Genomic DNA, 49968 nt, shown 5'->3' on the forward strand with positions numbered 1-49968 from the left:
ATGCGGCGTCGCAAAAGCGCTCGCGGATGCGGCGATCGCCGCCGGGGCGGCGCTGACGATGCTGGTCGCGGACCGCTCGCGGATCGCGATGCGATCGCATGCGCCCGCCCGCGGCGCGGACGCATGCAACCGCGTGACGTTGGCGCCGGTCAGGCCTGCGCGTCGCGCAACTGCTGTTCCAGACGCGCCTTCAAGGCGTCGTCGATCTTGAGCTGACGCGCCAGTTCGTCCAGATATGCGCGCTCCATGTAGGTCTGATCGTCGGTCGCGAGCAGGCTGGCCAGGTACATTTCCGCGCCGATTTCCGGGGTGGTCGCGGCGCGCGCGACTTCGGCCGGGTCCAGCGGCTTTTCCAGTTCGTCGTGCAGCCAGCGGCGCAGTTCCGGGTCGCCGTCGATGCGGGTGAATTCGCCCTCGATCACTTCGCGTTCGCGCGCATCGATATGGCCGTCGGCCTTGGACGCGGCGACCAGCGCCTTGAGAATGGCCTGACTGTGCAGTTCGGCCTGCGGCGGCGGCAGGCGGTCGACGGTCTGCGGCTCGGCCGCGCTGTCGCCCTGCTGACGGCGGTAATCGCCATAGGCCTTGTAGGCCAGCACGCCGACCGCGGCGACGCCGCCGTACAAGGCGATCTTGCCGGCGTGCTTGCGCAGTTTCTTGTTGCCCAGCAGCAGGCCGAGGGCGCCGCCGGTCAGCGCGCCCTTGCCGAAATCGGCATTGAGCAGGCCGCGCTTTTCCTCTTTCTTCTCGTCTCCTTGGTAACGCACCGGCGGCTTGCCGCCGCCGAGCAGGCCGTCGAGGCCGCCCGCGCCGAGGCTGTTCTGCGCGGTCTTCAACAACTGGTCGAGAAAGCCATGAGTCTTCATGCGGGTCGCTCCGTAGCGAGGTCGTGATCGAAGTCGTGATCAAACGACCTATGGGCCGCGACGCCGGCCTTCAAGGCGGGCACGGCCGGAGCCGCCTCGCGACGGCGACGACGTACATCCGCGATTCAAGCTGGCGTAATGCGACTCGCCGCGATGCGCTATGAAATCGAGCGACACGGTGCGGCCCTTAGCCGCGTTGTTGCACCGCAAGACGCAGACCCAGGGCGATGAACACGCTGCCGGTCAGGCGTTCCTTCCAGCGACCGCCGCCGGCGGCGAAACGCCGGCCGAAGCGGCCGACCGCGAAGCTCAGAATCAGGCTGTTGAGCATGCCGATCATCGACAGCAACGCGCCGAGCACCAGGAACTGCAACCACACCATGCCGCGCTCGGGATGCACGAACTGCGGCAGGAAGGCCAGGAAGAACAAGGCGACCTTGGGATTGAGCACGCCGGTCACGACCGAACGCAGATAGACATGGCGGGCCGATACGCGCGCGGCCGGCCCGTCCGCGGCGAGCGACTCGGCAGTCGCCTCGACCGGCGCCGGCGGGGCGCGCCATGCCTTGATCCCGAGCCAGATCAGATACGCCGCGCCGGCGTACTTGAGCACTTCGAAGGCCAGCGCCGAGGTCGCCAGCAAGGCCGACAGCCCGAGCCCGGCCGCGAGCGCGTGGATCAAGGTCGCCGTTTCCAGTCCGAACGCCGCCTGCACCCCGCGCGCGGTCCCGCCCGCGGCGCTCTGGGCGATGATCCAGGCGGTGCCGGGGCCGGGAATGAACACCAGCACGGCGGCGGCGATCAGGTAGGCGGTGAGGGTGGCGGTGTCGAACATGGCGGCGGCGGGCGAGGGACAGGACCGCAGTCTGCGCCGCGGCGATGGCAGCCGCCAAGTCCCGCGCGCTCGCTTTGGTGCGAGGGTGTGTTGCGCGTTTGCGGCGAGGCCGGGCGGTTGTCTGGATGGCGCCGGGCGAGGCCGGCGATCGGGGGGGACGATCAGACCGAACTATCGGGTTGAACTATTGGGCCGACCGATCAGATCGAAGTCGGCGACTGGCTCTGGATCTTCTCGATCGCCGACACGAACGCCTCGGTGCCGGGCCATTGACCGATCCGTCCGAGCTTTTTGCTTCCGCGGAACACCAGGAACGCCGGAATGCCGTGCAGGCCGAAACGCGTGCCCATGGCCGGATCTTCGTAGACGTTGTCGTGCAGCCACTCCACGTCGGGCCAGCTGAAGCGCTCCTGCGCGAGCAGCATCTGGCCCTTGGCGACGTCGCAATTCGGACAATCCTTGCCCCACAGGAACAGGATGCGCAGATGGCCGTCGTCGGGCAGGAATTCGTCCAGGCGCGCTTCGCGCACCAGCTTCATCGGAAACTGCCAGAAGAACCGCGGGTGGGTGGTTTCGGTCACACGGGCATGCTACTCCAGTGGCGACTGGGTGGCGGCCCATGCAGGCGCTGGAGCTTTGCCGCCGGACGAGCCGGGGATGGCCGGTGTCGCCGAACGGGGTCGACATGGGGGCGATGGATGATCGTCCCCATGCCGCGACCTCTTACATGGTCAGGCGATACAACGCGCCCGGATCGGTGCTCAGCGAGACATCGATACGGTTGGTGCTGGTGCCCACGGTCGTCCACAAGCCGGTGTAGAGGTCGAGCTTCTCGATCTGCGTCCACCAGCGGTTGAGCCCGATCGTTGCCGTGCCGGAGACGGTCGGGAAGCGGCGGGCGAATACCACCAGGGCGCGGGTGTCGGTGGATTTGCCGTATTCGCCGGCCAGCACCTGATTGGAGGAAATCCAGCCGACCAGATCGCCGGTGCTCACGCCCAGCGCGTTGTCGACGAAGCCGCGGTAGGTGTAGGCGCTGAGTTCGCGCTGGAACTGACGGCTGTAGCTGTGCAGGTTCAGCGCGTCGCCGGCGAGATCGGTGGGGTCGTTGTTCCAGTCGAACATGCTGGTCTGCCAGCCGCCCTGACCGTTGAACCCACCGTTGTAGCGGTGAGTGTGGCTGGCGAAATTGGCCAGGCCATCGCCACCGAACACATAGAACCAGCTCGCCGACCAGCGCAGGCTGTTGAAGTTGGCGTGATTGAACGGATCGGGATGATTGGCCGGGTCGGCGGTGCGCACGTTCTGCATGTACGCCACCGACGTACGGCCGCGGCTACGCGCCATGTTGGAAACGATCGACATGTTTTCCGACATCAGCAGATCGCGCGCGGTCGCGCAATTCTGCAGCGACGGCACGAACGGATAAAGATTGAACGCGAGGTAGTCCGGCCGGATCTTGTCCACCGCGTCGCGGGCGTAGTTGGAGTAGCGGTTGACCATCGCCGTGGTCAATGCGGGTTGGGAGATGGTGCCCGCGGCGCAGTCCACGCCGTACTCGTGAGGCGCGAGCGCGCCGCCATGTCCGGTGCCGTTGAACGATGCGTTGTTGGCATGCAGCGGAAGCAGGTTGACGAAGATCTTCATGCCGCCCAGGCGCGGATCGCTCTTGACGCAGTCGGTCTGCCTCTGCAGACGGGCGATGTCGTCCAGCGCGGGTTCGTCGGCGAAATGCAGGCCGGCGTAGGTATCGCCGAACTCGGCGCGCAGCGGCGCGAGCAGCGGATCGATGCGTCTTTGGGTGTAGCTCGTGCAATCGGTGGCGCCATCCGGGCCGCGGGTGCTGTACCAGTCGAAACCTTCGTAGGTGTAGAAGCTCAGGCCGCGTTCCTTGATCGGCGCGGCGATAAGGCGGGCGGCGGCGAGGGTGTCGGTGGGCGGCAGCAGGAACTTGGTCACGCCCAGATCCGCCAGGGCATTGACGGCTTTGCGCGCCTGCACGGGATCGTTGCGGTAGCAACCGCTGCCCGCCGGGGTCGTGTAGCACATCTCGGCGGTCATGAAAGCGAAGCTGCCGTCGACGAATTCAGCGGCCTGGGCGGATTGGAACGGGAGACTGGCTGACAACAACAGCGCGCATACGGCTGATTTTTTCATGGGCTTGCACGTTCCATAGTGGGTATTGATCACGCTCGGGGTTTTTCAAGATGGCGCAAACCGCGCGGGGCGCGCTCAAACAACGCCCGCGGCCGCAGGCCTGGAGCCGACGAATGCCATTGCATCATTCGCCTGTCTCAGGCCGTGCGCCGTGTTCATCGCGTCAGACATGGAGACCGCCGTTGTCGCCCGGTCGCGACGGACCAGGCAAGCAGGCCGCGCCCGCGCATCACTGCGCGACCAGCTGCACCGCATGCTTGCGAAACGCCGCCAGCACCGCGTCGTAGGTGTCGGAAATGACGTTGTGCTGGCCGTTTTCCGGGTCGTTGATCCAGAAGTGGCCGTCGAGCTGGATGCCCTTGTCGTTGACGCCGGTGATGTACATATGCGGCGGCGGCTGTTGCAGCACGCGCGATTGCGCGGCCATCGCCTCGACGAACAGCTTGCGCGCCAGTTCGAGATCGACGTCGCCCTTGACCAGCACTCCGCATACCAAGCGCAGGTTACGGTCGGACCAGGACTGGTTGACGATCACGTTGCTGGTCAGGCTGTCGTTGGGGACGATGGCCTCGACGCCGTCGCGGGTGCGGATCATGGTGTAGCGCACGGTCATGCGGGTGACCCGGCCGACGATGTTGTTGGTCGCGATGTTGTCGCCGACCCGCACCGATTGTTCGAACAGCACGATCAGGCCGCTGATGTAACTCGCCGCGAGCCGCTGCAGGCCCAGGCCCAGGCCGATGCCGAGCGCGCCGCTGAACGCGGCCAGGGCGGTGAGGTTGATGCCGCTGATCGAGAAGATCACCGCGGTCGCGGTGATCCACACCGCCACGCTGAAGATCCGCGACAGCGCCAGCACGAAGTTGGGCTGCAGGGTGCGGCTGCGGCGCAGCAGGTTGGTGATGGTCTTGTCGCCCCACAAGGCGATGATCGCGATCACCACGCCGACCACCAGGCCCCGGATCACGCCCTCGCTGGACAGGTTGATGCCGCCGAAGCTGAGCTTGGCCGAATAGAGTTTGGCGATCAGCGCGCTGCGGTCCTTGAATACCGCGAACACCACGGCCAGCCACGACACCACCGTGGCCAGTCGCAGCATGACCCGCAGCAGCATGGTCGGGCGGAACAGCAGTTCCACCACCGCGCCGATCACCCGGATGATCACGAACAGCAGCAGCAAGGTCCCGGCCAGGCCGATCAGCGGATTGTCGAAGCTGCCGCCGATCAGGCTGCTTGCGCCGAGGCTCAGCAGCATGACCAGCGGCATGCACAGGTATTCGACCAGGATCAGCAGGATCGGGCGCTGATGGCCCAGCTTGAGTTTGATCTTGCGCGTGACAAGCACCGCGATCGTCAGCGCGGCGAGCAGCACCAGCACGGTGACGATCAGGTCGGTGGGATTGGACACCACGTCCAGGGCATCGGACACGATCTCGGCGAGTTCGGGGTCGGTCTCGAGGGAGGGCTTGGCGTTGACGGTCATCGGTCGGGGCGTGAGCGGATCGGTGGGGGATGGTGACAGGTCCGCGCGCGGATCATTCGCCCGGTTCGGTGAGCTTGCGATCGCGGCGGCATTGCGCCAGCGGCTTGCCCTGCGCCGAGACGATGCGCGTGATCCGCATGTTTTCGTGATCGGTTTCGACTTTCATGCAGGCGCAGCCATGGCCGTAAGAGGCATTGCCGTAGTTGACCCATTCGCGTTCGCTGATGCGCGAAGGCCAGTCGCCCTCGGCCTGCTCGCCGCCCTGGATGCCGATGGTCCATTCGCCGTCGCGATCGATCAGCCAGGCATTGGCCGGGCTGGGATTGATGAACCAACCGCAGCGGTTTTCGACAGCGGGCTTGCCCGCGGCGGTTTTCCCCCAGGCCACCCCAGGCAACGCCGCGAACCAGAGCGTCAGGCAAGCGCCGGCGATCGCGCGGCGATGGGCGCTGCGCGGATCGCGCGGGGCGGAGCGGATCGGGCTGCGGCGGATCAGGTTGAGCGGCATCGCGGTGTCCTTCGGGTCGATGTCCTGGGATGGTAACGAGGCGAGGGGCCCGGTGTGAGGGCTGTCATCGCGATTGTCCGGGCTGGATGGTGACGATGACGGTTGCCGTCGGCGGTGGATTCGCGGGGCGGCGACAGCGTGAGCGCTGACGGCGCGGGAACGAGCAGGGCTCACGTCGACGCTAAGTCAGTGCGTGGGCGTTCAAGGCCGGCGCGCCGTCGCGGCGATGCGAGCGAACAGCGTCGGCGCGGATGCGCCGCCGATCGAGGTTTTGCGAGTCGCATTCGAAGACGACGGGACCTTGCGACGGTTCGAACGGCGCGCGCCTGCGCGCAGACGACGGCGCGAACGAGCTGTGTTCACGCCGTCGCGCGGTGCTTTGCGCCAGGCCCCCGTCAGGCCCGGACACCGCGCGCGGCGGCCGGACCTGCATGGCAGCGCGGGTGTTCAGTCCTCCTCGTGCCGCGGCTTGTAGGCCTCGACCAGCTTCTGCTGCACGTGCCCCGGCACCGGTTCGTAGTGACTGAAATCCAGCGAGTAGCGGCCGCGTCCGGCGGTCACCGACTTGAGCTCGGCCGCATAGCCTTCCAGCTCCGACAACGGCACCTGCGCGCGCACCACGATCTCGCCGCCGCGCATGCTGTCGGTCCCGCTGATGCGCGCGCGCTTGCTGGCCAGGCCGCCGCTGATGTCGCCCATGTGCTGCTCGGGCGCGTTGACCTCCAGTTCGACGATCGGTTCGAGCACCTGCGGCCGCGCCTTGCCGATCGCGTCGAGAAACGCCTTCTTGCCGGCGGCGACGAACGCCACTTCCTTGCTGTCGACGCTGTGGTACTTGCCGTCGTACACGATCACCCGCACGTCCTGCAGCGGATAACCGGCGACCGCACCGTCGTGCAGCACCTGGCGCACGCCTTTCTCCACCGCCGGCAGGAACTGGCCCGGAATGGTGCCGCCCTTGACCTCGTCGACGAATTCGAACCCGCCGCCGCGCGGCAAGGGTTCGACCCGCAGGAACACTTCGCCGAACTGGCCCGCGCCACCGGTCTGTTTCTTGTGGCGATGATGGCCTTCGGCCTTGCCGGCGACGGTTTCGCGATAGGCGATGCGCGGCGGCCGCGCCTTGACCTCCACACCGTACTTGTCCTTGAGCCGGTCGATGTTGATGCGCAGGTGCAGATCCGACAGGCCACGGATCACGGTTTCGTTGGTTTCGATTTCATGTTCGACATGGAAGCAGGGATCTTCCTCGGCCAGCTTATGCAGCGCGGTGGCGAGCTTCTGCTCCTGACCTTTGCTCGCCGCTTCGACCGCCAGGCCGAACATCGGCCGCGGGAAATTCAGCGGCGCCAGATGGATGTGGTCTTCGTCGTGGCTGTCATGTAGCACCGCGTCGAAATGCAGGTCCTCGACCTTGGCCACCGCGGCGATGTCGCCGGGGATCGCCTGCTCGATCTCGACGTGGTCCTTGCCCTTGAGCTTGAACAGATGCCCGACCTTGAACGGCTTCTTGCCGTCGTCGACGAACAACTGGGTGTCCTTGCGCACGGTGCCCTGATAAACGCGAAACACCCCGAGCTTGCCGACGAAGGGATCGTTGACGATCTTGAACACGTCGGCGATCACGTGCGCCTTGGCGTTGGGCACGGCCATGATCGGCTTGGCTTCGTCGCCGATGCCCTTGAGGAACGGCGGCGCATTGGCTTCGCCCGGATGCGGAAACAGGTGCTCGGCGACGTCGAGCAGTTCCTTGACCCCGACCCCGCTGCGCGCCGAACAGAACAGCACCGGCACCAGATGGCCTTCGCGCAGGCATTGTTCGAAGGCGTCGTGCAGTTCCTCACCCGACAGCCCGCCTTCGCCGAGATCGAGGTAGTGCTCCATCACGGTTTCGTTGATCTCGACCACCTGGTCGATGATCTTCTGATGCCAGTCGGCGACCACGCCGAGATCGCTGTCGCCCTGATTGCTGCCGAAACAGTCGACCACCCGCTGACCACCGTCGGCCGGCAGGTTCACCGGCAGACACTCGGGGCCCAAGCTTTCGCGGATCGCGTCGAGCACGCGCCCCGGATCGGCGCCTTCATGATCGATCTTGTTGATCACGATCGCCCGGCACAGGCCGCGCGCCTTGGCGTGTTCCATCATCCGGCGGGTGCCGTAGGCGACGCCGCTGTCGGCATCGACCACCACCGCCACGGTTTCGACCGCGGCCAGCGCCGACAGGGTGGGGCCGCGGAAATCGGGATAGCCGGGGGTGTCGATCAGGTTGACGTGGATGCCGGCATGGTCGGTGCTGGCGATGGCCGCGTCGATCGAGTGGCCGCGTTGCTTCTCGATCGGGTCGAAATCCGACACCGTGCTGCCGCGTTCGATGGTGCCTGCCGTCTGGACTGCGCCGCCGGCCTGCAGCAGGGCTTCGAAGAGCGTGGTTTTGCCGGCGCCGGGGTGACCCGCGAGGGCCACGTTGCGAATCGATTCTGTGCTGTAGGACATGAGCGGACTTCTCCCTGAGGCAAGGGTGGGGAAGGCCGTCATGGCTGTCCGCGCTGCGCGCCCGAGCGTGGCGCTCGGCGGGCGGTCATGGCGGGCCGGCGGGTCGCCGGGAATCACAGACTCCCGCAGGCGGCAGGGTGGGTCAAGCCCGGCCGCGCGAAGCGCGCACTGCTTGGCGGTTGCGCGTGTTGCGTTGCGGCATGGAGCCAGGAACGAGTGCAGAGGAGTGAGAAACGAGTGGGGCGGGCGAGGAGGGAGTTCGCAGGAGTGAGAAACGAGTGGGTGACGTTCGTGCTCTTACTCACTCCTCACTTCTCTGCACTCGTTCCTGTCGAAGCGAGCACTGCTTGGCGGTTGCTTGTGTTGCGATGCGGCATGGAGCCAGGAACGAGTGCAGAGGAGTGAGAAACGAGTGGGGCGGGCGAGGAGGGAGTTCGAAGGAGTGAGAAACGAGTGGGCGACGCTCGTGCTCTTACTCACTCCTCACTCCTCTGCACTCGTTCCTGGCTCTTAACGCCCACCCCGCTACCCTGTGCGCTCCTCATCAGCCGGAGCTACACCATGGGTATCTCGCGTCATGCCACCGCACACTGGGAAGGCGATCTCAAGAGCGGGCAGGGCAAGCTGAGCACGCCGCAGAGCGGTCTGCTCGACAACACCCGTTACGGTTTCAACAGCCGCTTCGGCGATGAGAAGGGCACCAATCCCGAAGAACTGATCGCCGCGGCCCACGCCGGCTGCTTCACCATGGCCTTGTCGGCCAAGCTCAGCGAAGCCGGGCATCCGCCGGCCAAGCTCGACACCCGCGCCGAGGTCGACCTGTCGATGGAAGGCGGTCCGACCCTGTCGCAGATCCGGCTCAAGGTGACCGCCGAGGTACCCGGGATCGATGCGGCCAAGTTCCAGGCGATCGCCGAGGACGCCAAGGCCAATTGCCCGGTGTCTAAGGCGCTCAGCGCGGTGCCGATCAGCCTGGAGGCGAAACTGGCCTGATGGAGGGCGAGGCGATTCGGCCTTCGTGACTGTTGCGTTCGAAAGTTGTAACAACGCGGTCGCGGCTTGCGCCGCTCCTACAGGGAGGCCATGTCGGCTCGCCCCTGTAGGAGCGGCGTAAGCCGCGACCGCGCCACTTAACCGACGACGAAACCCCGGCCTTGCACGATCTTTCCACCCACCCGCGCCGCAACCCGCCAATCCGCCACGCCCTGCTGATCCACGGCGCCGGCGCCGGCGGCTGGGAATGGAACCTGTGGCGCGAGGTCCTGCATGCGCGGGGTTTCATCACTCTCGCGCCCGACTTGCAGCCCGCAGCCGACGGTTTAGCCGCGACCTCGCTGGACGACTATCGCGATCAGGTCCGCGTGGCGCTGGCCGGTTTGCCGCGCCCGTGCGCACTGATCGGCGCCAGCCTCGGCGGCCTGCTGGCGATGCTGTGCGCGGATCGGGCCGACGCGCTGGTGCTGATCAACCCGCTGCCGCCGGCGCCGTGGGCGGCGCAACTGCCGTCGCGCGACAGGCCCGCGCTCGTACCCTGGCGCCGTGACGCGCGCCTGGCCTCGACCCGGCGCGCCATGCCCGACGCCGACGAAGCCGCGGCCCTGTACGCGCTGCGCCGCTGGCGCGACGAATCCGGCCGGGTCCTGCGCCAGGCCTACGCCGGGGTCGAGGCGCCCGCGCCGGTCGGGCCGGTGCTGTGCCTCGCCTCCGAGCGCGACCAGGATGTCGCTGCGCGAACCACCGCACAGTTCGCTCAGGCGCTCGGTGCGACCTTGTGGCGGTACCCGCACGGCAGTCACGTCGGTCCGCTGCTCGGCCGCGACGCCGCCGGCACCGCCGTGGCGGTCGCCGACTGGCTGTCGGCGAGGTAAACGTCGCGCGCCCGCGCGGGGCCGGGGCGGCCGCATTCAGCCCGGGTTGACCGCCGCGGCCCGACGATCCGCATCGCGCCATCCCGGCGTCTGGAGTCCATGATGAATCGCTCGCTCGTCACCGTCCTGGGCCTGGCGCTGACCGCCGCCACCGGCATCGCTTCGGCGCAGTCGTACGGCTACCCGCAGAACAACTACCCGCAGAACACGTATCCGCAGACCAGCGGCAACGCCGGCTACAGCTCGCAGATCGATTTCGCCCGGGTGATCCGGGTCGATCCGGTGTTCGACGAATACCGCACCCAGCCGGCCAGCACCGGCCCGCGTTGCTACGAGCGTCCGGCCTATGTGCAGGGCGACAGCTATTACGGCGGCGACAACCGCAGCGGCGATTCCTATTACGATCCCAACGGCGGCGAGCGCCGCAGCACCGGCACCGAAGGCGGTCGCATGGCCGCGACCGTGGTCGGTGGCATCGTCGGCGCGGTGCTCGGCAGCAAGGTCGGCGGCGGCAGCGCGCGCTATGCGACCTCGGCGATCGGCTCGATGGTGGGCGGCATGGCCGGCAAGAGCATCTACGAACAGAACAAGCGCAGCCAGCAGCCGCCGCGCAGCGGCATGGTGCGGGTCTGCGATCCGGTCCAGGACAACGGTAACTATTACCCGACCGGCAACAACGGCGAGCGCTCGGTCAGCGGTTACGACGTGACGTACGAATACGCCGGCAAGACTTATCGCACCCGCACCGATCACAACCCCGGCGATCGGATTCGGGTGCGGGTGGATGTGCGGCCGGATTGATTGGTTCGGTTGGGGCGCGCTGGACGCTGTTGCTTGATGTTTGGTTCGCGGACGGAACATCGGGACGATGCCCGGTTGATCCGATTGGTACGGCTCATTCGGTAGATATTGCCGCCGTGTTGTTGCTTGCGCCGTGGTTGTAATGTCGCGGTCGCGGCTCACGCCGCTCCTACAGGGGGCGGCCGCGGTTTCGTTTCTCACTGTAGGAGCGGCGCGAGCCGCGACCGCGCCACCGCGCTTGCGTGGTGATCGCGAGGTCGTGACGCTTGCATGGGACCCCGAGGTCCCAGCGTTCTTCGTTGCACGTTGCTTGTTTGAGCGTTACGCGCCGCGTGCGCCGCATCCGATGCAGACAGGCCCAGCGGCTCAGGGCTCGGGCAACCCCGAAGCCCGCGCCACCATCCGCGCCAATGCCGCCTCGTCGCGCAACACCACATGCCGATAACGCAGGCCGATCCAGCCCTGCTGTTCCCAGGCCTTGAGTTCCTTGCTCACGCTTTGCCGGGTCGCGCCGAGCATGCTCGCCAGATCGTCCTGCGGCAGCGCCAGATCGATCAGGCGGCCGTCGGTTTCGTCGACACCGTAAACCTGCGCCAGTTGCAGCAGACGCTTGCCCAGCCGCGCCGCCAACGGCAGGGTCAGCGCGTCCTCGACGTAATCGAGCACCGTGCGCAGCTTGCGGCACAGCAGGCGGGTGAAGCCGCGATACAGCTCGGGGTGTTCGTCGAGCAAAGCGAGAAAACGCAGGCGCGGTAGCAGCAGGATTTCGCTGTCGCCGATCGCGTGCGCATCCTGCGGCCGCGGTTCGCCGTCGAACATCGACACCTCGCCGAACCAGCTGCCCGGTTCGAACAGAACGAACAATACCTCGCGTCCGTTCGGGGTCGGCACGCTCAGGCGGATGCGGCCGCGGACCACGCCGTACAGGCCTTCGGCGGCGTCGCCGCGCGCGTACAGCCGCTCGCCGTCGCGCAGGCGCCGACGCAGCGACATCGCCTGCAGGTGGGCGACCAGTTCCGGCGACAGATCGCGCAGCCACGGATCCGCGCTCAGCGCGGGGTCGGTCATGTCGGCGTGGCGAGCGGGCGCGGGGCGATCCTGCATGGCGGCCTGTGCGGATGATTCGATTACAGCGAAGGGTTCGACTGTCGGCAAGCCGACGGTCGGCGCTGGCGCGCGGGGCTATTGTGCCCGTTGGACCGCGAAGGGGAACGACCATGCAGACGAGCAAGCACGACGGCGATGCGCACGCGGCGTCGGCCGAAGCCGAATGGGCGCTGCGGGTCGACCTGGCCGCGGCCTACCGGCTGGTCGCGCTGTTCGGCTGGGACGATCTGGTGTTCACCCATCTGACCGCGCGCATTCCCGGGCCCGAGCATCGTTTCCTGATCAATCGCTACGGCATGGGCTTCGACGAAATCACCGCTTCGTCGCTGGTCAAGATCGGCCTTGACGGCCTGCCGGTGGACGAGGCGAGCAGCGAGCAACCGATCCCGGTCAACCCGGCCGGCTTCGTGATCCACAGCGCGGTGCACGCCGCGCGCGACGACGCCTTGTGCGTGATGCACACCCATTCGCTCAACGGCGTCGCGGTGTCGGCGCAGCGCGACGGGGTGCTGCCAATCTCGCAGCAGTCGCTGTTCGTGCTGGCCGCGTTGGGCTATCACGATTACGAGGGCGTGGCGCTCAACGACGAGGAGAAGCCGCGGCTGGTGCGCGATCTGGGACGCAATACCTTCCTGATGCTGCGCAACCATGGCCTGCTGACGGTCGGCGCGAGCGTCGCCGATGCGTTCCTGGCGATGTACATCTTCGAGGCCGCGTGTGCGATCCAGGTACGGGCGATGGCCGGCGGGGGCGACTTGTTGCGTATTCCCGCGCCGATCCTCGCCGGCATCCAGGCCCAGGCCGCGCAGGTCACGCGCGGGCTCGGCGGCGCGCTGGCGTGGCCGTCGCTGTTGCGGCGATTGCAGCGGCACAATCCGGGCTACGATCGCTGAGTCGGCTTCGCGCGGTGCCAGCTTCGCGCATCAGCGGTCCAGCCGCCGGCATCGCGCCGGCTCGTATACCCCGTGGTCAGGAGATCCTTCGTGCAGGACAGCCTGTTGCTCAAGATCGGTCTGCCGATCGCCATCGCCATCATCATGTGCGGCATCGGCCTGACCCTCAGCGGCGCGGACTTCCGCCGCATAGGCCAGCACCCCAAGCCGGTTGCGATCGGCCTGATCGGCCACTACCTGCTGCTGCCGCTGCTCGGTTTCGCGGTGGCGTGGCTGTTTCCGAACTCGCTGGAATTCGCCGTCGGCTTCGTGCTGGTCGCGGCCTGTCCGAGCGGCAGCAGTTCCAATGCGCTGACCTTTCTCGCCCGCGGCAATGTCGCGCTGGCGGTGACCTTGACGGTGATCAGCGCGCTGGTGACGTTCATCAGCGTGCCGTTGCTGGTCAACCTGGCGCTGGACTGGTTCGGCGGCGAAACCCGCCAGATCCGCTTGCCGGTGGGCCAGACGGTGATGCACTTGGCCGCGCTGGTGCTGGTGCCGGTATTGCTCGGCATGGGCTTGCGGCGTTTCGCGCCAGCGCTGGCGCAGCGCATCGAGCCGTGGGTCAGCCGCTTCGCCTTGTTGCTGCTGTTGTTGCTGATCGTCGCGATCAGCGTCACCCAGCACGATCTGTTGCTGCGTACTCTCCCCGAACTGGGCCCGGCGGCGCTGCTGATGTGCAGCGCGGCGATCGGCGGCGGCTTCGCGCTGGCGCGGTTGAGCGGGCTGGACTTGCGCGATTCGATCACCGTCGGGATGGAAGTCGGCGTGCAGAACAGCACCCTGGCGATCGTGATCGCGCTGACCTTGTTGAACTCGCCGCAGGTCGCGGTGCCCGCGGCGATGTACGGCTTGCTGATGTACCTGCCGGCGTTCGCGGTGGTGGTACTGGGGCGGCGCGCGGTGGCGCGGGAGCAGGCGCGCGCGGCGGCGGTTTGACGGTTGTTACAGAGACTCGCGGATTTGAGATGAGTGGTACTTAGCCTGCGTGCGCCCTCATCCGGCCCTTCGGGCCACCTTCTCCCGCAAGCGGGAGAAGAACTGCACTAAAGCCCCTCTCCCGCTTGCGGGAGAGGGGTTGGGGTGAGGGCCACGCAGCCTCAACGCCAATCGATCGACCCACGCACCACGTTGCTGACCCGCCCGCCCGACCACACCTCGCCGTCGCCGTCCACGCGCAGCTCCAGGCGCGCGTCGAAGCCGACTTCGCGGCCCTGGCTGACGGTATAGCGCCCGTCGCGGCCGGGCAGGGCGCCGTTGTGGTTGAGCCACGCGGCCAGGGTGGCGTTGGCGGCGCCGGAAGCGGCGTCCTCGAACTGCGCCGGAGCGCCGACGAAGGCGCGCACGACCAGGTCGTAGTCCCGCCCGGCGTCGGCGCGCGCGAACGCGCACAGGCCCATGCTCTCGGTGCTTTCGGCCAGCGCGCCGATCGCGGCCCAGTCCGGGCGGGCGGCGCGCAACGCGGCTTCGTCGCGCAGTTCGGCCAGCCACCAGCGGCGGCCGCCGTCCATCAGCGCGGGCGGCAATGCGCCTAGGGACATATTGCGCAAAGTGTCGGCCAGGCGCGGATCGGTCGCACTGGCAGTCTCGACCACCCGCGCGCGCGGCGTGCGCACCGCGATCGTGCGCGACTCGCCTTCGCCGCTCACCGACAGCGGCAGCAGCCCGGCGACGCCTTCCTGCACCAGCACGCCGTCGACCGGCGTCGCCAGCCCGGCCTCGAGCACCACGCAGGCGGTACCGACACTGGGATGGCCGGCGAACGGCACCTCGCGGCGCGGGCTGAACATGCGGATGCGGTAACTGGCGCCAGGCTGGCTCGGCGGAAACACGAAGGTGGTTTCGGGCAGGCGGGTCCAGCGGGCGATGGCCTGCATGGCGGCGTCGTCGAGGCCGTCGGCGTCGAGGACCACGGCCAGCGGATTGCCGGCGCCGGGCCGGTCGGCGAACACGTCCAGTTGCAGATAGCGGCGTTGCGTCATTCGGGTGGGGCCATGAGAGAGGAAAGAGTGGGGAGCAGTGAGAAAACGCAGATGGAGCGGATTGAAGATTCGGCCGGGCAAGCGGCCTGAGCGAGCCGTCGAAGCCAGCAATCCGACCATCCCCGTTCGGGACCCGGCCGCTTCGACTAGAATCGTCGCCTCATGCCCGGACCCCGGGCGCGCGCGATGGCAAGCACGCGATTCTAGGCGCGCAGGACCGGCAAGTGTGCAACCCCGCGGCGGCGCATCGATGCGGCGCGCGGGTCGATCGACCTGTCCCGGCCTTCGCCGGGGCTTGAAACCCGTAACGACAACCGAGGAAGACTGTGGTGGCGCAAGCGACAGGCTGGGTGGTGCTCAAGTTCGGTGGTACTTCGGTATCCCGCCGCAACCGTTGGGACACGATCGGACGCCTGGCTTCGAAACGCCTGAAAGACGACGGCCGGCGCGTGCTGGTGGTGGTCTCGGCGTTGTCGGGCGTGACCAACGAACTGCAGGCGATCGCGTATGCCGCGCCCGGCCAGGACGACGGCATCGCCGCGCGTTTCGCCGGTCTGGTCGAGCGTCATCGCACGTTCTGCGCCGAACTCGATCTCGACCCGGATACGGTGCTCGGCGAACGCCTGGCGAAACTGGTTGCGTTGGAAACCGATCCGCGCGCGGCGAGCCGCGCGCTGGACTGGCAGGCCGAGGTGCTGGGGCAGGGCGAATTGCTGTCGTCCACGTTAGGTGCCGCTTACCTGCGTTCGCAGGGGCTCGACTTCGGGTGGTGCGACGCGCGCGACTGGCTCGACGCGGTGTCGCTGCCGAACGCGACCGAGTGGGCGCAGCGTCTGTCGGTGAACTGCCGGCATCAGGCCGAAGCGGGTTTCGCCGAACGCTTCGACGCGCAGCCGACCGCGATGCTGATCACCCAGGGCTTCATCGCCCGCCACGGCGACGGCGGCACCGCGATTCTCGGCCGCGGCGGCTCCGACACCTCGGCCGCGTACTTCGGTGCGTTGCTGAAAGCGCAGCGGGTGGAAATCTGGACCGACGTGCCCGGCATGTTCAGCGCCAATCCGCGCGAAGTGCCCGACGCGCGCCTGCTGGCGCGATTGGACTACGCCGAGGCCCAGGAAATCGCCACCACCGGCGCCAAGGTGCTGCATCCGCGTTCGATCGCGCCGTGCCGAGACGCCGGCGTGCCGATGGCGATTCTCGACACCGAGCGTTTCGATCTGCCCGGCACCCGCATCGACGCCAGCGCGGCGACGGTGCCCGGGGTCAAGGCGATCAGCCGCCGCAACGGCATCGTGCTGGTGTCGATGGAAAGCATCGGCATGTGGCAGCAGGTCGGCTTCCTGGCCGATGTGTTCGAGCGGTTTAAGCGGCATGGGCTGTCGATCGACTTGATCGGTTCGTCGGAAACGAACGTCACCGTGTCGTTGGATCCGAGCGAGAATTTGGTCAACAGCAACGTGCTCGAAGCGCTGTCGGCCGATCTGGCCGAGGTGTGCCGGGTCAAAGTGATCGCGCCGTGCGCGGCGATCACCCTGGTCGGCCGCGGCATGCGCTCGCTGCTGCATCGCTTGTCCGATATCTGGGCCGCGTTCGGGCGCGAGCGCGTGCATCTGATTTCGCAGTCGTCCAACGACCTCAACCTGACCTTCGTGATCGACGAGGCCGACGCCGACGGGTTGTTGCCGCATCTGCATCACGAACTGATCCGCGGCGGCGCGATGCCGGTGCGCGACGACAGCGTGTTCGGCCCGAGCTGGCGCGAGATCGCGCACGGCAAGCCGCAACGCGCGCCGGCGTGGTGGCAGGGCCGGCGCGAACGCTTGCTGGCGATGGCCGATGCCGGCACCCCGCGCTACGTCTACGACCTGGCGACCGTGCGCGAACGCGCGCGCTCGCTGATCGGCACCGAGGCGGTCGATCGTTGCTTCTACGCGATGAAGGCCAATTCGCATCCGGCCGTGCTCAAGACGATCGTCGGCGAAGGCTTCGGTCTGGAATGCGTGTCGCTGGCCGAGATCGAGCGCGTATTCGCCGCGATCCCGCACATGGCGCCCGAGCGGGTGTTGTTCACCCCGAGCTTCGCGCCGCGACGCGAGTACGAAGCCGCGTTCAAGCGCGGGGTGATTGTCACCCTCGACAACATCGAAGCGCTGCAACGCTGGCCCGAATTGTTCCGCGGCCGCACCCTGTGGCTGCGCCTGGACCTCGGTCACGGCGAAGGCCATCACGAGAAAGTCCGCACCGGCGGCGTCGCGGCCAAGTTCGGCCTGCCGCTGTCGCGTTTCGACGCTTTCATCGAGGAGGCGCGCAAGCTCGACATCCGCATCAGCGGCCTGCACGCGCACCTGGGCAGCGGCATCGACGATCCGCAGCACTGGCGCGGCGTTTACGCCAGCCTGGCTGGATTGGCCGACAGCGTCGGCACGATCGAGACCATCGACATCGGCGGCGGTTTGCCGATCGCCTACACGCCGGAAGCGCCGCTGTTCGATCTGGCGCAGTGGCGCGCCGGCCTGGATGAAATCAAGGCCGCGTACCCGCGTTATGGGTTGATCATCGAACCCGGCCGTTACCTCGTGGCCGAAAGCGGCGTGCTGCTGCTCGCGGTGACCCAGGTGATCGAAAAGGACGGCGTGCGCCGGATCGGTTGCGATGCCGGCATGAACGCGCTGATGCGTCCGGCGATGTACGAGGCCTACCACGGCATCCACAACCTGAGCCGCTTCGACGACAGCGCGGTCGCCGCGTTCGACGTGGTCGGCCCGGTGTGCGAAAGCAGCGACGTGCTCGGCCGCGGCCGGCCGATGCCGATCGCGACCGAGGAAGGCGACGTCATCCTCGTCGCCGACACCGGCGCCTACGGCATGGCGATGGCCAATACCTACAACCTGCGCGCGCTGCCGGCCGAGGAGGTGATCGAATGAGATCGACCGCATCCACGACCGCATCCAACCCCTGCGCGCGCCTTGTTCTGATTTCGGGAAAACGCTTGTGAGTGCCCAATTCCAACGCGACGCGGTTCGCGCCTTCCGTTTCGTCCGCTGCCAGCTCGATGCCGCCACCGGCATCGCCGAACTGGTGTATGCCTTCGACGACGGCCCGGAACTGATCGAAACCATCACCATTCCGGGCGCGCCGTTCGTCCTGGACGGCGCGCGCGAACGCGCGGTAGAGCAGGCGTTGCGTCTACTGCATCTGATCGCCGGCGTGAGCTATTTCAAGGCGGCGGTGCCGGAAGAGATCCGCATCGATTCGTATGCGATCGACGCCGATGCGGCGGGCTTGCTGGAGTTGATTTATGTCAACGGGCTCGGTGAATTCGCGTATCGCAATGGTTTGAATCTGCATGGGAAGATTCGGTTTCCCGTGGGTGGGCGCGTGCCCTCACCCCAGCCCTCTCCCGCGAGCGGGAGAGGGAGCAACAGCGGTGATGCGTCTACTCTTGATGGTCTCCCTCTCCCGCCTGCGGGAGAGGGCCGGGGTGAGGGCCGCGCCCCCGCGCTCGGCCTGCGCGAACACGCCCTGGTCGCGATCGGCGGCGGCAAGGACTCGCTGGTCAGCATCGAAGCGCTGCGCGCGCTCGGCATCGAACAGACGGTCACCTGGATCGGCGGTTCGCAGCTGATCGCGGCCTGCGCCGCGCGCACCGAGCTGCCGACCCTCAACCTCGGCCGCGCGCTCGCGCCGCAGCTGTTCGAACTCAATCGCCAGGGCGCCTACAACGGGCACATCCCGGTCACGGTGGTGAACTCGGCGATCATGGTGCTGGCGGCGCTGTTGCACGGCGTCGATCAAGTCGTGTTCTCCAACGAACGCTCGGCCAGCTATGGCAGCCTGATCGAAGGCACCGGCGAGGTGAATCATCAGTGGTCGAAGGGCTGGGCCTGCGAGCAGGCGTTCGGCGACTACGTGCAGCGGCATGTCGCGGCCGATCTGCATTACTACTCGCTGCTGCGTCCGCTCAGCGAGCTGGCGGTGGCGCGGCAGTTCGCGCGCAGCGATCGTTACGACGCGCATTTCAGCAGTTGCAATCGCAATTTCCATATCCTCGGCGAGCGACCGGCGAGTCGGTGGTGTGGGGTGTGTCCCAAGTGCCACTTCGTGTTCCTGGCGTTGGCACCCTTCATGACCAAGCCTCGCTTGGTCGGCATCTTCGGCCGCAACTTGCTCGACGATCCGGGCCAGACCGAGGGCTACGACGCGCTGCTCGAATACCGCAACCACAAGCCGTTCGAATGCGTCGGCGAAGGCCGCGAGTCGCGCGCGGCGATGGCCGCGCTGAGCGAGCGTCCGGAATGGCGCGAAGACGCCCTGGTCGAGCGTTTCGCGCGCGAGATCCGTCCGCAACTGGGCGACGACGATCTGCGTATCGAGCCGCTGCTGAGCCTGGACGACGAACAGCGTCTGCCGCCGCGGCTGTGGGAGCGGTTGCGTGCGTATTTCGCAGCTTGACGGTCGCGCGGTCGCGCTGTGGGGCTGGGGCCGCGAAGGCCGCGCGGCCTATCGCGCGATCCGCTCGCGCCTGCCCGAACTCGCGCTGACCCTGTTGTGTTCGCACGAGGAAGCCGCCAATGCGCGCGCGCTCGGCGATGTGCGGTTGGCGATCGAAACCGCGGCCACCGCCGAGCGGCTGGGCGCGTTCGAAATCATCATAAAGTCGCCGGGCATCAGTCCGTATCGCGCCGAGGCCTTGGCGGCGGTGGAGCAGGGCGCGCGTTTTCTCGGCGGCACCGCGTTGTGGTTCGGCGAACACGGCGACGCGCGCACGGTCTGCGTGACCGGGACCAAGGGCAAGAGCACCACGACTTCGCTGCTGGCGCATCTGCTGCGCGCCGGCGGTCATCGCACCGCGCTGGCCGGCAACATCGGGCTGCCCTTGCTGGAAGTGCTCGACCCGCCGCAGCCGCCGGAGTTCTGGGCGATCGAGTTGTCGAGTTACCAGACCGGCGACGTCGGTGCGAGCGGCGCGCGGCCGGAAGTCGCGGTCGCGCTGAACATCTATCCCGAACATCTCGATTGGCACGGCTCGCAGGCGCGCTATGTCGAAGACAAGCTGCGGCTGTTGACCGAAGGCAAGCCGCGCATCGCGGTGCTCAACGCCAACGATGCGGTGCTCGCGGGCTTGAAGTTGCCCGATAGCGAGATTCGTTGGTTCGGTCATGAAGCCGGCTGGCATCTGCGCGGCGACGCGCTGTGGCGCGGCGATCGCGAGATCATGGACACCGCGTCCCTGCCGCTGCCGGGACGGCACAACCGCGGCAATCTATGCGCGGTGTTGACCGCGATCGAAGCGCTCGGCCTCGACGCGATACCGTTGGCGCCGCATGCCGCGAGTTTCAGGCCGTTGCCGAACCGGCTGCAGCCGCTCGGCACGCGCGATGGCATTGCTTACGTCAACGATTCGATCAGCACCACGCCGCATGCGAGTCTGGCGGCGCTGGATTGCTATTCGGATCGGCGCATCGCGCTGCTGGTCGGTGGCCACGATCGCGGCATCGACTGGCAGGCCTTCGCCGATGCGATGCGGCGGCGCGCGCCGGTCGCGATCGTGACCATGGGCGAGAACGGCCCGCGCATTCACGCGCTGCTGGCGCCGATCGCGGCGAAGTCGGATTTCCGCCTGAGCGCGGCCGAGGACCTCGCCGAGGCGATGGCGCAGGCGCGCGCGGCGCTGGGCGAGGCCGGCGGCACGGTGCTGTTGTCGCCGGGCGCGCCGAGTTTCGGCCTATATCGCGACTATGTCGCGCGCGGCCGGCATTTCGCCGAACTGGCCGGCTTCGATCCCGACGCGATCGTCGCTATCGACGGCCTGGGCATCGCCTGACGATCCGCTGCGCGCATAGCCGCTGAAACGCAGGCCATGCCGCGTTTCGCGCGCCGAATGGGTCTACGCCCGCCCACGCATCCGTCACCCGGACGCGTTAGGCTGGCCGTCATCGTCCACACCGGAGTCCGACCATGCGCCGTCTCGCCGCTGCCCTGTCGTTAGTGCTGTGCACCTCGCCCGCGTTCGCGGCGATGCAGACCAAACCGGTCGAATGGAAGATCGGCGAGGAGACTTTCAGCGGCGTGCTGGTGTTCGACGACGTCAACGCGATCAAGCGTCCGGGCCTGGTGATGGTGCCGAACTGGATGGGCGTCAGCGACAACGCGATCGGGCACGCCAAGGACATCGCCGGCGACGATTACGTCGTGCTGATCGCCGACGTCTACGGCAAGAACGTGCGGCCCAAGAACAAGGACGAGGCCAAGGCGGCGGTCGGCAAGGCTTACGCCGACGGCGGCACGACCCTGCGCAAGCGGGTGAGCGAAGCGGTCGCGGTGTTGAAGGCGCAGGACAAGACCGCGCCGTTGAACGCATCGAAAATTGGCGCGCTGGGTTTCTGCTTCGGCGGCTCGACCGTGCTGGAACTGGCGCGCACTGGCGCCAACCTGGCCGGCGTGGTGAGCTTCCATGGCGGACTCAAGGCGCATCTGCCGAGCAACGGGGTCAAGGTCAACACCTCGGTGCTGGTGCTCAACGGCGCCGCCGACAAGTCGGTGCCGAATGAGGACATCGTCGCGTTCGAAAAGGAAATGGACGAGGCCGGCGCGGATTGGCAACTGGTCAACTACAGCGGCGCGCGGCATTGCTTCGCCGAGATCGAGAACGCCAATAATCCGCCGCAGGACAATTGCCGGTATGACGAACGTGCCTCGAAGCGGTCGTTCGCGGCGATGCGGGGATTTTTTGCTGAGCGCTTTGGCAAGAAGGATTGATCGGGATTCGATGATCGAAGGCCAAGGTTCGAAGCGCGAGACGTAAAGGCTTTGTTGCGAATGCTCGACGAACTTGCGGGCGGTCCGATCTGCTACGGATCTTTCAGGTTGTCATTCCCGCGAACGCGGGAATCCAGTGACGTTCGCGCGAGAAACTTCCAGAACGTCATCCCCGCGAAGGCGGGGATCCAGGGCTCTTCGTGCGAGAACGTTTGAAGTCACTGGATTCCCGCGTTCGCGGGAATGACGGCTGGGAGAGGCAAGGAATAAATTACATGGCTAGTTGCTTGACTACTTAGGTTGAAGGCCACAGCCGCTAGCTACCAACAACCATCTCAGCACCAACACCAACACCAACACCAACACCCCTCGTTCCGACACCGGCACTACGCTCTAAAAACAATAACGGCGGCCCAAAGGCCGCCGCCGCTGACTCACGATCGAAGCGCTAAGGCACGATCAAAACAAGCGCGCCACAGCGCGCCCAACCCTAGTGATCCCGCCTCACCGCATACCGCGCCAACCCACGCAGCGCGGCGGTGTAATCGTTGTCGTCCAGCCCTTCCAGCGCCGCGTCGGCCGCGTCGGCGTAGTCCTCGGCGCGCCGACGGCTGTAGTCCAGGCCGCCGGTGGCGCGGATCGCGGCGAGTACCTCGGGCATGGCGTCGGTGTCGCCGTGTTCGACCGCGGCGCGCAGGCGCGCGCGGGTGGCGTCGTCGCTGTGCGCGATGGCATGGATCAACGGCAGGGTGGCTTTGCCTTCGGCGAGGTCGTCGCCGAGGTTCTTGCCCAGGGTCTGCGCGTCGGAGGCGTAGTCGAGCACGTCGTCGGCGATCTGGAACGCGTAGCCCAGGGCCATGCCGTAGTCGTGCAGGCGCTGCTGCACGCGCGCGTCGGCGCCGGCCAGGACCGCGCCCAGCCGGGTCGCGGCGGCGAACAGCACCGCGGTCTTGCGCTCGATCACGCGCAGGTAGGCGGCTTCGTCGGTGTCGGGGTTGCGCACGTGCAGCAACTGCAGCACCTCGCCCTCGGCGATGGCGTTGGTGGTGTCGGCGAGGATCTTCATCACTTCCAGGCGGTCGAGTTCGACCATCAACTGGAAGCTGCGCGAGTACAGGAAGTCGCCGACCAGCACGCTGGCGGCGTTGCCCCAGACCGCGTTGGCGGTCTTGCGGCCGCGGCGCAGGTCGGATTCGTCGACCACGTCGTCGTGCAGCAAGGTCGCGGTGTGGATGAACTCGACCACGGCGGCGAGCTGGTGCGCGTCCGGCCCGCGGTGGTTCAGGGCGCCGGCCGCCAACAGCAGCAGCATCGGCCGCAGGCGCTTGCCGCCGGCGCCGACGATGTACTCGGCGACCTGATTGATCAGCACCACGTCCGAGGCCAGCCGGCGTCGGATCAGGGCGTCGACGGCCGCCATGTCGTTGTGGGCCAGGGCCTGGATGCTCGCCAGATCGGGGACGGACAGGGACGTAGCGCTGGAGGACATGAGGCGGCCGGGTCGTGGGGACAGGAATTATAGGGCTTGTGTGGTTTGTGTCTCAGTCCGCACACAGGCGGTCGCTAACGAGACCCGGTACACGCTTCTGACTGAAGAAGCTGAATTCAGAACGTTGTCGAATAACTCATAATTTGCAGCCTTTTTACGTCTAAACGTGAGGCTCATCTCGCTGTATTTTCACGCTTTATCTGCGCTGACAGCGCTAGTGTCTGACATCGAGAGTGGAAATAAGTTTGCCACCGGGACTGGTTCAATGTGCCGCATCGCGAGGAAGCCCCAGCGGTCGGTGCCACGTTGCCAAACTGCCGGAAATTGTCAGTTTGGTGACCACCAGGGGCAGGTTATTGCTGGCGAAATCTCGTTTTTGATGTGAACTGTGTTGAAATCACAATGTGATGGATGGCACACTATTTGCAGCCGTGTCCTATTAAGCAGTGCGTACTGCGTATTGCGATAGGGGTTCCACAGAGGATCTGTTGCATCTGAACACTGCGATTAGTCGTAGTGGGGCGTGTAACAGGGGTGGAAAAAAGGGGGGCACGTTATGACGTGTCAGGGGTCAAGACTCGGTATCCATGGGGATGTCGCTGTTCCCTCCGCCGTATCGGCGGACTCTGTCTGCGTGTCGCGTGGCCGTCGAATGGCGGCCGGGGGCGCGCAGTTCCTACCTGGTAGTCGATGTGAATCGCCAAGCCGTTCCGGCGCTGGCGCATGGGGCGAACTGCCCTTGCGCGTGGCAGACGGATAGCCGAAGGCGGTTCCGAGACGAGCATCTGCATCACGGGACGCTCGTTTTATGTGGATTTGCTGCGTGTCGCGAGTGGTATGCGAAACGCATGGAAGCCAGGCATCAAGCATTCGTCGTACCCGCACGAACTCGCAATACAAGGCATTGCCAGCAGTAAGCACGTCGACCAGCCGCTTGGCGCCGACGACACCTCACCGCACCGGTGACTGTCGCCGCCGTTCCCGGCGCTTACCGAACTCCTGTTTGGGCTACCGCATGAATATCGTCACTACCCGCACCCCGGCCAGCCAGTCGTCCGCTCGTCGCGACTCCCATGCTGGATCCCGCTTCGCTCGAACCGGGGCGCGTGTATTGCTTTCCGCCGTGATGGCGCTGGCGGCCTTGCCGGCCATGGCGCAGTTCGCCAATCCCTTGCGCAACACCGCGACGATCACGCCGCCGACGAACGTGACCAACGTCGACACGGCCTGTACCGCGAACGGCGGCACCTTCAATGCCACCACCGGCGCCTGCTCGGCGACCGACTCGAACGCGCTGGCCGCGGTGTCGGATTTGGCGGTCACCAAGACGGTGTCGAATCCGACGCCGACGGTGGGCACCAACATCACCTTCACCGTGACCGTCGCCAACGCCGGCCCGTCCGCGGCGGTCGGCACCAACGTGACCGACCAACTGCCGGCCGGTTACACCTTCGTCTCGGCCACGCCGAGCGTGGGCACCTACAACGCCGGCACCGGCGTGTGGGCGGTGGGCACCCTGGCCTCGGGCGCGAACGCGACCTTGCAGATCGTCGCCACCGTACTGCCGACCGGTCCTTACGCGAACACCGCGACCGCGACCTCCAGCTCGACCGACCCGACCCCGGGCAACAACACCGCGACCAGCACCCCGGTGCCGGTGGCCTCGGCCGACCTGGCCGTGACCAAGACCGCTTCGAGCGCGACCCCGACCGTCGGCACCAACATCACCTTCACCGTGACCGTCAGCAACAACGGTCCGTCGGCCGCGGCCGGCGTCAACGTCAACGATCAGCTGCCGGCGGGTTACACCTTCGTCTCGGCCACGCCGAGCGTCGGTACTTACAACGCCGGCACGGGTGTGTGGGCGGTCGGCGCGTTGGCCTCGGGCGCGAACGCGACCCTGCAGATCGTCGCGACCGTGTTGCCGAACGGCCCGTACGCGAACACCGCGACGGCCACGTCGACGACGAATGATCCGACCCCGGGCAACAACACCGCGACCAATACCCCGGTGCCGGTGGCGTCGGCCGACTTGGCCGTGACCAAGACTGCGTCGAGCGCGACGCCGATCATCGGCAGCAATGTCACCTTCACCGTGACTGTCAGCAATAACGGTCCGTCGGCCGCGGCCGGTGTCAACGTCAACGACCAGCTGCCGGCCGGTTACACCTTCGTTTCGGCCACGCCGAGCGTGGGTACCTACAACGCCGGCACGGGTGTGTGGGCGGTCGGCGCTCTGGCTTCGGGCGCTAACGCGACCCTGCAGATCGTCGCCACCGTGCTGCCGACCGGCCCGTACGCGAACACCGCGACGGCCACGTCGACCACCAACGATCCGACCCCGGGCAACAACACCGCGACCAATACGCCGGTGCCGGTGGCGTCGGCCGACCTGGCCGTGACCAAGACCGCGTCGAGCGCGACCCCGACCGTCGGCACCAACATCACCTTCACCGTGACCGTCAGCAACAACGGTCCCTCGGCCGCGGCCGGCGTCAACGTCAACGATCAGCTGCCGGCGGGTTACACCTTCGTCTCGGCGACGCCGAGCGTGGGCACCTACAACGCCGGCACCGGTGTGTGGGCCGTGGGCGGCTTGGCTTCCGGCGCGAACGCGACTCTGCAAATTGTCGCGACCGTGCTGCCGAACGGTCCGTATGCGAACACCGCGACGGCCACGTCGACCACCAACGATCCGACCCCGGGCAACAACACCTCGACCAGCACCCCGGTGCCGGTGGATTCGGCCGACCTGGCCGTTACCAAGACCGCGTCGAGCGCGACCCCGACCGTCGGCACCAACGTCACCTTCACCGTGACCGTCAGCAATAACGGTCCGTCGGCCGCGGCCGGCGTCAACGTCAACGATCAGCTGCCGGCGGGTTACACCTTCGTCTCGGCGACGCCGAGCGTGGGCACCTACAACGCCGGCACCGGTGTGTGGGCCGTGGGCGGCTTGGCTTCCGGCGCGAACGCGACTCTGCAAATTGTCGCGACCGTGCTGCCGAACGGTCCGTATGCGAACACCGCGACGGCCACGTCGACCACCAACGATCCGACCCCGGGCAACAACACCTCGACCAGCACCCCGGTGCCGGTGGATTCGGCCGACCTGGCCGTTACCAAGACCGCGTCGAGCGCGACCCCGACCGTCGGCACCAACGTCACCTTCACCGTGACCGTCAGCAATAACGGTCCGTCGGCCGCGGCGGGCGTCAACGTCAACGACCAGCTGCCGGCGGGTTACACCTTCGTCTCGGCCACGCCGAGCGTGGGCACCTACGATGCCGGCACCGGCGTGTGGGCCGTCGGTGCGCTCGCGGCGGGCGCAAACGCGACCCTGGATATCGTCGCGACCGTGTTGCCGAACGGTCCGTACGCGAACACCGCGACGGCGACTTCGACCACCAACGATCCGACCCCGGGCAACAACACTGCGACCAATACGCCGGTGCCGGTGGATTCGGCTGACCTGGCCGTTATCAAGACCGCGTCGAGCGCGACCCCGACCGTCGGCACCAACATCACCTTCACCGTGACCGTCAGCAACAACGGTCCGTCGGCCGCGGCTGGCGTCAACGTCAACGACCAGCTGCCGGCGGGTTACACCTTCGTCTCGGCGACGCCGAGCGTGGGCACCTACAACGCCGGCACCGGTGTGTGGGCGGTCGGTGCCTTGGCTTCGGGCGCGAACGCGACTCTGGATATCGTCGCGACCGTGTTGCCGAACGGCCCGTACGCGAACACCGCGACGGCCACGTCGACGACGAGCGATCCGACCCCGGGCAACAACACCTCGACCAGCACCCCGGTGCCGGTGGATTCGGCCGACCTGGCCGTGATCAAGACCGCGTCGAGCGCGACGCCGACCGTCGGGACCAACATCACCTTCACCGTGACCGTCAGCAACAACGGTCCGTCGGCCGCGGCCGGCGTCAACGTCAACGACCAGCTGCCGGCGGGTTACACCTTCGTTTCGGCCACGCCGAGCGTGGGCACCTACGATGCCGGCACCGGCGTGTGGGCCGTCGGTGCGCTCGCGGCGGGCGCGAACGCGACCCTGGATATCGTCGCGACCGTGCTGCCGAACGGTCCGTACGCGAACACCGCGACGGCCACGTCGACCACCAACGATCCGACCCCGGGCAACAACACCTCGACCAGCACCCCGGTGCCGGTGGATTCGGCCGACCTGGCCGTGATCAAGACCGCGTCGAGCGCGACGCCGACCGTCGGGACCAACATCACCTTCACCGTGACCGTCAGCAATAACGGTCCGTCGGCCGCGGCTGGCGTCAACGTCAACGATCAGCTGCCGGCGGGTTACACCTTCGTCTCGGCCACGCCGAGCGTGGGCACCTACGATGCCGGTACCGGTGTGTGGGCGGTTGGTGCGCTCGCGGTGGGCGCCAACGCGACTCTGGATATCGTCGCGACCGTGTTGCCGAACGGCCCGTACGCGAACACCGCGACGGCCACCTCGACGACGAGCGATCCGACCCCGGGCAACAACACCTCGACCAGCACCCCGGTTCCGGTGGATTCGGCCGATCTGGCCGTGACCAAGACCGTGTCGAACCCGAATCCGCCGATCGGCTCGACCATCACCTTCACCATCACCGTGGCCAACGCCGGTCCGTCGGTCGCGGCCGACGTGGTCGTCAACGACGCGCTGCCCAGCGGCTACACCTTCGTCTCGGCCACGCCGAGCGCGGGCACCTACGACGCCGGCACCGGCGTGTGGACCGTCGGCGCGCTCGCGGTCGGCGCCAGCCAGACTTTGAGCGTCAGCGCGGTCGTGCTCGAGACCGGCAGCTACGCCAATACCGCCACCGGCACCTCGACCACCGGCGATCCGACCCCGGGCAACAACACCTCGACCTCGACGCCGACCCCGGTCGCCAACCCGAGCCTGTCGCTGGTCAAGGCCGCGCCGAGCAACGCCGACAACGACGGCAGCGGCAGCGTGACCCTGGGCGATGTGCTGACCTACACCGTCACCGCGACCAACACCGGCAACGTCACCCTCACCAACGTGGTGGTCAGCGACGCCCAGCTGACTCCGGCCAGCCAGACCTGCGCGACCGTCCCGGTCGGCGGCACCTGCGTGCTGACCGGTACCCACACCGTCACCCTGGCCGAGGTCACCGCGGGCGAGATCGTCAACAACGCCAGCGTGGTCTCGACCGAAGTCACCACTCCGGTGCCGGCGACCCGCACCACCCCGACCGCCCGTCGCCCGATCGTCGCGATCGACGACAGCGGCGCGGTGACCAGCGGCGCCAGCGGCGGCACCGCCGTGCCCAACGTGCTGGTCAACGACACCTTGAACGGCCAGCCGGCGACCACCGCGACGGTGACGATCAGCCAGGTCTCCACCAGCAACCCGAACGTGACCATCGATCCGGCCACCGGCGCGGTCAACGTCGCCGCCGGCACCGCGGCGGGCAACTACACCCTGCGTTACCGGATCTGCGAGACCGCCGATCCGACCAATTGCACCGAAGCCGACGTCGACGTGCAGGTGGGCGCCGCCGCGATCCTGGCGGTGGACGACACCGGCACGCCGGTCAACGGCAGCACCGGCGGCACCGCGGTGCCGGACGTGCGCGCCAACGATCTGCTCAACGGCGCTCCGGTCGTCGCGGCCGATGTGGTGCTGACTCAGGTCTCGACCACCAACCCGGGCATCACCCTCAACACCACCACCGGCGCGGTGACGGTCGCCCCGGGCACCCCGGCGGGCACGTACACGCTGGTGTACCGCCTGTGCGAACTGCTCAACCCGACCAACTGCGACGACGCCACCGTGACGGTGACGGTCGATGCGGCGCCGATCGTGGCGGTGGACGACACCGGTACGCCGGTCAACGGCCGCACCGGCGGCACCGCGGTGCCGGACGTGCGGGTCAACGACACGCTCAACGGCAACCCGGTCGTCGCGGCCGACGTCACTCTGAGCCAGGTCTCGACCACTAACCCGGGCGTCACCCTCAACACGACCACCGGCGCGGTCGATGTCGCGCCGAACACCCCGGCGGGTACGTACACGCTGGTGTACCGCCTGTGCGAAGTGCTGAACCCGACCAACTGCGATGACGCCACTGTCACCGTGACGGTCGACGCGGCGGCGATCGTGGCGAACAACGACACCGGCACGCCGGTCAACGGCAGCACCGGCGGCACCGCGGTGCCGAACGTGCTGGTCAACGACACGCTTGACGGCAATCCGGTTACCCCGGCCGACGTGGTGCTGACCCAGGTCTCGACCACCAACCCGGGCGTCACCCTGGACCCGGCCACCGGCGCGGTGAATGTCGCTCCGGGCACCCCGGCCGGCACCTACACGCTGACCTATCAGATCTGCGAACTGCTCAACCCGACCAACTGCGACGACGCCACCGTGACGGTGACCGTCGACGCCGCGCCGATCGTGGCGGTGGACGACACCGGTACGCCGGTCAACGGTCGCACCGGCGGTATCGCGGTGCCGGATGTGCGCGTCAACGACACGCTCAATGGCAACCCGGTCGTTGCGGCCGACGTCACCCTGAGCCAAGTCTCGACCACCAACCCGGGTGTCACCCTCAACACCACCACCGGTGCGGTCGATGTCGCGCCGAACACCCCGGCAGGTACGTACACGCTGGTGTACCGCCTGTGCGAAGTGCTGAACCCGAGCAACTGCGACGACGCCACTGTCACCGTGACGGTCGACGCGGCGGCGATCGTGGCGAACAACGACACCGGCACGCCGGTCAACGGCAGCACCGGCGGTACCGCGGTGCCGAACGTGCTGGTCAACGACACGCTTGACGGCAATCCGGTTACCCCGGCCGACGTGGTGCTGACCCAGGTCTCGACCACCAACCCGGGTGTCACTCTCGACACCGCTACCGGTGCCGTGAACGTCGCTCCGGGCACCCCGGCCGGCACCTACACGCTGACCTATCAGATCTGCGAACTGCTCAACCCGACCAACTGCGACGACGCCACCGTGACGGTGACCGTCGATGCGGCACCGATCGTGGCGGTGGACGACACCGGTACGCCGGTCAACGGTCGCACCGGCGGTACCGCGGTGCCGGACGTGCGGGTCAACGACACGCTCAACGGCAACCCGGTCGTCGCGGCCGACGTCACCCTGAGCCAGGTCTCGACCACCAACCCGGGCGTCACCCTCAACACGACCACCGGCGCGGTCGATGTCGCGCCGAACACCCCGGCGGGTACGTACACGCTGGTGTACCGCCTGTGCGAAGTGCTGAACCCGACTAACTGCGACGACGCCACTGTCACCGTGACGGTCGACGCGGCGGCGATCGTGGCGAACAACGACACCGGCACGCCGGTCAACGGCAGCACCGGCGGTACCGCGGTGCCGAACGTGTTGGTCAACGACACGCTCGACGGCAACCCGGTCACCCCGGCCGACGTGACGCTGACCCAGGTCTCGACCACCAACCCGGGCGTCACTCTCACCACCACCACCGGCGCGGTGAATGTCGCTCCGGGCACCCCGGCCGGCACGTACACGCTGACCTATCAGATCTGCGAACTGCTCAACCCGACCAACTGCGACGACGCCACCGTGACGGTGACCGTCGACGCCGCGCCGATCGTGGCGGTGGACGACACCGGTACGCCGGTCAACGGTCGCACCGGCGGTACCGCGGTGCCGGATGTGCGGGTCAACGACACGCTCAATGGCAACCCGGTCGTCGCGGCTGACGTCACCCTGAGCCAGGTCTCGACCACCAACCCGGGCGTCACCCTCAACACGACCACCGGCGCGGTGACTGTCGCTGCCGGCACCCCGGCGGGTACGTACACGCTGGTGTACCGCCTGTGCGAAGTGCTGAACCCGACCAACTGCGACGACGCCACTGTCACCGTGACGGTCGACGCGGCGGCGATCGTGGCGAATAACGACACCGGCACGCCGGTCAACGGCAGCACCGGCGGTACCGCGGTGCCGAACGTGCTGGTCAACGACACGCTCGACGGCAATCCGGTCACCCCGGCCGATGTGGTGCTGACTCAGGTCTCGACCACCAACCCGGGCGTCACTCTCAACACGACCACCGGCGCGGTGACGGTCGCTCCGGGCACTCCGGCCGGCACCTACACGCTGACCTATCAGATCTGCGAACTGCTCAACCCGACCAACTGCGACGACGCCACCGTGACGGTGACCGTCGACGCCGCGCCGATCGTGGCGGTGGACGACACCGGCACGCCGGTCAACGGCAGCACCGGCGGCATCGCGGTGACCGACGTGCGCGGCAACGACACCCTCAACGGTGTGGTCGTCACCCCGGCCGATGTCACCCTGAGCCAGGTCTCCTCGACCAACCCGGGCATCACCCTCGACACCGGCACCGGCGCGGTCAACGTCGCCGCGGGCACCCCGGCGGGCACCTACACGCTGGTGTACCGCCTGTGCGAAGTGCTCAACCCGAGCAACTGCGACGACGCCACCGTGACCGTTACGGTCGACGCGGCGCCGATCGTGGCCAACGACGACACCGGCGCTCCGGTCAACGGCCGCACCGGCGGCACCGCGGTGGCGGACGTGCGTGGCAACGACACCCTCAACGGCAACCCGGTCGCTGCGGCCGACGTCACCCTGAGCCAGGTCTCGACCACCAACCCGGGCGTCACCCTCAACACCACCACCGGTGCGGTCGATGTCGCGCCGAACACCCCGGCGGGCACGTACACCCTGGTGTACCGCCTGTGCGAAGTGCTCAACCCGAGCAACTGCGACGACGCCACCGTGACCGTCACGGTCAACGCCGCGCCGATCGTGGCGACCAACGACACCGGCGCGCCGGTGGACGGTCGCAGCGGCGGTGTGGCGGTGCCCAACGTACTGGTCAACGACACCCTCGACGGCAACCCGGTCACTCCGGCCGACGTGGCCCTGACCCAGGTCTCGACCAGCAACCCGGGCATCACCCTGGACCCGGCCACCGGCGCGGTGAATGTCGCGCCCGGCACGCCGGCCGGCAGCTACACGCTGACCTACCAGATCTGCGAAGTGCTCAACCCGAGTAACTGCTCGACCGCCACCGTCAGCGTCACCGTCGATGCCACCGTGATCGATGCGGTGGACGACGTGGTCGCGACCCCGGTCAACGGCAACACCGGCGGCACCAACGTGATCAACGTGCTCGCCAACGACACCCTCGGCGGCAGCGCGGTGAATCCGGTCGACGTCACTGTCACCCCGGTCAGCAGCGGTCCGCTGACGGTCAAGGCCGATGGCGGCGTGGATGTCGCACCGGGCACCCCGGCCGGCACCTACACCGTCACCTACCAGCTGTGCGAGGTGTTGAATCCGAGCAACTGCGACACCGCCACGGTCACCATCACCGTCAGCGCGCCGGCCATCACCGCCACCGACGATCCGGCCGGCGGCACCGGCGTGACCCCGCAGAACACTCCGGTGACGACCAACGTGATCGCCAACGACACGCTCAACGGCGCGCCGATCGATCCGACCCTGGTCACGATCACGGTCAGCACCGACCCGAGCAACGGCACCGTGGTGGTCAACACCGACGGCACCATCACCTACACGCCGCGCGCCAACTTCAGCGGCACCGACAGCTACGTCTACACGATCTGCGAGAAGCTCAATCCGACCAACTGCGCGACCGCCACGGTCACCGTCACGGTGCAGCCGAACACGGTCACCGCGACGCCGGATACCGCCCAGACCAACCAGCAGACGCCGGTGACGATCAACGTGATCGGCAACGACACGGTGACCGGCGCGCCGCTGGATCCGGGCTCGCTGACCATCGCCAACCCGCCGGCCAACGGCACCGTCACCTGCGCGGCCGGTTCGTGCACCTACACGCCGAACCAGTTCTTCGCCGGCACCGACACGTTCACCTACCGCGTCTGCGACACCTCGTCGCCGACCCCGGTGTGTGCGACCGCTTCGGTGACGATCACGGTGCTCGCCAACGCCCCGGTGCTGCGTCTGGTCAAGACCTCGGCGACCCGCGAGGTCAAGATCGGCGATCTGGTCCGCTACACCGTGCAGATCGAAAACGTCGGCGATTCGCCCGCGGTCAACGCGACCCTGGTCGACATCCCGCCGGCCGGCTTCACCTTCGTCGACAACTCGCTGACGGTGGACGACGACAACAAGAACGGCGTGGTCGCCAGCGCCAACCCGCTGCGCATCACCGGCATCGATGTCGGCATCGGCGGCAAGGCCACGGTCAGCTACTTCCTGCGCGTCGGCGCCGGCGTCGGCAAGGGCGTGCACAAGAACCAGGTCGCCGGTTACGACAACGGCGGTACCAAGATCAGTAACGATGCGACCGCCGAAGTGGTGATGGCGGGCGATCCGCTGCTCGAGGACAGCCTGATCGTGGGCAGCGTGTTCGACGACCGCGACAGCGACGGTTGGCAGGACCCGGCCAAGGCCACCGGCATCAAGGTGCAGGGCGGCTTCGCTCCGGGTGCCTACGTCGCCGGTTCGACCACGGTCGACCGCGGCCAAGGCCCGGTCGCCGAGCCCGACGCCAGCGCGCCGCTGCTGCACGGCATCGCGCTGGGCCGGATCGACGGCCGCAGCTCCGACGCGGTCTCGCCCGAGCAGCATCAAGTGGTCGTGCGCCAGACGCTCAGCGCGCTGGAGTTCGCCGACGACTTCGTGCTGACCACCGACGAAGGCACCACGGTGCGGATGGACGCGGCCGGCAAGACCACGGTCGAGCGCAGCCGCGGCGACGCCGCCAAGGGCCTGACCGCGCAGGATCTGCAGGTCAGCCGTCAGGTCAGCCAGGGCGCGAGCGGTTACGTCGTGGCGTACACGATCCGCAACAACGGGGTCGAGGAACGCGGCATCCCGGGCGTGCGCATCGCATCGGTCGAAGGCTTGATCATGGAAACCGACGCCTACGGCCGTTATCACCTGGAAGGCATCGAAGGCGGCAACTCGGCGCGGGGACGCAACTTCATCCTCAAGGTCGACGCGGCCACCTTGCCGCCGGGCACGGTGTTCACCACCGAAAACCCGCGCGTGCGCCGCATCACCCAGGGCGTGCCGACCCGCTTCGACTTCGGCGTCAAGCTGCCGCCGGGCGAAATCGGCAGCAGCAAGTCGAACACCGACGTCGAACTGGGCGAGGTGTTCTTCGAAGCCGGCAGCGCCAAGGTCAAGACCGACTACACGCCGATGTTCGAAGACATCGCCGGCAAGCTGCGCGACGCCGGCGGCGGCAGCGTTACCGTCACCGCGCAGGCCGAGGAGGAGGCGCTCGCCTTCGCCCGCGCCCGCGCCGTGCAGACCGAACTGATGCGTCAGCTCGAGTCCGATCCGGACTTGGCGCGCAAGGTGCAGGTCGACGTGGTCGCCGGTGTCGATGCGAGCCAGGCGCTGGTCAGCCTGGATCCGGCGATCCGCCTGGGCGAGGTGCTGTTCGACACCGACCAGGCCACGATCAAGCCGCAGTACAAGCCACTGATCAGCGAAATCGCCAAGGCGCTCAATCAACAGGGCAGCGGGGCGGTCGGCGTGATCGGTCGCGCCGACAAACGCGGCGCGGCCGCCTACAACGTGCAACTGGGTCTACGCCGTGCCAAGGCCGTGTTCGAAGCGATCTCGGCCGAACTCAAGCCCGAGGTGAGGCAGAACGTGCGAGTTGACATCACTGACGACACCCAGGCGCCAGTCGGCGTGGGCAACCGCTGAGGACATGACCATGAAGATGAAGATGAAGCTTCTGGACATGACCCTGATCGGCCTGCTCTCGGCCGGTGCAGCCACGCCCGCGTACGCGCAGAAAGCCGGCGCCAACAACCCGACGCAGAACGCGCCGGCCCGCGACACGGGCCTGCGCACCACGCCGGTTCCGGTGGACCTGAGCTCGCTCGATAAACCGCAGCCGCAGACGCAAGCGCTGGAACCGGTGCCGCGCGCGAAGTGCGAAGGCACCGAATGCCGCAGCGACGAAGGCCTGCTGTTTCGCGTGCGAACGCGCGGCGAAGACAAGCCGGTGGCCGAGGGCGACGACGCCAACGCGCTGCAGGCCAATCGCCGCGTCGACGTGGTGCGCGAAAACCTGACCCCGGGCGCGGCCAAGATCGCCGGCAAGTTCCAGATCGACCTGCCCAACGGCGGCGTGATCTGGGCCACCGAAGATCCCACCCTCGGCCCGCCGGTGCTCAACGTCCAGGCCGGTTCGATCGCGCCGTTCGAGAACGGCCGCATCACCAAGCCGCTGCGTTTCCACGGTTACACCAACTACGCGTCGTTCATCGACAAGTTGCAGGTCACCGTCTACCGCGGCAGCGACACCGACCTGGTCACGCCGCTGGCCACCATCGACCTGCCGGTCGACAACGTGTCCGAGCAGGAGTGGGACGGCGTCCTGCCGTCCAACATCAACCTGCTGGCCGGCGACGAACTGATCTACATCGCCCGCGCCTACGGCAAGGACGGTGCGTTCGACGAAATCAATCCGCAGCGCATCCAGCTGGTCAAGCCGGAGGAATACGAACGCGGCGTGCAGATCCAGCGCGAGGAAGTGCAGCGCACGCTCGGTCAGGCGATCGACGATCGCGGCGCGCAGGACGTGGCGATCACCAGCTCGATCTACGGCACCAACGCGATCCGCATCCAGAACATCCCGGTGTACGGCTCGCGCGTGCGCATCTACGGCCGCGACATCCCGCGCGATGCGCAGCTGACCATCAACGACCAGACCTTCCCGATCGACCTGGAACGCAAGTTCGCCGCCGAGTTCCTCGAACCGGTCGGCCAACACACCTACGCGGTCAAGATCAAGAACCGCGGCGGCGGCGAGCTGGAGAAGAACCTCGACGTCAACGTGACCGGCAAGTACAGCTTCCTGGTCGCGCTGGCCGACGTGACCCTGTCGGAGAACAACGTCAGCGGCAACATCGAACCGCTGGCCGCCGGCGACAACGGCCGCTACGACGACAGCTTCATCAGCGAAGGCCGCCTGGCGTTTTATTTGAAGGGGAAAGTGCAGGGCAAGTATTTGATCACCGCCCAGGCCGACACCCACGAAAACGAAATCAAGCGGCTGTTCAACGGCTTCTTCGACGCCCAGGCGCAGGACATCTTCCGCCGCCTCGATCCGAACCTGTATTACCCGGTGTACGGCGACGATTCCAACACCTACCGCGACGTCGACACCCAGGGCAAGCTGTACCTGCGCGTGGACTGGGACCAGAACCAGGCGCTGTGGGGCAACTTCAACACCGGCATGACCGGCACCGAGTACGCCCAGTACAACCGCTCGCTGTACGGCGCGGCGTTGAACTGGCGCAGCCGCAACACCACCGTGCTCGGCGATCCCAAGAGCGAACTCAAGCTGTTCGGCTCCGAAGCGCAGAGCGCGTTGGGCCACACCGAATTCCTCGGCACCGGCAACAGCCTGTACATGCTGCGCCACACCGACATCCTGCCGGGTTCGGAAAAAGTCACGGTCGAGATCCGCGACGTCAGCACCGGCCGGGTCGAATCGCGCGTCGATTTGAAGCGCGGCGCCGATTACGAAATCAACGACATGCAGGGCCGCATCCTGCTCAGCCGCCCGTTGTCGCAGATCACCCGCGAGAACGTGCGCACCCTGACCCGCGACACCCCGCTGGACGGCTATACCCAGCGCCTGCTGGTCGATTACGAATACGTCCCGGCCGGTTTCCAGGTCGACGACGTCAGCGCCGGTTTCCGCGGCAAGCAATGGTTCGGCGATCACTTCGCCGTCGGCGGCACCTACGTCGACGAAAACCGCAGCGGCGACGACTACAGCCTCAAGGGCGTCGACCTGACCCTGCAGGCCGGCCGCGGCACCTACCTGAAACTGGAAAAGACCCGCACCGAATCGACCGCCGCGCCGATCTGGTACTCGACCAACGGCGGCGTCGACTTCACCCGCATCAACGCGATCACCGGCGCCCGTCGCGGCGACGCCGACAAGGTCGAAGCGCGCGCCAACTTCAAGGAACTGGGCTGGACCCAGCTCGACTGGAGCGTGGGCGCGTGGTGGCGCGACATCGATCAGGGCTTCTCGATCTCGCGTTACGACAACGGCGAAGCGGTGCAGGAATACGGCGCCGAGTTCCTGGGTTACTTCACCGAGAACTTCAGCCTGTTCGGCCGCCACACCCGTCGCGAACGCGGCGACGAAGCGCTCGAACAGAGCCAGCTGACCGCCGACTGGCGCATCACCAACGACGACCAGCTCGGCGCCGAACTGCGCCGCGTGCGCGAGGAACGCAGCGCCGCCTCGCTGAGCCCGGACATCGACGCGATGCTGTTCGCGCTGAGCTACCGTCACCGTATCGGCTCGACCCTCGAGCTGTACGCGACCGGCCAGTACACGCTCGACGACGACGGCGGCAAGTACGACCGCAACGACCTGCTGACCGTGGGCGCGCGCTACCTGTTCGGCGACCGCTCCAGCGTCGGCGCCGAAGTCAGCAGCGGCAGCCGCGGCGAAGCCGGCAAGGTCGACGCCGAGTACCGCCTCAGCACCGATCACACCTTGTACGGCGCCTACACCTTCAGCAGCGACAGCACGGAACGCGATCCGCTGTTCGACAGCGCCTTGCAGACCGGCTGGACCATCGGCCAACGCTGGCGCCTGAACAACCAGACCAACCTGTACAACGAAAGCCAGTTCCTCAAGGACCCGCGCGATTCCAGCGAAGGGATCATGCACACCTTCGGCATGGACTTTTATCCGGCCGAAGGCTGGAACCTGGGCTTCGCGGTGATGGACGGCGACCTGGAAGCCGCGACCGGCCACGTCGACCGCCGCGCCTACAGCCTCAGCGGCGGCCGCGTCGATCCCAACACCGACTGGTCGAGCAAGATCGAATATCGCAAGGACAGCGGCGCCGAGCGTCGAGAAGCCTGGGTCACCAGCAACCGCTTGTTCTACAAGGTCAACGAAGACTGGCGCATCGCCGCGCGTTTCCTGTACTCCGACATCAAGGACGAAATCGACGTCAGCCGCGGCGCCAAGACCGTCGAAGGCAACCTCGGCTTCGCCTACCGCCCGCACGACAGCTCGCGCTGGGCCGCGTTCGGCAAGTACGTGTACCTCTACGACCTGGCCACCATCGGCCAGGACGGCGGCAACCAGTACGACCAGCGCTCGCAGGTGCTGTCGTTCGAAGGCATCTACCGCATCGACGACAAATGGGAACTGGGCGGCAAGGCCGCGAGCCGTTGGGGCGACTACCGCATGGGCCGCGGCACCGGCCTGTGGCTGGACAGCCGCGCCGACTTCCTCGCCGGCCAAGTGCGCTACCACCTGATCGCCAAATGGGACGCCCTGGCCGAATACCGCTGGCTGGCGGTCAAGGACGGCGGCGACAAGCGCGGCTGGCTGATCGGCGTGGACCGTCAGATCGGCGACAACTTCAAGGTCGGCGTGGGCTACAACTTCACCGACTTCAGCGACGACCTGACCGACCTGGAATACGACAACAAGGGCTGGTTCTTGAACCTGGCGGGTTACTACTGACCGCCGGCTGCAACCAAGCCGTATCCCAAAAGGGCGCCCGCAACGGCGCCCTTTTTTGTGAGTCTCCGATCGCCGAATAGCTTCGTCAGCCCCCTGTAGGAGCGGCGCAAGCCGCGACCGCGACCTCTAAACCACGTCGCCACTCCGGGCAGTTCAGCGCCAGCAACCGACAGACATCGCTGTCAGCCGCCGGCCGACCCGCGTTTGCACAGGAGGTGCATTCTGCCGCCCGTTTCTCCCGACCAAGACGCGTCTCAGTGCCTGGTGTCGAGCCGCGAAACTTTGTGTTGCAACGCTTCAGTGTCTGCAGTCGCCCAGCCTCGACTGGCACAAGCCGAAAGGACCGTTTTTGATGCATTGAGGATGGCATGCAGAAAGGTCAGTGACTCGACCTCTAGATTGAAAGCGGTGGTTTCAGTAGCGACATCATCGCGTCCGCGACTGATCTTAAAGAGACCGCCCACAATGACTATCCGTAGCGCATAGGGGCCATCCATAAAGTACAGCTCGGTTTCGCCTTCACCGGCAGCCATGAGCTTTGTCGTTGCATCGAGCCACCAGCCGAGAATGACCACTACGAAGTCATTCCAATCCCGGTGGGGGAATTGGAACGTGCCAAACTCGAAGAACACGATGCCGGTTACGTTGCGTGAGAAGCGAAGCGATGCCTCGTCCACTGTGACGCCGATGAACATTTGTCGCTCTCTCGTACGGGGTTTTGTCACAGAGCTTGTACTTGCCGCCTGATTGCCATCGCCCGATGGTAACGGGCCGCAGCGACGACGTGCACTCAACGCCAGCAATAGCGTCTCTTCGATGCGTGGCGAGGGCAGTTGACACATCCATGCCTCAGTAGCAATCTTTGCCTCGGAGCCTAGAAACTCCTTACAGAGCGGTTCCCACCTCCGAAATACCGGTGGGTTTTTTGTGCCTGATTTTCGGGCGCAAACTCGGCGCGTTCCCGCGTCGGGAGGGCGGCTAATACAACACCCGCAAGGGGAATACGCCCGCCGTCTCTGTACGGTTTCTAGCCTCCCGACATCCCGCCTGCGACTTCGCGCAGCGCGGGCCACCGGTCCATGGAGAGGAGTGCGCCTATGCCCCGCAAGACCCCGTCCGCCCCGCGTGCGGACAGCGTTGTGCTACCCGTCGATGCCTACCTTGAACTGCAAGCGTTCCACGACGAATTGGTTGGCATCGCCCACACCATCGATCCGACGACCGAACCGGCCCCGGCCGTCCGCAAACCTGAGCAGTCCCGCCGCCGCGCCCTGGCCAACGTCTTCCGGCTATGGGCCGAGCAAATGGATCGCAGCCTCAAGACGATCCGGTCGGCGTAGCGCCGCCGCGACCCGGCCGTCGTCTCTACGAGGCGGCCGCACTGAGCGAGCGACCAATTTCCGGACCATGCTTGAAGCCCGGCTATAGCGAGGCGCGGGTTCAGTGAGGTCGCGCTCTGCCTAAAGTTTGCTCGATTTCGAAGGGTGGGTCGGAAAGTCTGCTTCGGCTTGATGCTTAGATATCAGTCTTAGTCGCCAGTCCATCCTTTACGCGCCATCCGAGATATCCGCAGTCCTCGGAGATGTAATTGCAGAAATTAATGGCTTCGACATCCAGGTCAATCGATTCAACCGATACTATGATTTCGCTCTCAACTACTATCCGCGCGCAATTAAATGCAGCGTGGCAGTTGGGGTAGTTCCAAAAATCCAGCAGGGAATAGGATTCCATGCTTCTCGGAGTGTTTATTGTTATATATCCATTTTCGCGCAGATTGGCGTAATCGCATGGTAAGAAATCTCCGGCCCCGTAATCTATGAGATGTCTTTTTTCGCATATCTTCGTTTGCATGTCGGTTGATTCATTTGCTTTCGAAACGCTGCCGCATTTGAAGCAGGTCAGCTGTCCGACAAAATAATCAAATGTGTAAGTCATGGTTGGCTGTATAAAAATAAATAAGAAAACAGCTGGGTTAGGGACGAATGCGTTTTCGTTGATCTCGCATCCGGCGACTTCCGACGATGGCTCACGCTGAACTGAAAAGTCTACCCTGGTCCAATTCAGACCCCAATTCGGCCAAAGTCTTCAGCCTCTAGACGATCCACTCGGCCTAGCGCCGCCGCGCCTCGGCCGTCGTCGACCGCGACGGCGGCCGCACCGAGCAAACGACCGCACGCAAGGCGCCAACGCCCGCGCGTGGGCGATTTTTGCCACGGCTTGGACGAAATCATGTCCTGCGCGTAGCGACGCCGGCGGCGGGAGCCTTTCATCGCCCAAGGCCCCGCAGTTGAAGGCTTGCGCTCAGCCCCCGAAGGGCCAAGCGTCGAGCGCGCAACTGCGATCGCAAGGCTCGGAGCCTTGCGACCGCAGCAATCAGAGTGAACCGCAACGCAAAAAGCCCGATGCGCGAGCCTTGGAGGCTTGTACTCGCAAAGCTATTTGCCTTGCGGCCGAGCCTGGAGCCTTGCACGCGCAGCGCCGGGCTCGGCCCGCGGAGTCGCGAACCCGGCGCACGACGCTTTTTGCCTTGCCATCGCAAGCGTCGGAGCCTTGCGACCGGACCGGCGAGCTTGCGCGCAAGGCTCGAAGGCTTGCGATTGGGATTAGACGCTCCGCGCACAAAGGAGCAAGGCTCTTGGAGCCCTTACGAGACCTCAGTGTCTGTATGACGTTCTCGGCGGAGGGCGCAGACAAGGCTAGATACTAGGCGAGGCGATAAATCAGCAAATGCATATAGATAGCTGAGTAGGTTCGGCGAAGATCTGAGGTCCGGTTGGGTTAGATCAGCATCGATGAGTGGAACGAAAAGTCCATTTTTATCCGTTTCGATGTTTTGCCCATATGTATAAATCACCGGATATTGAATACGGTCTGTATGTGTCCGTTAGGGCAATATATGCCCTTTGCTCGCCCATGTTGTGCAATGTCATCCGCAGTCAAAATGACGATCATCTCTTTTTTGCATCCAGGGCAGATGATTTTCATATTTCCGTTCGGATACTCAGAAAAAACTGTACGCAGGAAGTCGCTTCCCTGCTCATAAAAACAATGTTCAAATTTCACCCTAGCGTAAACGCGACGTCACTGCGTTTAAGTACCGCTGCATTGATCCGATTCAACAAATTATTGAATCTGTACTCGAAATGCTCCTTCGTTTCTTCCGGAACATCCGGCGCTGACTGAATATCAGCGACAAGCACACCAATTTGCCTGATGAATTCAGGCACTAGAGTGGAGTCAACTTCGGTCATCGTGCCCCAGCCAACACAGAGCGTTAACTTCAGAGTCATCGCTCGGGGCTTGATGAAATCCCTGTACACATACTCATTGCAAACAGGAACGTTGAATGCCCGCTCATCATCACTTTGAGGGTCATCAATTGTGGCCACGACAGACATGGAAAGCCCCGGGATCAAAAAAAAAGGTCGAAGTGCATTTTCTCTTTTATTTCTTTGGGCCGAGGCAGGCTAATAAGTGTGGGCCAATTAATGCATCGATCTCCTGATCCGTATATACGCCGCCGCCTAAAGAGAATGCGCCTGGCAGTTCCCTGACTTGAAGTAGGGTGAGATCAAGTGCTTCCATAAAATACCTGATGACCAAGAAGGCGTTAACTTTAGTTGCCTGTGTTGCTTTTATGCATTCAATCAGTGTAGATGCTGTTGCTCCTTCTCTTGCTTTTTTTTGAAGCTCCATGATTGCCGCGATATCAAGTTCCAAAATTTTAACCTTGTAGGGTAGGGGCGATGGGGCAGGGTGCACTTTCCTTCGCACCGGAAACAGGCGGAAACAGGGGTCAGAGTAGAGCGCCCCGGCTTCCACAGACAGGTAGTCAGGATACAGATTTAGTTTCGAGATAATCGCGCTCTGCTTGCAACGGCGTACGATAGCCAAGCGATGAGTGTAAGCGTGCGCGGTTGTAGAAGACCTCAACATATTCGAATACGGCTTGCTTGGCGTCCTCGCGGCTGGCGTATTTCACACCTTCCATCAATTCCAACTTGAGGGTTGCGAAGAAGCTTTCGGCGACGGCATTGTCGTAAGGCACGCGCGGGCGACTCATGCTCAGTGTGATTTTCGCCGCCTCCGCTTTTGCCCTGTATCGGGCGGCGGTGTATTGGCTCCCGCGGTCGTGATGAAGAATCAATCCAGCCGTCGGCCGACGGTGGTGCAACGCCATCTGCAACGCACGTTCCGCCAGTTCCACGCGCTGATGGGTGTCCATCGCCCAGCCCACCACGCGACGGCTATGCACATCCAGGATGATCGCCAGCATCAGCACGCCTTCCTGTGTCGAAAGGTGAGTGATGTCCCCTACCCAGATGCGATCGGGCGCACTGGCCGCGAACGGCCAGGTCACTCGCCTCGGGGCCGCCGGCGTGCGTTGCAGCGCCGCACGTGCGCGGACGAAGCGACGACGACGGCGTGTCCAAAGATCGTGCTCACGGCGGAGTCGATCCATTCGATGCCGTCCACAGGCCACCTCGCGCTGAGCCAGCACGCGCCACAGCCGGCGGCTACCGTAGGCTTCACGATGCTCGTAATGAATTGCCGCGATGATCGCCGCCAGCCGTACATCGTCTTGGGCGCGCCGGCTGGGCTCACGCGACAGCCAAGCGTGATAGCCGCTGGCGGACACGCGCAAGGCGCGGCACAGGTCGGCAAGCGAGTGATTCACTCGCTGCCCTTCGATCCAGGCGTACCGCGCTTGTTGCCGTTCGCGAAGTACGCCGTCGCTTTTTTTAGAATGATGTTCTCTTCCGTCACCCGAGCCAGCTCGCGACGCAAGCGTGTCAGCTCCAGTTGCTGCAATGAGCGCCGTCCGGGTCCCGGGAACGCATGCTCGCCCTGTGTGTGCAGCGCATCACGCCATTTGTACAGTCGATTGCGCGGAACGCCCAATTCGGCCGACAACTGCGTCGCCGGCTTGTCGCCACGCTCCAGCAGCCGAACCGCTTCGCGTTTGAACTCCGCAGTAAACCGTTGCCTTGTCATTCAACACCTCCGGGATGACCCCATTGTCGGGGGCGAATTAACCCGCGAAGTGCAATTTCCTTGAAAAGAAGCGGGCCAGGCGCCGTAACCTGTGCCGCTTCACCGCCAAGTGGAGTTGCACATGAGTTATCAGCACCTGACCCTGGAGCAACGCTACCAGATTGCCGCCTTGTATCGAGTGGGGATGTCCCAGCTCGGGATTGCGGGAACGATCGGCTGCCATCCCAGCACGGTCTGTCGTGAGTTGCGGCGTAATCGTCGCGGCAAGAGCTATGTCGGCTCCATCGCCCACGGGCACGCCAAACAACGGCGTCATGACGCCAGCGCCCGCGCGCATCTGCCTGAGTCGGTGCGCGTCGAGCTGATCGCTCGGTTGCAGGAGAAGCACAGTCCTGAGCAGATCAGCGGACGACTGGCTTTGCTCAAGGCCGGCCAGGTCAGTCATACGACGGTGTATCGCTACGCGCGGCAACTGGGCCTGCGCCATCATCTGCGTCATCCCAAACGCCGGCAGGGCTATGGCCACAGCCGCCGGGGACGCTTCACCGAGCGTCGCTCGATCCACGCCCGTCCCGCCGAGGTGGCCGCACGCAGTCGCGTGGGGGATTGGGAGGCCGACACCGTACGACCGGCCCGCGGTACCGGAGTATTGGTCACATTGGTCGAACGTCGAACCGGCTTTGCCCGCCTGGGCTGGAGCCCGGACGGCACGGCTCAGGCCGTGTCCTTGAGCATCCTGGGCCGCCTGGATCGCCTTCCCGGGATCGTGCACACCTTGACCTGCGACCGAGGCAGCGAGTTCGCCGAGGATCGGTGGCTGGAAGAACAGTTGAATGCACAGGTCTATTTCGCCGATCCACACAGCCCCTGGCAACGCGGCTGCAACAAAAATTTCAATGGCCTGTGCCGTCACTTCTTCCCCAGAGCGCGCGACTTCAGCACCATTACCGCGCAGGAACTGCAAGCCGTTGAAGATCTATTAAATGATCGCCCTCGCAAGCGACTGGGGTACCTGACTCCCTGCGAGGTATTCTTCAACCAAGATCACGTTGCACTTCAAAGTTGAATTCGCCGGGTGTCTGTGAAATGCGGGGCAGTCCACTCTGACCCCTGTTTCCTGCTGCCCCCTGTTTCCTGCACTCTGAAGAGGCTCGGGCAATTCGCACGAGAGCGCGTCTGATCTCGACTAGCTTTCACCGCGCCATGACCCTTTGAGAGGGCGTCCCGCACCTTGTGAAAAGGGCGGTGCAAGGCGTATCCGGTCGACAGCGTTATGTATCTGCCGCGTTGCTGTCGGTACATCGAACTCAACCCATTGCACGCGGGAATGAGCAGTGCACCAGGCGATTATTGTTGGTCCAGCTATCGAGCGGATGCGATAGGCGAACCTGATGCTCTGCTTACGCCACCGCAGGCCTATCTCACCTTGGATGCAGATGGTGTTAGCCGTCTGCAGTTTTTATGCCAGTTCAGTTGCAGAAGCGCTAAATCCAGATGGGCTGACTCTTATTCGGCGGCGACTGCAGCGACAGCACGCACTCGGTGCTGACCGGTTTCGAACCATGATCGAAATCCAGTTGCTGCGGCGTGCGGCTCCGGCCAAAATCGGGCGTCCGTCTAAGGCCCGATCGGTCTCTTGGAGTGGAACAGAAAGTGCATTGTACTCCCTGTTTTTGGCGCCTAGCGTCCTGTCACAATGGCGACAAAAGCAACGCCTTACGAATGTCGGCCGGAATCTGGTGCAACTCCAGAACAGAAAAATCATCGCCACCATCGTGCAGACCATGCGAGGCAATGAAGCGCTGATTATTTTCGAAGACAAAACATAGGCCAAGCTCGCTCGGTCGCAGCTGTTCAACCGCATTTAATGCCAAGGATCTAACCAATTCAAATCTAATCAACTTCAGGCCATTCAAGCTTGACCAGAATGGCGTGGAAAACCGCATATCGGTGGAATCGATCGGAAAAATATCCGAATCGTGTTCCATGGCGTATTTATTAAGGACCCCTTCAGCGCTGCGCTCGACCCTTACCACCACGCTATTGTCCTCCGAATCGCTGGCAAGGCCGAGAATACTCCCGTCGTCGAAGTAAACCGCCATCGGCCCCGAACATAGGGAAAACACCGACATCTCGTCTATTTCCGCCTCGGCGGCAGCCTCTTCCAGCGGCCATAAACTATAACGAAGCATCCGCACCATTTTTCGGCCAGTGAGCCCGCTCAGCATAGCCCGGGCAGCCGTCGGAATCGAGTATGAACTCATTCGTCATTCCTTTTCGAGAGTTCGATGAGCCCGTTTTTTAAGTATAATTTTTCATTCGGGTGCTATGTCCACTCCGACATCGATATCGATTACGGTCACCTCTCTATGCTCTCCGGTCGGTTGAACGTGCAGCCACTTATCAGATGCTTTCATTTCGAATATAAGTTCGCTCTGGATATTCTTTGCCAGATCGCGAGCTACGATACGTTCGTTGATCTCATCTTTGTTTATATATGTAACAAAGCACCCGCATTTGAATCCGATGTCAAATGTGGTGATTTGAGCGAACCCGTCGGGATTAGGGGTGTGATATAGATCCGAAACAATTTTAAAACCTAAGGTGTCATTTAGAATCGCTATTAGTGTAAGTTCATCTATGTTGTCTTTTAGGAAGAAAAGAAATTCTCGCTTGCTCATCGTTTTCCTCAATCTGGGTCGAAGTTAGAATTTACAGTCTCTTCGCTTATATAGAATAGGGGGCGGAGTATACGGTTTAATTAATGCTTACTCTGACCCCTGTTTTCGTTTTCGCTTTGCGGTCGAGCGGGGAGAATTGCGATCTCAAGCAAGCCTCTAGTTACAGTTGCGCCATCAAACGTCAACCTAAGGCTCGATCTGTCTCGGAGAACGAGATGAAAAGTCCAATTCGCCCCCTTCTTCGTTGCCTCTGTTTCGCGGAACGACGCAATTCCATCACCCGAGAGAAAATGCCACGTCACTGCGCTTAAATACGGCCGCATTGATTTTCTTCAATAAGTTGTTAAATCTCCACTCGCAATGCTCTTTCATTTCCTCTGAAACATCCGATGCCGATTGGATGTCCGCAGCAAGCACACGAATCTGCCTGATGAATTCAGAAACCATAGTAGAGTCGACTTCAGTCATCGTGCCCCAGCCAACACACAGCGTCAGTTCCAGGGTCAGAGCTCTAGGTTTAATTATTTCCCTGTAAACAGACGCGCTGCAAACGGGGACGTCGAATGCACGCTCATCATCATTTTGGGGTTCATCAATCATTGCCACAACAGACATGGAAAACCTCGTTCGGAAGCAGGCGTCAGAGTTTACAAAAACAGGGTTCATAGTGGCCTCTCCTTAGGTCTGCATTCGTAGTGGGCCTAAGGCGGCTGGTGTCAAACTAAACAGACTATGCGCTCTCCCGCAAGGAAGCACAGTATGCCTCGACAGCCGGTGATTGATCTGCCCAATATCGCGCAGCATGTCGTTCAGCGCGGTAGCGATAGACGCCCCAATTTCTTTCAGGGCATTGATTACGTCCGCTACCTGAGAACTACGTGAGCTCGCCTCTCGGCTAGGCTGCGCGATTCATGCCTAGGTGCTGATGACGAATCACGTGCATTTGCTGCTCACGCCATCTCAGGCCGGGCAGGTGAGCGCGATCATGCAGGCGCTCGGTCGGCGTTATGTCCGCTATGTCAATGATCGCTATCATCGCACCGGCACCTTATGGGAAGGACGGTACAAGGCGTGTCCGGTGGACAGTGACAGCTATCTGCTGCATTGCTATCGTTATATTGAGCTCAACCCGGTGCGCGCGGGGATGGTCACCTCGCCAGGGGATTATCGCTGGTCCAGCTATCGCGCAAATACATCGGGCGAGCCGAGCACCTTACTCACTCCCCACCCGGTCTATCTGACCTTGGATGCGGACGTTACACGCCGTCATCAGGCTTATGCCAGCTTGGTTGCAGAGATACTAAACCCAGACGAAGTAACTCTTATTCGACTGCGACTGCAGCGCCAACACGCACTCGGCACTGACCGGTTTCGAGCCATGATCGAAGCCCAGTTGCAGCGGCGCGCAGGTCCGGCAAAGATCGGGCGTCCGTCTAAGGCTCGATAGATCTTGGAAAGTGCACTCTGACCCCTGTTTCGCGCGTCCGCTACCTCAGCGAACTAAGTGAGCTGGCCTCTCGGGTGGGCTGCGCGATCCACGCCTATGTGTTGATGACCAATCAGGTGCATCGGTTGCTCACGCCATCTCAGGCGGGGCAGGTGAGCGCGATCATGCAGGCGCTCGGTCGGCGCTATGTCCGCTATGTCAATGATCGCTACCATTGCACCGGCGCTTTGTGGGAAGGGCGATACAAGGCGTGTCCGGTGGACAGTAATAGCTATCTGCTGCATTGCTATCGTTACATCGAGCTCGACCAAGTGCGCGCGGAGATGGTGAGCGCGCCAGGGGATTATCGCTGGTCCAGCTATCGCGCAAATACATCGGGCGAGCCGAGCACCTTACTCACTCCCCACCCGGTCTACCTGACCTTGGATGCGGACGATACAAGCCGTCAGCAGGCCTATGCCGGCTTGGGTGCAGAAGCACTAAATCCAGACGACGTGGCTTTGATTCGGCTGCGACTGCAGCGACAGCACGCACTCGGTACCGACCGATTCTGGAGTGTGATCGAAGCTCAGTTACAGCGGCGCGCAGGTCCGGCAAAGATTGGGCGTCCGTGCAAGGATCGGCCGGGGCCGGAGAGTGGAACGGAAAGTCCACTCTGACCCCTGTTTCCCAAATTCCACTCCGCTCCCTGTTTTCGCTCTGCCCCTGTTTTGCATGAATACGTGTTTTTAATCGGATTGCCTGGGATGAATGCTTTGTCGGACTTCCGTAAGGCGACAAATTTTTTCTTTTTCAATGATAAAAAACCATGCGGTGCGATAGGTTAATAAAGTAACAGGGTCCACGCCTTCAAAAAATAACACAGTGGCTGAATCGGTTACGATTTTTTCGATTATTTTTACATCCTCCATAGGTAGTTCTTCATCTGAATTCATCAGCCATGCGTCAGCATCAACTATTGGTGATGGCCCTATAAAGGTAAAGTCTTTGGAGAAAAATTTGCCATCTACTATTCCAGTTGCCAGCCAGGAGTTAAAGAAATCTAGGGCAATATTTTTACTATTCATTTCCAGAAATACCCTTCGGTTTTGAAAAGCAGGGGTCAGAGTGCACTTTATAATTAAAGCCCACTCTGACCCCTGTTTCCGGACCGGTTTCGAGCCATGATCGAAGCCCAGTTGCAGCGGCGCGCAGGCCCGGCAAAGATCGGGCGTCCGTCTAAGGCTCGATAGATATTGGAAAGTGCACTCTGACCCCTGTTTTTATTCCGGAACTGCCATGGCTAGTGCTCACAATTGATCCGAATATCTGAAGTGAACCTTGCACGAAAAGTCACGTATTTCGCCGTTGTGTTAGATAACCAGTTCGCCAGTTCAAGAACTCTTGTGGATCCGGATCGCCCTTGACAACCAAATAGTAGTAAATCATTAACGCCATTCCCATTGGGGCCTGGTGAAAGAAAAAATCATCATCCTGCGCCGATACACCAATCGATCGGCAATACTCTACATCAGAGAAGCGCGCCTTGTAGGTCGCCAGTAGCTCCGACGCTACTATAGCGGAGAGCCCGAAAAGTTTCTGCAATTCTCTGACGATGCCGTCAAACAATATCTTCTTGTCTGTTTCGGATGCAAAGACATTCATCGTGATTTTCGCCTGACCATGTACTGGTCGAAGATCTTAACCGCTGCATCTGTGTGAATACTAGTTTGGGGAGAGATACCTACCTATGGTCTAGCCGTCTCAGAAACTCCGTTGCGATATAGGGGGGGCGTAATCATGTCGAAATCTCCAGCTTTCGGTAACCACTCATGAGGTGGCTGGTAGCCAAGCGCCTCTCCAAAGCCTTTATTGAAGGTCACAAAGTCTTGCCATTCCGGACCTGGAAACAGGGGGCGGAAACAGGGGTCAGGGTAGAGCGCCCCGGCTTCCACAGACAGGTAGTCAGGATACAGATTTAGTTTCGAGATAATCGCGCTCTGCTTGCAACGGCGTACGATAGCCAAGCGATGAGTGTAAGCGCGCGCGGTTG

Annotated in this window: 37 protein-coding genes; 15 read left to right on the forward strand and 22 right to left on the reverse strand. The window is 64.5% G+C overall.

The features are described 5' to 3' along the window. Nucleotides 1-149: 149 nt before the first annotated feature. The 7 genes from AC3A4T_RS13885 to fusA all read right to left on the reverse strand — a co-directional run bounded on the left by AC3A4T_RS13885 (nt 150) and on the right by fusA (nt 8345). Entirely contained in the window at nt 150-866 is a 717-nt protein-coding gene (locus AC3A4T_RS13885) for a tellurite resistance TerB family protein (RefSeq protein WP_036110357.1), read from the reverse strand. A gap of 187 nt (nt 867-1053) precedes the next feature. Further along, on the reverse strand, nt 1054-1701 hold the full coding sequence (locus AC3A4T_RS13890) for a LysE family translocator (protein WP_487675915.1): 648 nt from the start codon (nt 1699-1701) through the stop codon (nt 1054-1056). A gap of 200 nt (nt 1702-1901) precedes the next feature. Beyond that, the gene (locus AC3A4T_RS13895) at nt 1902-2282 is read right to left on the reverse strand and encodes a thioredoxin family protein (protein WP_487675916.1); all 381 of its coding nucleotides are present in this window, start codon (nt 2280-2282) and stop codon (nt 1902-1904) included. A 142-nt stretch (nt 2283-2424) separates the two neighbouring features. Beyond that, the gene (locus tag AC3A4T_RS13900; RefSeq protein WP_487675917.1) at nt 2425-3858 is read right to left on the reverse strand and encodes a hypothetical protein; all 1434 of its coding nucleotides are present in this window, start codon (nt 3856-3858) and stop codon (nt 2425-2427) included. Between the two features lie 229 nt (nt 3859-4087). After that, nucleotides 4088-5341: a mechanosensitive ion channel family protein gene (locus tag AC3A4T_RS13905; protein WP_487675918.1), complete on the reverse strand. Its 1254-nt coding sequence runs from the start codon at nt 5339-5341 to the stop codon at nt 4088-4090. A gap of 52 nt (nt 5342-5393) precedes the next feature. After that, complete coding sequence (locus tag AC3A4T_RS13910) at nt 5394-5849, reverse strand: DUF4087 domain-containing protein (RefSeq protein ID WP_487675919.1); 456 nt, start codon at nt 5847-5849, stop codon at nt 5394-5396. Between the two features lie 447 nt (nt 5850-6296). Beyond that, nucleotides 6297-8345 (reverse strand): elongation factor G, encoded by a 2049-nt coding sequence (gene fusA / locus AC3A4T_RS13915; protein ID WP_487675920.1) that lies wholly within the window; start codon nt 8343-8345, stop codon nt 6297-6299. Between the two features lie 561 nt (nt 8346-8906). On the opposite strand from fusA, the gene AC3A4T_RS13920 reads away from it, so the two are divergent. The 3 genes from AC3A4T_RS13920 to AC3A4T_RS13930 all read left to right on the forward strand — a co-directional run bounded on the left by AC3A4T_RS13920 (nt 8907) and on the right by AC3A4T_RS13930 (nt 11014). Further along, nucleotides 8907-9338 carry an OsmC family protein gene (locus tag AC3A4T_RS13920; RefSeq protein WP_036110342.1) on the forward strand — a complete coding sequence of 144 codons (432 nt, stop codon included), beginning with the start codon at nt 8907-8909 and terminating at the stop codon, nt 9336-9338. A 161-nt stretch (nt 9339-9499) separates the two neighbouring features. Then, the gene (locus AC3A4T_RS13925; protein WP_487675921.1) at nt 9500-10213 is read left to right on the forward strand and encodes an alpha/beta hydrolase; all 714 of its coding nucleotides are present in this window, start codon (nt 9500-9502) and stop codon (nt 10211-10213) included. Between the two features lie 102 nt (nt 10214-10315). After that, nucleotides 10316-11014 carry a glycine zipper 2TM domain-containing protein gene (locus AC3A4T_RS13930; protein WP_487675922.1) on the forward strand — a complete coding sequence of 233 codons (699 nt, stop codon included), beginning with the start codon at nt 10316-10318 and terminating at the stop codon, nt 11012-11014. A 366-nt stretch (nt 11015-11380) separates the two neighbouring features. On the opposite strand, the gene AC3A4T_RS13935 is transcribed toward AC3A4T_RS13930, so the two are convergent. Beyond that, entirely contained in the window at nt 11381-12082 is a 702-nt protein-coding gene (locus AC3A4T_RS13935) for a Crp/Fnr family transcriptional regulator (protein WP_487675923.1), read from the reverse strand. A 149-nt stretch (nt 12083-12231) separates the two neighbouring features. Between AC3A4T_RS13935 and AC3A4T_RS13940 the strand changes: the two genes are divergently transcribed. Continuing rightward, a complete protein-coding gene (locus AC3A4T_RS13940; protein WP_487675924.1) occupies nt 12232-13014 on the forward strand; it encodes a class II aldolase/adducin family protein in 783 nt (260 codons plus the stop codon). 90 nt (nt 13015-13104) lie between these two features. Continuing rightward, nucleotides 13105-13992, forward strand: coding sequence for a bile acid:sodium symporter family protein (locus tag AC3A4T_RS13945; RefSeq protein ID WP_487675925.1), 888 nt, complete (start codon nt 13105-13107; stop codon nt 13990-13992). A 161-nt stretch (nt 13993-14153) separates the two neighbouring features. On the opposite strand, the gene AC3A4T_RS13950 is transcribed toward AC3A4T_RS13945, so the two are convergent. Then, nucleotides 14154-15035 carry a PhzF family phenazine biosynthesis protein gene (locus AC3A4T_RS13950; protein ID WP_487675926.1) on the reverse strand — a complete coding sequence of 294 codons (882 nt, stop codon included), beginning with the start codon at nt 15033-15035 and terminating at the stop codon, nt 14154-14156. Between the two features lie 329 nt (nt 15036-15364). Here AC3A4T_RS13950 and AC3A4T_RS13955 point away from each other — a divergent pair, with 329 nt between their 5' ends. The 4 genes from AC3A4T_RS13955 to AC3A4T_RS13970 all read left to right on the forward strand — a co-directional run bounded on the left by AC3A4T_RS13955 (nt 15365) and on the right by AC3A4T_RS13970 (nt 21797). Beyond that, the gene (locus tag AC3A4T_RS13955) at nt 15365-17962 is read left to right on the forward strand and encodes a bifunctional aspartate kinase/diaminopimelate decarboxylase (protein WP_487675927.1); all 2598 of its coding nucleotides are present in this window, start codon (nt 15365-15367) and stop codon (nt 17960-17962) included. A 67-nt stretch (nt 17963-18029) separates the two neighbouring features. Then, nucleotides 18030-19490 (forward strand): UDP-N-acetyl-alpha-D-muramoyl-L-alanyl-L-glutamate epimerase, encoded by a 1461-nt coding sequence (murL, locus tag AC3A4T_RS13960; protein ID WP_487675928.1) that lies wholly within the window; start codon nt 18030-18032, stop codon nt 19488-19490. Continuing rightward, nucleotides 19471-20862, forward strand: coding sequence for a UDP-N-acetylmuramoyl-L-alanine--D-glutamate ligase (gene murD / locus AC3A4T_RS13965; protein ID WP_487675929.1), 1392 nt, complete (start codon nt 19471-19473; stop codon nt 20860-20862). The genes murL and murD overlap by 20 nt, the downstream gene beginning before the upstream one ends. Nucleotides 20863-20996: 134 nt before the next feature. Further along, on the forward strand, nt 20997-21797 hold the full coding sequence (locus AC3A4T_RS13970) for a dienelactone hydrolase family protein (protein WP_487675930.1): 801 nt from the start codon (nt 20997-20999) through the stop codon (nt 21795-21797). Nucleotides 21798-22287: 490 nt separating this feature from the next. Here AC3A4T_RS13970 and AC3A4T_RS13975 read toward each other — a convergent pair whose 3' ends face one another. Beyond that, nucleotides 22288-23286, reverse strand: coding sequence for a polyprenyl synthetase family protein (locus tag AC3A4T_RS13975; protein WP_487675931.1), 999 nt, complete (start codon nt 23284-23286; stop codon nt 22288-22290). Between the two features lie 1008 nt (nt 23287-24294). Next, entirely contained in the window at nt 24295-24651 is a 357-nt protein-coding gene (locus tag AC3A4T_RS13980) for a hypothetical protein (RefSeq protein ID WP_487675932.1), read from the reverse strand. Here AC3A4T_RS13980 and AC3A4T_RS13985 point away from each other — a divergent pair. Further along, on the forward strand, nt 24638-35002 hold the full coding sequence (locus AC3A4T_RS13985; protein WP_487675933.1) for an Ig-like domain-containing protein: 10365 nt from the start codon (nt 24638-24640) through the stop codon (nt 35000-35002). The two genes, AC3A4T_RS13980 and AC3A4T_RS13985, sit on opposite strands and share 14 nt — an antisense overlap. 10 nt (nt 35003-35012) lie before the next feature. Continuing rightward, the gene (locus tag AC3A4T_RS13990) at nt 35013-38813 is read left to right on the forward strand and encodes a hypothetical protein (protein ID WP_487675934.1); all 3801 of its coding nucleotides are present in this window, start codon (nt 35013-35015) and stop codon (nt 38811-38813) included. Between the two features lie 254 nt (nt 38814-39067). Here AC3A4T_RS13990 and AC3A4T_RS13995 read toward each other — a convergent pair whose 3' ends face one another. Beyond that, nucleotides 39068-39508 carry a hypothetical protein gene (locus tag AC3A4T_RS13995; RefSeq protein WP_487675935.1) on the reverse strand — a complete coding sequence of 147 codons (441 nt, stop codon included), beginning with the start codon at nt 39506-39508 and terminating at the stop codon, nt 39068-39070. A 402-nt stretch (nt 39509-39910) separates the two neighbouring features. Here AC3A4T_RS13995 and AC3A4T_RS14000 point away from each other — a divergent pair, with 402 nt between their 5' ends. Beyond that, nucleotides 39911-40153, forward strand: coding sequence for an XAC0095 family protein (locus AC3A4T_RS14000; protein WP_487675936.1), 243 nt, complete (start codon nt 39911-39913; stop codon nt 40151-40153). Between the two features lie 1719 nt (nt 40154-41872). On the opposite strand, the gene AC3A4T_RS14005 is transcribed toward AC3A4T_RS14000, so the two are convergent. The 4 genes from AC3A4T_RS14005 to AC3A4T_RS14020 form a co-directional block, all read right to left on the reverse strand. Then, on the reverse strand, nt 41873-42211 hold the full coding sequence (locus AC3A4T_RS14005; protein ID WP_487675937.1) for a hypothetical protein: 339 nt from the start codon (nt 42209-42211) through the stop codon (nt 41873-41875). Nucleotides 42212-42257: 46 nt separating this feature from the next. Next, nucleotides 42258-42533 (reverse strand): hypothetical protein, encoded by a 276-nt coding sequence (locus tag AC3A4T_RS14010; RefSeq protein ID WP_487675938.1) that lies wholly within the window; start codon nt 42531-42533, stop codon nt 42258-42260. Between the two features lie 112 nt (nt 42534-42645). After that, the gene (locus AC3A4T_RS14015) at nt 42646-43506 is read right to left on the reverse strand and encodes an IS3 family transposase (protein WP_487675961.1); all 861 of its coding nucleotides are present in this window, start codon (nt 43504-43506) and stop codon (nt 42646-42648) included. Then, on the reverse strand, nt 43488-43808 hold the full coding sequence (locus AC3A4T_RS14020) for a transposase (RefSeq protein ID WP_487675939.1): 321 nt from the start codon (nt 43806-43808) through the stop codon (nt 43488-43490). The genes AC3A4T_RS14015 and AC3A4T_RS14020 overlap by 19 nt, the downstream gene beginning before the upstream one ends. Nucleotides 43809-43929: 121 nt before the next feature. On the opposite strand from AC3A4T_RS14020, the gene AC3A4T_RS14025 reads away from it, so the two are divergent. Next, nucleotides 43930-44874 (forward strand): IS30 family transposase, encoded by a 945-nt coding sequence (locus AC3A4T_RS14025; protein WP_487675940.1) that lies wholly within the window; start codon nt 43930-43932, stop codon nt 44872-44874. Between the two features lie 625 nt (nt 44875-45499). On the opposite strand, the gene AC3A4T_RS14030 is transcribed toward AC3A4T_RS14025, so the two are convergent. The 3 genes from AC3A4T_RS14030 to AC3A4T_RS14040 form a co-directional block, all read right to left on the reverse strand. Further along, nucleotides 45500-46072, reverse strand: coding sequence for a hypothetical protein (locus tag AC3A4T_RS14030; protein ID WP_487675941.1), 573 nt, complete (start codon nt 46070-46072; stop codon nt 45500-45502). Between the two features lie 51 nt (nt 46073-46123). Further along, nucleotides 46124-46489: a hypothetical protein gene (locus tag AC3A4T_RS14035; protein ID WP_487675942.1), complete on the reverse strand. Its 366-nt coding sequence runs from the start codon at nt 46487-46489 to the stop codon at nt 46124-46126. A gap of 276 nt (nt 46490-46765) precedes the next feature. Beyond that, complete coding sequence (locus AC3A4T_RS14040; protein ID WP_487675943.1) at nt 46766-47104, reverse strand: hypothetical protein; 339 nt, start codon at nt 47102-47104, stop codon at nt 46766-46768. 322 nt (nt 47105-47426) lie between these two features. Between AC3A4T_RS14040 and AC3A4T_RS14045 the strand changes: the two genes are divergently transcribed. Further along, nucleotides 47427-47936, forward strand: a complete 510-nt coding sequence (locus tag AC3A4T_RS14045) for a transposase (protein ID WP_487675944.1) — start codon at nt 47427-47429, stop codon at nt 47934-47936. A gap of 17 nt (nt 47937-47953) precedes the next feature. Continuing rightward, nucleotides 47954-48595, forward strand: coding sequence for a transposase (locus AC3A4T_RS14050; RefSeq protein WP_487675962.1), 642 nt, complete (start codon nt 47954-47956; stop codon nt 48593-48595). Nucleotides 48596-48664: 69 nt separating this feature from the next. Here AC3A4T_RS14050 and AC3A4T_RS14055 read toward each other — a convergent pair whose 3' ends face one another. The 3 genes from AC3A4T_RS14055 to AC3A4T_RS14065 all read right to left on the reverse strand — a co-directional run. Beyond that, nucleotides 48665-49003 (reverse strand): hypothetical protein, encoded by a 339-nt coding sequence (locus AC3A4T_RS14055; RefSeq protein ID WP_487675945.1) that lies wholly within the window; start codon nt 49001-49003, stop codon nt 48665-48667. Between the two features lie 265 nt (nt 49004-49268). After that, complete coding sequence (locus tag AC3A4T_RS14060) at nt 49269-49580, reverse strand: hypothetical protein (protein WP_487675946.1); 312 nt, start codon at nt 49578-49580, stop codon at nt 49269-49271. Between the two features lie 83 nt (nt 49581-49663). Next, on the reverse strand, nt 49664-49968 hold a 305-nt coding region (locus tag AC3A4T_RS14065), incomplete at its 5' end, for a hypothetical protein (RefSeq protein ID WP_487675947.1).

This window comes from Lysobacter sp. Soil_N_51 (genome assembly GCF_057655755.1).

What these genes read in the sequence shown, in the direction of transcription:
- AC3A4T_RS14020 (WP_487675939.1), bottom strand. Translation starts at nt 43,808, where the DNA reads ATGACAAGGCAACGGTTTACTGCGGAGTTCAAACGCGAAGCGGTTCGG.
- AC3A4T_RS13950 (WP_487675926.1), bottom strand. Translation starts at nt 15,035, where the DNA reads ATGACGCAACGCCGCTATCTGCAACTGGACGTGTTCGCCGACCGGCCC.
- AC3A4T_RS13935 (WP_487675923.1), bottom strand. Translation starts at nt 12,082, where the DNA reads ATGACCGACCCCGCGCTGAGCGCGGATCCGTGGCTGCGCGATCTGTCG.
- AC3A4T_RS13980 (WP_487675932.1), bottom strand. Translation starts at nt 24,651, where the DNA reads ATGTTGGTGCCCACCGTCGGCGTCGGATTCGACACCGTCTTGGTGACC.
- AC3A4T_RS14055 (WP_487675945.1), bottom strand. Translation starts at nt 49,003, where the DNA reads ATGAATAGTAAAAATATTGCCCTAGATTTCTTTAACTCCTGGCTGGCA.
- AC3A4T_RS13970 (WP_487675930.1), top strand. Translation starts at nt 20,997, where the DNA reads ATGCGCCGTCTCGCCGCTGCCCTGTCGTTAGTGCTGTGCACCTCGCCC.
- AC3A4T_RS13905 (WP_487675918.1), bottom strand. Translation starts at nt 5,341, where the DNA reads ATGACCGTCAACGCCAAGCCCTCCCTCGAGACCGACCCCGAACTCGCC.
- AC3A4T_RS13890 (WP_487675915.1), bottom strand. Translation starts at nt 1,701, where the DNA reads ATGTTCGACACCGCCACCCTCACCGCCTACCTGATCGCCGCCGCCGTG.
- AC3A4T_RS14025 (WP_487675940.1), top strand. Translation starts at nt 43,930, where the DNA reads ATGAGTTATCAGCACCTGACCCTGGAGCAACGCTACCAGATTGCCGCC.
- AC3A4T_RS13995 (WP_487675935.1), bottom strand. Translation starts at nt 39,508, where the DNA reads ATGTTCATCGGCGTCACAGTGGACGAGGCATCGCTTCGCTTCTCACGC.
- AC3A4T_RS14030 (WP_487675941.1), bottom strand. Translation starts at nt 46,072, where the DNA reads ATGAGTTCATACTCGATTCCGACGGCTGCCCGGGCTATGCTGAGCGGG.
- AC3A4T_RS14060 (WP_487675946.1), bottom strand. Translation starts at nt 49,580, where the DNA reads ATGAATGTCTTTGCATCCGAAACAGACAAGAAGATATTGTTTGACGGC.
- AC3A4T_RS13885 (WP_036110357.1), bottom strand. Translation starts at nt 866, where the DNA reads ATGAAGACTCATGGCTTTCTCGACCAGTTGTTGAAGACCGCGCAGAAC.
- AC3A4T_RS13990 (WP_487675934.1), top strand. Translation starts at nt 35,013, where the DNA reads ATGAAGATGAAGATGAAGCTTCTGGACATGACCCTGATCGGCCTGCTC.
- AC3A4T_RS13940 (WP_487675924.1), top strand. Translation starts at nt 12,232, where the DNA reads ATGCAGACGAGCAAGCACGACGGCGATGCGCACGCGGCGTCGGCCGAA.
- AC3A4T_RS14005 (WP_487675937.1), bottom strand. Translation starts at nt 42,211, where the DNA reads ATGTCTGTCGTGGCCACAATTGATGACCCTCAAAGTGATGATGAGCGG.
- AC3A4T_RS13910 (WP_487675919.1), bottom strand. Translation starts at nt 5,849, where the DNA reads ATGCCGCTCAACCTGATCCGCCGCAGCCCGATCCGCTCCGCCCCGCGC.
- AC3A4T_RS14040 (WP_487675943.1), bottom strand. Translation starts at nt 47,104, where the DNA reads ATGTCTGTTGTGGCAATGATTGATGAACCCCAAAATGATGATGAGCGT.
- AC3A4T_RS13920 (WP_036110342.1), top strand. Translation starts at nt 8,907, where the DNA reads ATGGGTATCTCGCGTCATGCCACCGCACACTGGGAAGGCGATCTCAAG.
- AC3A4T_RS13930 (WP_487675922.1), top strand. Translation starts at nt 10,316, where the DNA reads ATGAATCGCTCGCTCGTCACCGTCCTGGGCCTGGCGCTGACCGCCGCC.
- AC3A4T_RS13900 (WP_487675917.1), bottom strand. Translation starts at nt 3,858, where the DNA reads ATGAAAAAATCAGCCGTATGCGCGCTGTTGTTGTCAGCCAGTCTCCCG.
- AC3A4T_RS14000 (WP_487675936.1), top strand. Translation starts at nt 39,911, where the DNA reads ATGCCCCGCAAGACCCCGTCCGCCCCGCGTGCGGACAGCGTTGTGCTA.
- fusA (WP_487675920.1), bottom strand. Translation starts at nt 8,345, where the DNA reads ATGTCCTACAGCACAGAATCGATTCGCAACGTGGCCCTCGCGGGTCAC.
- AC3A4T_RS13975 (WP_487675931.1), bottom strand. Translation starts at nt 23,286, where the DNA reads ATGTCCTCCAGCGCTACGTCCCTGTCCGTCCCCGATCTGGCGAGCATC.
- AC3A4T_RS14035 (WP_487675942.1), bottom strand. Translation starts at nt 46,489, where the DNA reads ATGAGCAAGCGAGAATTTCTTTTCTTCCTAAAAGACAACATAGATGAA.